The organism is uncultured Aquabacterium sp. (assembly GCF_913773725.1).
Classification (GTDB): domain Bacteria; phylum Pseudomonadota; class Gammaproteobacteria; order Burkholderiales; family Burkholderiaceae_C; genus Aquabacterium.
Genome location: NZ_CAJYGK010000114.1, coordinates 1 through 44635 on the forward strand (window position 1 = coordinate 1; position 44635 = coordinate 44635).

At 65.5% G+C, this 44635-nt stretch carries 41 protein-coding genes, 1 tRNA gene and 1 pseudogene; 18 read left to right on the top strand and 25 right to left on the bottom strand.

The window, feature by feature from the left end:
• Together QZ709_RS13370 and QZ709_RS13375 are read right to left on the bottom strand one after the other, a co-directional pair.
• A pseudogene (locus QZ709_RS13370) lies at nucleotides 1–285 on the bottom strand (phospholipase); the annotation flags it as partial.
• Nucleotides 286–314: 29 nt separating this feature from the next.
• Nucleotides 315–2642: a Tex family protein gene (locus QZ709_RS13375; protein WP_294637837.1), complete on the bottom strand. Its 2328-nt coding sequence runs from the start codon at nucleotides 2640–2642 to the stop codon at nucleotides 315–317.
• Between the two features lie 244 nt (nucleotides 2643–2886).
• Here QZ709_RS13375 and QZ709_RS13380 point away from each other — a divergent pair, with 244 nt between their 5' ends.
• Nucleotides 2887–3924 (top strand): quinone-dependent dihydroorotate dehydrogenase, encoded by a 1038-nt coding sequence (locus tag QZ709_RS13380; protein ID WP_294637787.1) that lies wholly within the window; start codon nucleotides 2887–2889, stop codon nucleotides 3922–3924.
• Here the strand turns inward: QZ709_RS13380 and QZ709_RS13385 are convergent.
• Nucleotides 3911–5680: an HDOD domain-containing protein gene (locus QZ709_RS13385; RefSeq protein WP_294637788.1), complete on the bottom strand. Its 1770-nt coding sequence runs from the start codon at nucleotides 5678–5680 to the stop codon at nucleotides 3911–3913. The two genes, QZ709_RS13380 and QZ709_RS13385, sit on opposite strands and share 14 nt — an antisense overlap.
• A gap of 287 nt (nucleotides 5681–5967) precedes the next feature.
• Here QZ709_RS13385 and trxA point away from each other — a divergent pair, with 287 nt between their 5' ends.
• From trxA to QZ709_RS13405, 4 genes are all read left to right on the top strand, one after another.
• Nucleotides 5968–6297: a thioredoxin TrxA gene (gene trxA, locus QZ709_RS13390; RefSeq protein ID WP_294637789.1), complete on the top strand. Its 330-nt coding sequence runs from the start codon at nucleotides 5968–5970 to the stop codon at nucleotides 6295–6297.
• 274 nt (nucleotides 6298–6571) lie between these two features.
• A complete protein-coding gene (rho, locus tag QZ709_RS13395; protein ID WP_294637790.1) occupies nucleotides 6572–7837 on the top strand; it encodes a transcription termination factor Rho in 1266 nt (421 codons plus the stop codon).
• 161 nt (nucleotides 7838–7998) lie between these two features.
• Nucleotides 7999–8256, top strand: a complete 258-nt coding sequence (locus QZ709_RS13400; RefSeq protein ID WP_294637791.1) for a type B 50S ribosomal protein L31 — start codon at nucleotides 7999–8001, stop codon at nucleotides 8254–8256.
• A 124-nt stretch (nucleotides 8257–8380) separates the two neighbouring features.
• Nucleotides 8381–10078 carry a hypothetical protein gene (locus QZ709_RS13405; protein WP_294637792.1) on the top strand — a complete coding sequence of 566 codons (1698 nt, stop codon included), beginning with the start codon at nucleotides 8381–8383 and terminating at the stop codon, nucleotides 10076–10078.
• A 48-nt stretch (nucleotides 10079–10126) separates the two neighbouring features.
• Here the strand turns inward: QZ709_RS13405 and phoR are convergent, their stop codons facing one another.
• The 7 genes from phoR to pstS form a co-directional block, all read right to left on the bottom strand.
• Nucleotides 10127–11458: a phosphate regulon sensor histidine kinase PhoR gene (gene phoR / locus QZ709_RS13410; protein ID WP_294637793.1), complete on the bottom strand. Its 1332-nt coding sequence runs from the start codon at nucleotides 11456–11458 to the stop codon at nucleotides 10127–10129.
• A gap of 18 nt (nucleotides 11459–11476) precedes the next feature.
• Nucleotides 11477–12178, bottom strand: a complete 702-nt coding sequence (gene phoB, locus QZ709_RS13415; RefSeq protein ID WP_294637794.1) for a phosphate regulon transcriptional regulator PhoB — start codon at nucleotides 12176–12178, stop codon at nucleotides 11477–11479.
• 17 nt (nucleotides 12179–12195) lie between these two features.
• The gene (phoU, locus tag QZ709_RS13420) at nucleotides 12196–12903 is read right to left on the bottom strand and encodes a phosphate signaling complex protein PhoU (protein ID WP_294637795.1); all 708 of its coding nucleotides are present in this window, start codon (nucleotides 12901–12903) and stop codon (nucleotides 12196–12198) included.
• A gap of 39 nt (nucleotides 12904–12942) precedes the next feature.
• Nucleotides 12943–13722 (bottom strand): phosphate ABC transporter ATP-binding protein PstB, encoded by a 780-nt coding sequence (gene pstB, locus QZ709_RS13425; protein ID WP_294637796.1) that lies wholly within the window; start codon nucleotides 13720–13722, stop codon nucleotides 12943–12945.
• A 34-nt stretch (nucleotides 13723–13756) separates the two neighbouring features.
• Nucleotides 13757–14614: a phosphate ABC transporter permease PstA gene (gene pstA / locus QZ709_RS13430; protein ID WP_294637798.1), complete on the bottom strand. Its 858-nt coding sequence runs from the start codon at nucleotides 14612–14614 to the stop codon at nucleotides 13757–13759.
• Nucleotides 14611–15570, bottom strand: coding sequence for a phosphate ABC transporter permease PstC (gene pstC, locus QZ709_RS13435; RefSeq protein WP_294637838.1), 960 nt, complete (start codon nucleotides 15568–15570; stop codon nucleotides 14611–14613). The genes pstA and pstC overlap by 4 nt, the downstream gene beginning before the upstream one ends.
• A gap of 185 nt (nucleotides 15571–15755) precedes the next feature.
• The gene (gene pstS / locus QZ709_RS13440) at nucleotides 15756–16778 is read right to left on the bottom strand and encodes a phosphate ABC transporter substrate-binding protein PstS (protein WP_294637839.1); all 1023 of its coding nucleotides are present in this window, start codon (nucleotides 16776–16778) and stop codon (nucleotides 15756–15758) included.
• 248 nt (nucleotides 16779–17026) lie between these two features.
• Between pstS and QZ709_RS13445 the strand changes: the two genes are divergently transcribed.
• The gene (locus QZ709_RS13445) at nucleotides 17027–17539 is read left to right on the top strand and encodes a fasciclin domain-containing protein (protein WP_294637799.1); all 513 of its coding nucleotides are present in this window, start codon (nucleotides 17027–17029) and stop codon (nucleotides 17537–17539) included.
• Nucleotides 17540–17634: 95 nt separating this feature from the next.
• Here QZ709_RS13445 and glmM read toward each other — a convergent pair whose 3' ends face one another.
• The 4 genes from glmM to QZ709_RS13465 all read right to left on the bottom strand — a co-directional run bounded on the left by glmM (nucleotide 17635) and on the right by QZ709_RS13465 (nucleotide 22789).
• Entirely contained in the window at nucleotides 17635–18966 is a 1332-nt protein-coding gene (gene glmM, locus QZ709_RS13450; protein WP_294637800.1) for a phosphoglucosamine mutase, read from the bottom strand.
• Between the two features lie 25 nt (nucleotides 18967–18991).
• Nucleotides 18992–19879, bottom strand: coding sequence for a dihydropteroate synthase (gene folP / locus QZ709_RS13455; protein WP_294637802.1), 888 nt, complete (start codon nucleotides 19877–19879; stop codon nucleotides 18992–18994).
• An 82-nt stretch (nucleotides 19880–19961) separates the two neighbouring features.
• Nucleotides 19962–21863, bottom strand: a complete 1902-nt coding sequence (ftsH, locus tag QZ709_RS13460) for an ATP-dependent zinc metalloprotease FtsH (RefSeq protein WP_294637804.1) — start codon at nucleotides 21861–21863, stop codon at nucleotides 19962–19964.
• A 248-nt stretch (nucleotides 21864–22111) separates the two neighbouring features.
• Entirely contained in the window at nucleotides 22112–22789 is a 678-nt protein-coding gene (locus QZ709_RS13465) for an RlmE family RNA methyltransferase (RefSeq protein ID WP_294637806.1), read from the bottom strand.
• A gap of 17 nt (nucleotides 22790–22806) precedes the next feature.
• On the opposite strand from QZ709_RS13465, the gene QZ709_RS13470 reads away from it, so the two are divergent.
• Complete coding sequence (locus QZ709_RS13470) at nucleotides 22807–23277, top strand: YhbY family RNA-binding protein (protein WP_294637808.1); 471 nt, start codon at nucleotides 22807–22809, stop codon at nucleotides 23275–23277.
• A gap of 59 nt (nucleotides 23278–23336) precedes the next feature.
• Here the strand turns inward: QZ709_RS13470 and QZ709_RS13475 are convergent, their stop codons facing one another.
• The 4 genes from QZ709_RS13475 to carA all read right to left on the bottom strand — a co-directional run bounded on the left by QZ709_RS13475 (nucleotide 23337) and on the right by carA (nucleotide 28915).
• Nucleotides 23337–23819, bottom strand: coding sequence for a DUF4149 domain-containing protein (locus QZ709_RS13475; RefSeq protein WP_294637810.1), 483 nt, complete (start codon nucleotides 23817–23819; stop codon nucleotides 23337–23339).
• A gap of 8 nt (nucleotides 23820–23827) precedes the next feature.
• Nucleotides 23828–24304, bottom strand: coding sequence for a transcription elongation factor GreA (greA, locus tag QZ709_RS13480; RefSeq protein ID WP_294637812.1), 477 nt, complete (start codon nucleotides 24302–24304; stop codon nucleotides 23828–23830).
• Nucleotides 24305–24461: 157 nt separating this feature from the next.
• Nucleotides 24462–27728, bottom strand: a complete 3267-nt coding sequence (gene carB / locus QZ709_RS13485) for a carbamoyl-phosphate synthase large subunit (protein ID WP_294637814.1) — start codon at nucleotides 27726–27728, stop codon at nucleotides 24462–24464.
• The gene (gene carA, locus QZ709_RS13490; RefSeq protein ID WP_294637816.1) at nucleotides 27728–28915 is read right to left on the bottom strand and encodes a glutamine-hydrolyzing carbamoyl-phosphate synthase small subunit; all 1188 of its coding nucleotides are present in this window, start codon (nucleotides 28913–28915) and stop codon (nucleotides 27728–27730) included. Before carA ends, carB begins: the two co-directional genes overlap by 1 nt.
• Nucleotides 28916–29142: 227 nt before the next feature.
• Between carA and bfr the strand changes: the two genes are divergently transcribed.
• From bfr to QZ709_RS13515, 5 genes are all read left to right on the top strand, one after another.
• Entirely contained in the window at nucleotides 29143–29619 is a 477-nt protein-coding gene (gene bfr, locus QZ709_RS13495) for a bacterioferritin (protein ID WP_294637817.1), read from the top strand.
• Between the two features lie 71 nt (nucleotides 29620–29690).
• Entirely contained in the window at nucleotides 29691–29915 is a 225-nt protein-coding gene (locus QZ709_RS13500; protein ID WP_294637818.1) for a (2Fe-2S)-binding protein, read from the top strand.
• Nucleotides 29916–30009: 94 nt separating this feature from the next.
• The gene (locus QZ709_RS13505) at nucleotides 30010–30552 is read left to right on the top strand and encodes a hypothetical protein (protein ID WP_294637819.1); all 543 of its coding nucleotides are present in this window, start codon (nucleotides 30010–30012) and stop codon (nucleotides 30550–30552) included.
• Between the two features lie 96 nt (nucleotides 30553–30648).
• Nucleotides 30649–31656, top strand: coding sequence for a D-2-hydroxyacid dehydrogenase family protein (locus tag QZ709_RS13510; RefSeq protein WP_294637820.1), 1008 nt, complete (start codon nucleotides 30649–30651; stop codon nucleotides 31654–31656).
• Nucleotides 31657–31672: 16 nt separating this feature from the next.
• Nucleotides 31673–32875, top strand: a complete 1203-nt coding sequence (locus tag QZ709_RS13515) for an MFS transporter (protein WP_294637821.1) — start codon at nucleotides 31673–31675, stop codon at nucleotides 32873–32875.
• 25 nt (nucleotides 32876–32900) lie between these two features.
• On the opposite strand, the gene QZ709_RS13520 is transcribed toward QZ709_RS13515, so the two are convergent.
• From QZ709_RS13520 to QZ709_RS13530, 3 genes are read right to left on the bottom strand one after another with little or no spacing between them, the layout of a single operon-like run.
• On the bottom strand, nucleotides 32901–33248 hold the full coding sequence (locus QZ709_RS13520; protein ID WP_294637822.1) for a hypothetical protein: 348 nt from the start codon (nucleotides 33246–33248) through the stop codon (nucleotides 32901–32903).
• Between the two features lie 26 nt (nucleotides 33249–33274).
• On the bottom strand, nucleotides 33275–34009 hold the full coding sequence (gene rlmB, locus QZ709_RS13525; protein WP_294637824.1) for a 23S rRNA (guanosine(2251)-2'-O)-methyltransferase RlmB: 735 nt from the start codon (nucleotides 34007–34009) through the stop codon (nucleotides 33275–33277).
• A gap of 9 nt (nucleotides 34010–34018) precedes the next feature.
• Nucleotides 34019–34735: an ABC transporter ATP-binding protein gene (locus QZ709_RS13530; RefSeq protein WP_294637825.1), complete on the bottom strand. Its 717-nt coding sequence runs from the start codon at nucleotides 34733–34735 to the stop codon at nucleotides 34019–34021.
• 97 nt (nucleotides 34736–34832) lie between these two features.
• On the opposite strand from QZ709_RS13530, the gene QZ709_RS13535 reads away from it, so the two are divergent.
• The gene (locus QZ709_RS13535; RefSeq protein WP_294637840.1) at nucleotides 34833–35381 is read left to right on the top strand and encodes an arylesterase; all 549 of its coding nucleotides are present in this window, start codon (nucleotides 34833–34835) and stop codon (nucleotides 35379–35381) included.
• Nucleotides 35382–35384: 3 nt separating this feature from the next.
• Here QZ709_RS13535 and phaR read toward each other — a convergent pair whose 3' ends face one another.
• The 4 genes from phaR to QZ709_RS13555 all read right to left on the bottom strand — a co-directional run bounded on the left by phaR (nucleotide 35385) and on the right by QZ709_RS13555 (nucleotide 39516).
• The gene (gene phaR / locus QZ709_RS13540; RefSeq protein WP_294637826.1) at nucleotides 35385–35948 is read right to left on the bottom strand and encodes a polyhydroxyalkanoate synthesis repressor PhaR; all 564 of its coding nucleotides are present in this window, start codon (nucleotides 35946–35948) and stop codon (nucleotides 35385–35387) included.
• 262 nt (nucleotides 35949–36210) lie between these two features.
• A tRNA-Val gene (locus tag QZ709_RS13545) sits at nucleotides 36211–36287 on the bottom strand.
• A gap of 29 nt (nucleotides 36288–36316) precedes the next feature.
• Nucleotides 36317–38593 (bottom strand): RelA/SpoT family protein, encoded by a 2277-nt coding sequence (locus tag QZ709_RS13550; protein ID WP_294637827.1) that lies wholly within the window; start codon nucleotides 38591–38593, stop codon nucleotides 36317–36319.
• Nucleotides 38590–39516, bottom strand: coding sequence for an alpha/beta hydrolase (locus QZ709_RS13555; RefSeq protein ID WP_294637828.1), 927 nt, complete (start codon nucleotides 39514–39516; stop codon nucleotides 38590–38592). The genes QZ709_RS13550 and QZ709_RS13555 overlap by 4 nt, the downstream gene beginning before the upstream one ends.
• A 76-nt stretch (nucleotides 39517–39592) precedes the next feature.
• Here QZ709_RS13555 and QZ709_RS13560 point away from each other — a divergent pair, with 76 nt between their 5' ends.
• The 5 genes from QZ709_RS13560 to QZ709_RS13580 form a co-directional block, all read left to right on the top strand.
• On the top strand, nucleotides 39593–40375 hold the full coding sequence (locus tag QZ709_RS13560; RefSeq protein WP_294637829.1) for a 3-hydroxybutyrate dehydrogenase: 783 nt from the start codon (nucleotides 39593–39595) through the stop codon (nucleotides 40373–40375).
• Nucleotides 40376–40381: 6 nt separating this feature from the next.
• A complete protein-coding gene (mnmC, locus tag QZ709_RS13565; protein WP_294637831.1) occupies nucleotides 40382–42448 on the top strand; it encodes an FAD-dependent 5-carboxymethylaminomethyl-2-thiouridine(34) oxidoreductase MnmC in 2067 nt (688 codons plus the stop codon).
• 70 nt (nucleotides 42449–42518) lie between these two features.
• Nucleotides 42519–42959 carry an RNA-binding S4 domain-containing protein gene (locus tag QZ709_RS13570; protein ID WP_294637833.1) on the top strand — a complete coding sequence of 147 codons (441 nt, stop codon included), beginning with the start codon at nucleotides 42519–42521 and terminating at the stop codon, nucleotides 42957–42959.
• Nucleotides 42960–43083: 124 nt separating this feature from the next.
• A complete protein-coding gene (gene grpE, locus QZ709_RS13575; protein ID WP_294637841.1) occupies nucleotides 43084–43605 on the top strand; it encodes a nucleotide exchange factor GrpE in 522 nt (173 codons plus the stop codon).
• Between the two features lie 166 nt (nucleotides 43606–43771).
• Nucleotides 43772–44635 (top strand): Hsp70 family protein (locus QZ709_RS13580; protein WP_294637834.1); only part of this gene is annotated, 864 nt, incomplete at its 3' end.

Here is a 44635-nt window from a genome sequence, read left to right on the forward strand (position 1 = left end):
CTGCAGGATGTAGGCCTCGGCCAGATCCAGAAAGGCGCGGTCCACCTCCGGCATGGCTGCGGCCGCCATGCGCCATGCACCAATGGACGCCCCCACCAGGTGAAGTGCGTCCGGCGCGTCGTCGCTCAGCCACTCGCCGAACAGCTGCCGGTCGAGGTGATGCAGGATCAGGCCCTTGGGGCCGCCGGCCGCCCCCGGCACCAGACGGATGTCCCCGGGCCGCAGCCCCTGGGATGTCAGGTGGGCAAGGGCCTTCGGGCCGGCGTGGATCGACAATGCAGACATGCTGCAAGGATAGCGGCGTGCCGTGCCGCTCAGCGCTTGGTCTGCAGCTTGGCGAAGGCGGCCGCCATGGCCGACTGCCCTGCGGGCTGAGATGCGCCGCGCTGCCCGGCCTGACGCTCGTTGCGCGCAGCCGGCCGGAAGCCGTTGTCTCGCCCTGCCCCGCCGCCGGCCTTCGGCCCCGTGGCCGCATCCAGCTTCATCGTCAGCGAGATCCGGTTGCGCGGCAGGTCGACCTCCAGCACCTTGACCTTGACGATGTCGCCGGTCTTGACCACTTCGCGGGCGTCGGTGACGAACTTGTTCGACAGCTGGCTGACGTGCACCAGGCCGTCCTGATGCACCCCGAGATCGACGAAGGCGCCGAACTGGGCCACGTTGCTCACCGTGCCCTCCAACACCATGCCTTCCTTCAGGTCCTTGATGTCTTCCACGCCGTCATTGAATCGCGCCACCTTGAAGTCGGGGCGAGGATCGCGGCCCGGCTTCTCCAGTTCACCAAGGATGTCCTTGACCGTGATCACGCCGAACTTCTCGTCGGCGAACAGGTCGGGCTTGAGCGCCCGCAGCACGTCGCTCTTGCCGATCAGGTCGGTGATGGCCTTGCCCGTGTGCGCCAGCATCTTCTCGACCACCGGGTAGGTCTCGGGGTGCACGCCCGAGATGTCCAGCGGGTTGTCGCCATCGCGGATGCGCAGGAAGCCCGCGGCCTGCTCGAACGTCTTGGCGCCCAGCCCCGCCACATCCAGCAACTGCTTGCGGTTGCGGAATGCGCCATTGGCATCGCGCCAGCGCACGATGCTGTTGGCCACCGCGGTACTCAGCCCGGACACCCGCGCCAGCAGCGGCGCCGAGGCCGTGTTGAGGTCCACGCCCACACCGTTCACGCAGTCCTCCACCACGGCGTCCAGCGTGCGCGCCAGCTCGCTCTGGTTCACATCGTGCTGGTACTGGCCCACACCGATGCTCTTCGGATCGATCTTCACCAACTCCGCCAGCGGGTCCTGCAGGCGGCGCGCAATCGACACGGCGCCGCGCAGGCTCACGTCCAGATCCGGCAGCTCCTTGCTCGCGAACTCGGAGGCCGAGTACACCGACGCACCGGCTTCGCTGACGACCACCTTCTCGATCGCGGTGCCGGGCGCCATCTGCTGGATGCGCTTGATGAGGTCGCCCGCCAGCTTGTCGGTCTCGCGGCTGGCCGTGCCGTTGCCGATGGCAATCAGGTTCACGCCGTGCGTCGCGCACAGCCGGCCCAGCGTGTGGATCGATCCTTCCCAGTCGCGCTTGGGCTCGTGGGGGTAGACGGTGGCCGTGTCCAGCACCTTGCCGGTGTCGCTCACCACCGCCACCTTCACCCCGGTGCGGATGCCCGGGTCCAGGCCCATCACCACGCGCTTGCCCGCGGGCGCGGCCAGCAGCAGGTCCCGCAGGTTCTCGGCGAACACCTTGATGGCTGTGGCTTCGGCCTGCTCGCGCAGGCGGGCGAACAGGTCGCGCTCCAGGCTCAGGCTCAGCTTGACCTTCCACGTCCAGGCGATGCACTTGCGAATCAGGTCGTCACCCGGTCGCTTGCTGTGGCTCCAGCCCAGGTGAATGGCGATGCGCCCTTCGGCCATGGTGGGCTTGCCGGGCACCACCTCCTCGTCCACGACCAGCTTGGCGTCCAGGATCTCTTGCGTGCGGCCGCGGAACACGGCCAGCGCGCGGTGCGAAGGCACCGTGCGGATCGGCTCGTCGTAGTCGAAGTAATCGCGGAACTTGGCCACATCCGGGTTGTGCTCGTCCTTGCCGTCCATCAGCTTGGACTTGAACAGGCCCTCCGCCCACAGCCAGTCACGCATCTTGCCGATCAGCGTGGCGTCCTCGGCCCAGCGCTCCGACAGGATGTCGCGCACCCCGTCCAGCACCGCGAAGGCGTCGGCAAAGCCGGCTTCCGCATTGACGAAGGCCTGCGCCTCGGCGTGCGGGTCCAGCGTCGGGTCGGCGAACAGCTTGTCGGCCAGCGGCTCGATGCCCGCCTCGCGGGCGATCATGCCCTTGGTGCGGCGCTTGGGCTTGTAAGGCAGGTACAGGTCTTCCAGCTCCTGCTTGGTGGGCACGGCTTCGATGGCAGCACGCAGCTCGGGTGTCAGCTTGCCCTGCTCCTCGATGCTCTTGAGCACGGCTGCGCGGCGGTCTTCCAGCTCGCGCAGATAGGACAGCCGGGCCTCGAGCTCACGCAGTTGCGTGTCATCCAGGCCATCGGTGGCTTCCTTGCGGTAACGGGCGATGAAGGGCACGGTGGCGCCCCCATCCAGCAGTTCGACGGCGGCATTGACCTGGGCAGGCCGAACCTTCAGTTCGGCCGCCAGTTGCATCAGGATCTTGTCCAAGCGGGCACCCTGCAAAAAGAGAATCTGAGAAACGGTCGGAAACCACGTGCCGCACGCCCTGCAGGGCCCCCGGCCCCGCCGCGCCATGCCGCACGATCAAGGCGGCGCAGTTTGCCACAGCGATGGCAGGCCGCCCTCCACCACGGGGCGGCCCGCGGATCGGGGACAATACACGCCGCGCGGCACACCGGTGCTGCGCCGCATCGCCGACCAACCCGTTTCACGCCACATGGCCCTGATTCCCTACTTCCTGCCCAAGTCCGTTCTGTTCTCGATGGACCCGGAGGCCGCGCACGACCTCACCATCGGCGCCCTCGCCCGCTTCCAGAACTCGCCTCTGGCCTGCCTCTGGGGCTCGCGCCGGGTCGAGGACCCCGTGGAAGTCGCGGGCCTGCGCTTTCCCAATCGGATCGGCATGGCCGCCGGGCTGGACAAGAACGGCCGCGTCATCGACGGCCTGGGGGCCATGGGTTTCGGTTTCGTGGAAGTGGGCACCGTCACGCCCAAGCCGCAACCGGGCAACCCCAAGCCGCGCATGTTCCGCCTGCCCCAGGCTGACGCACTGATCAACCGACTGGGCTTCAACAACGAAGGGCTCGACGCCTTCCTGTCCAACGTCCGGCAGGCGCGCTTCCGGCAGAACGGCGGCATCCTGGGGCTGAACATCGGCAAGAACGCCGCCACCCCGATCGAGCATGCGGTAGACGACTACCTGATCGGCCTGGAAGGTGTCTTCCCCCATGCCGACTACATCACCGTCAACATCTCCAGCCCCAACACCAAGAACCTGCGCGCGTTGCAGAGCGACGAGGCGCTGGATGCCCTGCTCGGCCAGCTCCAGGAGCGCCGCCAGCAGCTGATCACCCGCCACGGGCGGACGGTGCCGATGTTCGTGAAGATTGCGCCCGATCTGGATGAAACCCAGGTCGGCGTGATCGCGGCCACCTTGCAGAAGAACGGGATCGACGGTGTCATCGCCACGAACACCACCATCTCGCGGGACGCGGTCAAGGGCCTGCCCCACGCCGAAGAAACCGGCGGCCTCAGCGGGGCCCCGGTGCTCGAGGCCAGCAACCAGGTGATCCGCCAGCTGCGTGCGGCACTCGGCCCGCGCTACCCCATCATCGGTGTGGGCGGCGTGATGTCTGCTGCCGATGCCCGTGCCAAGCGCGATGCCGGCGCGGACCTGGTCCAGATCTACACCGGTCTGATCTACAAGGGCCCGCAGCTTGTGGAAGACTGCGCCCGCGCCCTCAAGCTGGGCTGATCGGGTCAGCGGCACGCAAGCCGCTGTCGACAAGGTGCTGCGCCCGCTCCGCCACGAACTGACACTCCTTGATCGTGACGTCCAGAGCACGGGCGTAGCGTGTGGCCGCCTGATGCATCAACGCCGCACCGCGTGGCCCTGCAGCGGCCTGCGCATCGGCGAGCTCGTTGGCCAGGCTGGCCACGGCGCGAAGCGACTCTTCTGCGCTCGCGGGGCGCCGCACGCCAGTCTTGGCACCCAGAGGGCGCGCTGCCTGCACGATGCGCTCGCTCAACCCCCAGTGCTTCAATACCGCTGCAGTAAGCTCATCCAGGTTGATGCCCAGCACCGCGCTGGCAGCGGCTTCCTGCGTCATCCCGGGCGTCGGGCTGCCTCCGGGCTCCGCGGGCGGCGCGGGCTGCATCAGCCGGCCGATCTGAATGCCTTCATCCGGAAAGTGATAGAGCACCAGCAGCCACCCCAACCTCTGTGAACATGCGGCCACATAGGCCTCCTCGTCGCTCACGTTGAAGTTGAACGGAATGAGCAGGCGCGCCATGTGCCCCGCCAGGCTGGCTTGCCTCAATGCTCGCTTGAGCGCCACCGTGGCCCCGTCCGGCTCGGACTGCTCCTGTCGCGCCTGCAAGGCGCCAGGCCAGGCACGCACCATACCCCCGACGCGCCGCAGCCCATCCTGTCCGAGCAGCACGATCGCCCGTGACAGGGTTCCCACCGCCTCGTCTTCGGCGCGCTTCCGGTAGGCAGCAAGGTTCACCGCACGCAACAGCTCCCACGCCAGAGCTGGGTTGCGGGCCACCACGTCCACCAGGTCATCGACCCGGAGACCCTCCATGCTGCCCAGTGCCTGCTGCAGGCTGCGGTCCGTGCCCGGGCGCGATGGCAGGCTCCCGACTGCGTCCAGCCGGTCAAGCAGCAGGGCCAGCGGGCCGCCGGTGTCCTGGGCATTGGTCTTCAGCCAGCCTTGTAGCGCACTCAGCAGCGTGCGCGCATTCAGATACCGTTGCCGTTGCTGGCGATCCGTCGCGCGGTTCACGATCGCGCGCAAGGTCTCGGGCACGGGGCTGGGCGTCGTCCAGGGCAGCCTGACGATCTCCAGCCCGATACGGCCCGCCGCACTGCCCAAGTCGGGATCATCGAGGGCGGGATGCCCGGCGAGCACGCGGTGCATCAGCAGCCCGCACATGAGGATGTCACGCTCAGCGGCCGCGCGCACCTCGTTGCGGCTCCAGGCCGGCTTGGCCTGCGCACCGCCGGGTGTGGCCGCCAGCCCCACTGAAAATCCAAACAGCCGAGCGTGCCCCGATGAGTCGATCAGCACGTTGTGCAGGCCGATGTCGAAGTGGGCCACCCCGGCCTCGTGCGCATAGGCCAGGCCTTCGACGATGTCGGCCATCCAGCCGGCGACCTCCAGCACACCCGGTGCTCCGCCGCCCTGCAGGCGCTCGGCCAACGTGACACTGCCGTGGGGGCGGACACATGCCACGAAGGGCCAGCCATCATGGGCGCCCACCTCGGTGACCTCCGACAGCCGCGGATGCTTGAGGCGCGCGGCAACCAGGGCGTCCTGCGTCCAGGCGTCACGCTCGGTTGCCGTGGCAGGGCGGGCCCTGGGCACACACAGCAGCATGGTCTCGTCCACCCGCGGATCGCGCGCCAGCCAGGTGCTCGAAGCCATGCTCCGCCCCAGCATCTGGTGCAGCTCGAAGCGGCCAAACTGGCGAGGCGCCGTCTGGGCAGGGGGCTGGGCAAGGGCCATGGCAGGAGGCAAAGCTGAAGGTCCTATGGCAACAATCCGACAGGGTCATGCCATTGCACACCAGGTCGATACACCTTGAAACCGCCATGAGCCACATGTTCGCGGCCTTATTTCACGACAGCAGGCACGAATCGGTCGGGTGCGCGCGGGCTTTGGCTATCACCCTCATTGAATAAGGTGAGGCCGAGCGGGTCAGGCAGTGTGCAGGTTCTGTGTCAGAATTGTTCCACTCCAGTCGTGAGGGGCATGCTTTTTTTGCCCGACACGGCGCCCCGAGGATCCTCCCCATGAGCAGCGACCTGATCAAACATATTACCGACGCCTCCTTTGACGCCGACGTCCTGCAATCCGCCCAGCCCGTGCTGGTGGATTACTGGGCCGAATGGTGCGGCCCTTGCAAGATGATTGCCCCGATTCTTGATGAAGTGGCCAAGGACTACAACGGTCGCCTCAACGTGGCGAAGATGAACGTGGACCAGAACCGGGAAGTCCCGGCCAAGTTCGGTATCCGCGGCATTCCGACGCTGATGATCTTCAAGGGCGGTCAATTGGCTGCTACGAAGGTTGGCGCCCTCTCGAAGGCGCAACTGACCGCCTTCATCGACCAGCATCTGTGATTCACGGACGGTTTTCGTCCCTATAATGCGGACACCGCTCGGGCATCCGGGTGGTGTGCGTCGCGCCAGCGCAGCAGCTCTGGCAGGCACGTTGGTCCGGTCGCGCACCCATGATCCGGCTGCACGACGTCAGGCACGTTGCCACGACAAACATCCTGTCGACCAGCCAGCCCCCACGGGCTGATGTCATTCCCAATCCTTCTGTCTTGCCTGCCCGCCCGCTGATGGGCTGTGGTCTGCTCAGGCATACACAGGATCGTTCAGGGTTCCATCCATGCACCTGTCCGAATTGAAGGCCTTGCACATCTCCAAACTCGTGGAGATGGCCGAAGCCCTCGAAATCGAGAACGTCTCCCGCATGCGCAAGCAGGAGTTGATGTTCGCCATCATGAAGAAGCGCGCCAAAGCCGGCGAGCAGGTCTTCGGCGATGGCGTGCTCGAAGTGCTGCCAGACGGCTTCGGCTTCCTGCGCTCGCTCGACACCAGCTTCCTGGCCAGCACCGACGACATCTACCTGTCGCCCAGTCAGGTGCGCCGCTTCAACCTGCACACCGGCGACATGATCGAAGGTGAAGTGCGCGTGCCCAAGGACGGCGAGCGCTACTTCGCCCTGGTCAAGGTCGACACGGTCAACGGGCTGCCGGCCGAGGTCAACAAGAACAAGATCATGTTCGAGAACATGACACCGCTCTTCCCCGAAGAGCAGTTCAAGCTCGAGCGTGAAAACGTCAAGGGTGACGACAACGTCACCAGCCGCATCATCGATCTGATCGCCCCGATCGGCAAAGGCCAGCGCGCCCTGCTCGTCGCCCCGCCCAAGAGCGGCAAGACGGTGATGATGAAAAACCTGGCACACGCCCTCGTGGCCAACCACCCGGATGTGCACCTGATCGTGCTGCTGGTCGACGAGCGCCCGGAAGAAGTGACCGAAATGCAGCGCACCGTGCGCGGCGAGGTCATCAGCTCCACCTTCGACGAACCGGCCCAGCGCCACGTGCAGGTTGCCGAAATGGTGATCGAGCGCGCCAAGCGCCTGGTCGAGATGAAGAAGGACGTGGTGATCCTGCTTGACTCGATCACCCGCCTGGCCCGCGCCTACAACAACGTGCTGCCCAGCTCCGGCAAGGTGCTGACCGGTGGCGTGGACGCCAACGCCCTGCAACGCCCCAAGCGCTTCTTTGGTGCCGCCCGCAACGTCGAGGAAGGCGGCTCTCTGACCATCATCGGCACGGCCCTGGTCGACACCGGCAGCCGCATGGACGAGGTGATCTACGAAGAGTTCAAGGGCACCGGCAACTGCGAAATCCATCTGGATCGCCGCATGGCTGAAAAGCGCGTCTACCCGTCGATCCTGATCAACAAGTCCGGCACCCGTCGCGAAGAGCTCCTGCTGAAGGCCGAGATCCTGCAGAAGAGCTGGATTCTGCGCAAGCTGCTCTACCCGATGGACGAGATCGAGGCGATGGAGTTCGTGCTCGACAAGATGCGGTCCACCAAGAACAACCACGACTTCTTCGACATGATGCGTCGTGGCGGTTGAGCGCACTGGCGCTCGGACCGCGGGCCCAGGGCATCCTGGGCCCCTGAGCGCAGCGACATGACGCTGCGCCGTGCTACAATCTGAGGTTTTCCGGCTGTCGGAAAGTGCCAGGCGTGGTGCCTGGTGGCTCCCGATGATGCAAACAGCAAGAGGTTTTTGACATGCCCAAGCAAGGTATCCACCCCAACTACCGTGACGTCGTCTTCCTGGACCAGTCCAACGGTTTCAAGTTCGTGACCCGTTCGTGCGCTCCTACCAAGGAAACCACCACCTGGGAAGACGGCCGCGAGCTGCCCCTGTTCAAGCTGGAAACCTCTTCTGAATCGCACGCTTTCTACACCGGCACCCAGAAGTCGGTGGATTCGCTGGGCGGCCGCGTCGAGAAGTTCCGCAACAAGTTTGCTCACCTCAAGAAGTGATCTTGTACTGGCTCAGCCTGGCATCGCCCGGCTTCAGGAGTCAAGCAAAGGGCAGCGCAGGCTGCCCTTTTTCATTACCGGCATACTGAGCGGCCTCCACCTCGCTCCCACCGCCTGATACCGCATGCACGCCCACTCGCAGGCCCCGACCATCTCACCAGCCCTCGTGACCCAGAAGGCCGTACGCCGACTGCCGCGCTGGGCTTTGTGGCTCTTCTGCGCGGCCTACGTGATCCCTGGCCTGCTGGGTCGGGATCCGTGGAAGAACGAAGACATCGCGTCCTTCGGGCATATGTGGAGCCTGGCGCTCGGCCAGTCCTCCTGGCTGCATCCGAGTGTCGGCGGCGTGGTTCCGACGGGCGGCGGCATCCTGCCGTACTGGCTCGGCGGCGCCAGCATCTGGGCGCTGACACCCTGGGTCGATCCGGCCCTGGCCGCACGCATTCCCTTTGCCGCGCTGCTGGCACTGATTCTTGCCCTCACCTGGTACAGCACCTATCACCTGGCACGCACCGATGCCGCGCAACCCGTACCACTCGCCTTTGGTGGCGAGGCGGCGCCGCAGGACTACGCACGAGCCGTCGCCGACGGCGCGCTGCTGGCTCTGATCGCCAGCCTGGGTCTGCTGCAACTCGGGCACGAAACCACGCCGGAGCTGTTGCAACTCACAGGCAGCACTTTGTTCCTCTATGGCCTGGCTGCCGCAGAGCCGGCTCCAGTCAAGGCTCGCCTGGCGGCTGTTCTGGGCCTGTTGATCATGGCGCTCAGCGGCAGCCCGGCCGTGGCCGTGGTGCTGGGCATTCTGGGTGGCATCGTGGCGGCGCGGTCACGTTCACAGGCCATGCGCGCGCACCTGCCATGGGCCCTGGGCGCGGCCGTTGTGGCCGGCGCGCTGGCCACCCTGCTCACGTCCGTGGGCCTCTCGGGATGGTCGTGGCGAGTCAGCGAGAACCTGCGGGCCGCAGATGCGCTCCGCCTCGTTGTCTGGTTCACCTGGCCCACCTTGCCGTTGGCAGGGCTGACCTTGTGGCACTGGCGCCGCCAACTCCAGCGCCGGCACATCGCCGCACCGCTTCTCGTGACCCTGGCCGGTCTGGCCGCCTCGCTGGCCATGGGGGCGAATGAACGGGCCCTGCTGGCCGCCCTGCCCCCGCTGGCCGTGCTCGCTGCCTTCGCGCTGCCCATTCTGCAGCGTGGACTGGGCGCTGCCATCGACTGGTTCTCGGTGTGCTTCTTCACGCTGTGTGCCGGAGCGATCTGGGTGATCTACATGGCGATGCACACCGGCAAGCCTGTCAAGGTAGCGGCCAATGTGGCCAAGCTGGTTCCCGGGTACGAAGCCCTGTTCTCGTGGGTCGCGCTGGTGCCGGCGGTGGCCGCCACGGTGCTGTGGCTCGCCCTGGTGCGCTGGCGCACCGCCCGCCAGAGCCATGCACTGTGGAAGAGCCTGGTGTTGCCGGCGGGCGGCGTCGCCCTGTGCTGGCTGCTCTTCATGACCCTGTGGCTGCCCCTGCTCGACCAGGCTCGCAGCTACCGCCTGCTGCTCGAGCGGGTCTCCTCTTCCATTCCGGCAGGAGACTGCGTGTACGCGCCAGGCGCACCGGTCGCCCTGCTGACCGGACTGGAGTACTTTGGCGGCTACAGCGTAGATGGCGTGGCGCGAGGCCTCTTGCCCCGAGCCACCAACTGCCCCACTCTGCTCATCCGGCTCGGCGGACGTGCACAGGCGCGAGAGCTGCCCGGTTGGACGCTGGTGGCACGCTTCAACCAGCGTACGCGCAACTCCGAGCAGATCGTCGTCTACCGCAAGTCGTCGAGCTGAGCGGCATCAGGCCGGTTCAGGCAAGGGCCCGTGAGCCAGCCTGACGGCTCACAGCACCCGAATGCGCGCAGCCGGTATGGCTATCGTGAAGGTCGACCCCTTCCCGGCTTCGCTGGTGATCCGCAGCTCGCCACCGTGGCGCTGCACCACGTGCTTGACGATCGAGAGACCCAGTCCCGTGCCGCCCGTCTCCCGGCTGCGACTGCCGTCCACGCGGTAAAAGCGTTCGGTGAGCCGGGGAATGTGCTCGGACGCGATCCCGATGCCGCTGTCTCGCACGCTGAACTCCGCCCCGCCTTCCTCCGTCACCCGCCAGCTCACCCCGATCTCCCCTCCATCCGGGGTGTAGCGGATGGCGTTGCTGACAAGGTTGCTCATGGCGCTCAGCCATTCGCGCTCCACACCTGCGAGCTCGCACACGCGCTCTCCCGTATCGACCTCGAAGCGCAAGGTGTGCCGCTCTCTCGACAGCCCCGCGGCATCGGTCTCGATGCGGCGGAGCAACTCGTCCACCCGGGTCCAGCGATCGGATGCCGGGCGAGGGCTTCCTTCGATCTGCGCAAGGGTCAGCAGGTCGGCAACCAGGCTCTGCATGCGCTCGGCCTGCTGCATCATCAGATCCACCACTCGCTTGCGCTCGACCTCCGTGAGCGGCAGGCTGGCCAGTGTTTCAATGAAGCCGGACAGCACGGTCAACGGCGTGCGGATCTCGTGGGACACATTGGCCACGAAGTCGCGTCGCATCGTTTCGGCGCGCTCACGCTCGGTGATGTCCTGGGACAGCACCAGTTTCAGCCCCTCGCCATAGCTGCGAATGTGGACGAGCAGGAACCCTTGTCCTCCGCGCGGTGTGGGGCATTTGACAGCGTCACGGTAGTCGCCCTGTGCCAGGTACTGCACGAAGGCTGGCTGCCGGATCAGATTGGTCACCCGCTGCTGCAGGTCGCGCTGTGGATGGAGCCCGAAGTGGTCGGCCGCACTCGGGCTGATCCAGCTGATGTGCTCGGTGGCGTCCAGCAGCATCACGCCGTTCGGTGAGGCCTCGATCGCGGAGAGAAACTGCGCGAGCCTGGCGCGCTCTTCGGCAATCTGCTTGTCCTTGAGGTAAACCACGCGCTGTATGCGGTGCGCCACCTCGCCCCACAGCCCGGGCAGTTCAGGTGGAACTGCCTCGGGTGTGCGCAACCAGTCGAGCACGGCATGCCCTTTGAGGGTGTCGAGCACCGAGATCGTCAACACGGCAATGGCCGCACCGACCAGCCCGAGCGCGACGGGGTGCTCGACGAGATGTCCGGCCCACCACCCCAGCAGCCCCCCGGCTGCGGCTGTCAGCAAGCGCGCCCCGATGCGCGACCAGAGCCACGAATTACTGGTATCCACGATGATGGGTCAGCTCACTCAGGCCGCGTCGGCAGCCACTTGCTGGGTCAGTCGGTAGCCCGCGCCGCGCACGGTCTCGATCAACTGCGAGCGCTGCACGGGCGCCAGGGCTTCACGCAGGCGCTTCACGTGCACGTCCACCGTGCGTTCCTCGATGAACACGTGATCGCCCCACACGCGGTCGAGCAACTGAGCGCGGCTGTGCACGCGCTCGGGATGCGTCATGAAAAAGTGCAGGAGCTTGAACTCGGTCGGTCCGATCTTGACCTCCTGCTCACCGCGCTGCACGCGCCGCGTGGCGGGATCAAGCCGCAGGCCGGCGATCTCCACGGCCGAATCCAGCGCTTGAGGAGCCTTGCGGCGCAACACGGCGCGAACCCGGGCCATCAGTTCATGCGTCGAAAACGGCTTGGTCAGGTAGTCGTCCGCGCCGGCATCCAGGCCAGCAACCTTGTCCACCTCTTCAGCCCGTGCGGTCAGCATGATGATGGGCAGCTCGCGCGTGCGCGCGGTCGAACGCCAGCGCTTGGCCAGCGTCAGACCGGATTGCCCTGGCAGCATCCAGTCGAGCAGCACCAGATCCGGCAGCACCTTGTCGATCTGGACCTGCGCTTCATCGCCATCGGCCGCCAACGTCACCTCGAAACCCGCATGCCGCAGGTTCAGTGCAATCAGTTCGGCAATCGCGGTTTCGTCTTCCACCACCAGCACACGGCTCATGGTTTCGCTCCTGACTCTTATTTGATGATGTTGGCAACCGCCTCGGGCGTGTTGTGACGCACGTCGGTGCCCTTGACGATGTAGATCACCTGTTCAGCCAGGTTCTTGGCGTGATCGCCCACGCGCTCGATGGCCTTGGCCACGAACACGAGGTCGATCGAGGCGGAGATCGTGCGCGGGTCTTCCATCATGTAGGTGATGAGCTTGCGCATCAGGCCGTCGAATTCGGCGTCGATCTCGTTGTCGCTCTTGATGACTTCGAGTGCGACCTGCGTGTCGAGGCGCGCAAAGGCATCCAGCGCGCGGCGCAGCGAGGCCGTGGCCAGCGAGGCCTCGAACGACACGTCGGCCACGGGCAGGCGCAGGCGGCTGGAGACGCCAGTGTTGATCAGGCGCTGCACCGTGCGGGCCACGCGGGCCGCCTCGTCGCCTACGCGCTCGAGGTTGCCAATGGTCTTGGAGATGGCAATCAGCAGACGCAGATCCCGGGCGGTCGGCTGCCGACGCGCAATGATGGTTGACAGGTCGGCATCGATGTCGAGTTCCATCTGGTTGACGCGCTCTTCCGCCTGCAGGACCTGGCTCGCGGTTTCACCGCTGAAGTGCGTCAGGGCGTAGATCGCCTGCGCCACCTGCGACTCCACCAGGCCACCCATTTCCAGAACGCGGGTCGAAATGCCGGAGAGCTCGACGTCGAACTGGCTCGAGAGGTGCTTTTCAGTCATGGGATGACTCCTTTTCTTCCTGTTGTTCGCGGGGCGTCATCAGCCAAAGCGGCCGGTGATGTAGTCCTCGGTTTCCGTGCGCTTGGGCTTCATGAAGATGTCGGTGGTGGCACCGAACTCGATCAATTCGCCCAGGTACATGTAGGCGGTGTAGTCCGAGCACCGAGCGGCCTGCTGCATGTTGTGCGTCACGATCAGCACGGTGTAGTCGTTCTTCAGTTCGTGGATCAGCTCTTCGATCTTGCCGGTCGAGATCGGGTCCAGCGCCGAGCAGGGCTCGTCCAGCAGCAGCACTTCCGGCTTGATCGCAATGCCACGTGCAATGCAAAGACGCTGTTGCTGACCGCCCGACAGGCCGGAACCGCTCTGGTTCAGCTTGTCCTTCACTTCGTTCCACAGCGCGGCCTTCTTCAGGGCCCACTCCACACGCTCGTCCATCTCGACGCGCGAGAGGTTCTCGAACAGCCGCACACCGAACGCGATGTTCTCGTAGATCGACATCGGGAACGGCGTCGGCTTCTGGAACACCATGCCGACGCGGGCGCGGATCAGCGAAACGTCTTCCTTGGTAGTCAGGATGTCCTGACCGTCGAGCAGGATCTGGCCTTCGGCGCGCTGTTCGGGATAGAGCTCGAACATGCGGTTGAAGGTGCGCAGCAGGGTCGATTTGCCGCAGCCCGAGGGGCCGATGAAGGCCGTCACCTTGTTCTCGGGCAGCTCCATGTTGACGTTCTTCAACGCATGGAACTTGCCGTAGAAGAAGTTGAGGTTGCGCACGGCCAGCTTGGCCTTCGCGCTGGTTTGAACCTTGGCATCCATGTGCAGGGTCTCCGGTATGCAGGGGCCGCGCCAATCAGCGCTGGCGGAACAGGGTACGGGCGATGATGTTGAGGGCCAACACACCGACGGTGATCAGGAACACGCCGGCCCAGGCCAGGTGCTGCCAGTTCTCGTAGGGGCTCATCGCGAACTTGAAGATCGTCACAGGCAGGCTGGCCATCGGCTGGCTCAGGTCGGACGACCAGAACTGGTTGGACAGCGCGGTGAACAGCAGCGGCGCGGTTTCGCCGGAGATGCGGGCCACGGCCAGCAGGATGCCGGTGACGACGCCGGCACGGGCCGACTTCAGCGTGATGGTGAGGATCAGGCGCCATTTGGGCGTGCCCAGGGCGTACGCGGCCTCGCGCAGGGCGTTGGGCACCAGCATCAGCATGTTCTCGGTGGTGCGGATCACCACCGGCACCACGATGAGCGCCAGGGCCAGCACACCGGCCCAGCCCGAGAAGGACTGATGGCGGGCCACGACGGCCGAGTAGATGAACAGGCCGATCACGATCGACGGCGCCGACAAAAGGATGTCGTTGATGAATCGGGTAGCGCTGCCCAGCCAGCCGCGCTGGCCGTACTCAGCCAGGTAGATGCCGGCCAGAATGCCAACCGGCGTGCCAATCAACGTGGCCAGGCCGACCATCATCAGCGAGCCCATGATCGCATTGGCCAAGCCCCCCGCCTCCTGCGGTGGCGGGGTCATTTCGGTAAAGGTGCTGAGCGCCAGACCACCCACGCCCAGCCGAACCGTTTCGACCAGGATCCAGATCAGCCAGACCAGGCCGAAGGCCATGGCAGCCAGCGACAGGGTCAGGGCCAGCATGTTGACCAGCTTGCGGCTGGCGTAGCGGCTGGCGCGCATGCGTTGCAGTTCGGCGGTCACGAACGGGCTCCTTCAGACTTCTTCAGACGGGCCAGCAGCACCTTCGAGAACGCAAGCACGACGAAGGTGATGAAGAACAGGATCAAGCCCAGATAGATCAACGAGGCCTGGTGAAGACCCTCGCCGGCCTCGGCGAACTCGTTGGCCAGGGCCGAGGTGATGCTGTTGGCGGCCTCGAAGACCGACAGCGAATTGAGCTGGTTCATGTTGCCGATCACGAAGGTCACGGCCATGGTCTCACCCAGCGCACGGCCGAGGCCCAGCATGATGCCGCCCACGACACCGGTCTTGGTGTAAGGCAGCACCACCTTCCAGACCACCTCCCAGGTGGTCGAACCCAGCCCGTAGGCCGACTCTTTCAGCAGCGGAGGAGTCACCTCGAACACATCCCGCATCACGGAAGCGATGAAGGGGATGATCATGATGGCGAGGATGATGCCGGCCGACAGGATACCGATGCCCACCGGCGGGCCCGAGAAAAACGCACCAAGATAAGGAATGCCTTCTGTCAGAGCCTGCAGCGGTTGCTGCACATAGGTGGACAGGATGGGCCCGAACACCAGCAGACCCCACATGCCGTAAACGATGGACGGCACGGCGGCCAACAACTCGACCGCAATGCCGAGCGGGCGCTTCAACCAGGAGGGCGAGAGTTCGGTCAGGAACATGGCGATCCCGAAACTCACCGGCACGGCGATCAGCAGCGCGATGGCCGAGGTCATCAGCGTGCCGTAGATCATGACCAGGCCGCCATACTGATTCTGGACGGGGTCCCATTCAGTGCGCCACAGGAAGCTGAGCCCGTACTCCTGGATGGCGGGCCATGCGCCCACGATCAACGAGGCGATGATGCCCAGCAACAGGGCCAGGGTCAGCACGGCTGCGGCACGCGCCAGCAGCGCAAACACGGTGTCGGCCCAAGGGGCGGACGGACGGCGGTCGGGAGGATTGGTCATCGGTCGGCGCTGGCTGCCTTGTCCGGGCGGGACCTTGGCAGCATCCAGTTCAGCAGGTAGGACGGCGGTCATCAAGGGCCTCCAGCGTAAGAAAACATCCGATCATCGGAACACAACAAGGCCGGACGCCTGCGCACAGGGTCCGGCTTTCTTCTTTCATGCACTCAGCGAGGGTCTGTCACCGCTCACTTGAACGAAACAGCCTTGCCCGAAGCGTCCTTGACATTGGCCCACTGCTTGCGCACCAGGTCCTTGACGTTCGCGGGCAGCGGCACGTACTCCAGGTCGGCAGCAGCCTTGTCGCCGTTGTTGTAAGCCCATTCGAAGAACTTCAGCGAGGCAGCGCCCTGCTCAGGCTTGTCCTGGGTCTTGTGCATCAGGATGAAAGTGGCCCCGGTCAGCGGCCACGCGTCCTTGCCGGGCTGCTCGGTCAGGATCTGATAGAAGGTCTTGCTCCAGTCGGCGCTGGCTGCAGCGGCCTTGAAGTTGGCGTCGTCGGGATTGACGAAGTTGCCAGCCGCGTTCTTCAGCTGGACGTGGGCCATCTTGTTCTGCTTGGCGTAGGCGTACTCGACATAGCCGATCGAGTTGGGCAGACGCTGCACGAAGGCCGACACGCCTTCGTTGCCCTTGCCGCCGGCACCCGTTGGCCAGTTGACGGCCGTGCCCTCACCCACCTTCGTCTTCCATTCCGCGTTCACCTTGGAAAGGTAGTTCGTGAAGATGAAGCTGGTACCCGAACCGTCGGCGCGGCGCACCGGCGCGATCGGCGCGTCAGGCAGGGGCACGCCCGGGTTCAGGGCGGCGATGGCGGGATCGTTCCACTTCTTGATATTGCCCAGGTAGATATCACCCAGCACCTGGCCGGTCATCTTCAGCTGGCCGGGCTGGATGCCCTTGACGTTGACCACCGGCACGACGCCGCCGATCACGGTCGGGAACTGCACCAGGCCGTCCTTGTTCAGCTCGTCATCCTTCAAGGGCATGTCCGACGCACCGAAGTCGACGGTCTTGGCCTTGATCTGCTTGATACCGGCGCCGGAACCCACCGACTGGTAGTTGATGCGCACATTGGTTGCCGCGTTGTAGGCCGAGGCCCACTTCGCATACAGCGGGGCCGGGAACGTGGCGCCAGCGCCGGTGACGTCCTGGGCCATGGCCGAAGCGGTGATCAGGGTCAGGGCCGCGGCAGTGGCGGTGCGGATCATCTTGAAGTTCATGAGGTACGCCTTTCAGGTCTGCGTGACTGCGAAAACTCGGTACGGCGCAATGTAGGCCGCCATTGTGACCGGTCTGTGACACGCAAGAAAGCTGTTGTCACAAACCGGCAGCGCCCGCTCCCGGCGCCTTTGTCAACCAGACGTCATATCGCTGTCACGCAACCGTCACGCACGATTTCTATCGTGTGCGCAGCCTGCTCCGATGTCACGGAGCTGTCTTTTTGTTCGGAGACACCATGATCCAACGTTCCATCTCGTCCATCGCCCTGGCCACCCTGACCCTGACCACCGCCCTGGCACTTGGCGGCTGCGCGACCCCGAGTTCGCCCTCGACCGTTGCCCAGGCAGCCACGCCTGCCGCGGCCGTGCGTCAGAACCCCGAGCTGAGTACGCTGAACCGCCTGGTTCAACAAGCAGGGCTGGAAGCTGCGCTGCAGGGTCCAGTGACCGTTTTTGCCCCCAATGACGAGGCCTTCAAGGCCGTGCCCGCCGCCACGCTGGACAAGCTGGCCAAGGACCCCGAGGCCCTGAAAGCCCTCCTGAACTACCACGTGGTGCCCAGCGTCCTGAAGTCGAAAGACATCACGGGTGGCGCCCAGCTGGTCACGGCCAACGGTGCAAAGGTGTCGGTGTCCAAGGCCGGCGATTTCGTCACGGTGGACGAGGCCCTGGTGATCGCAGCCGATCAACCGGCCGGCCAGGGTGTCGTCCACGTCATCGATCGCGTGCTGACCCCGCCCAAGAAGTGAGCCGTCGTGGCGGGCGCACGGCGCACCCGTCCACCATGACAAAGGGGCCTCTCACGAGGCCCCTTTGTCATTTCTGATGCCAACGCGTCTGCCCCTCAGGCCTTGACGGCGGCCGCCAGGGCCTCGGCGCAACTGCGGGACAACGCTGCGTCCTCTGCTTCAACCATGACGCGCAACAGCGGCTCCGTGCCCGAAGGACGGATGAGCACACGACCACGCCCGGCCAGCCGGGACTGCACCTCTTCCTGTGTCGCAGCCAGGGCCGCACTGTTACGCCAGTCCTGCCCAGCCTGAATGCGCACGTTGATCAGCGTCTGCGGAAACAGCGTGACGCCGGACAGCCACTCTGCCAGCGGCTTCCCCGACCGCACCACGGCCTGCAGCACCTGCAAGGCGCTGACGATGCCGTCGCCCGTCGTGTGCCGATCCAGCGCGATCAGGTGGCCGGAGCCCTCCCCACCCAGCTGCCAACCGCGGGACACCAGCTCTTCCAGCACGTAGCGATCGCCCACCTTGGCCCGCACGAACTCGATTCCTCGCGCCTGAAGTGCCAACTCGACAGCCATGTTGGTCATCAGGGTACCGACCGCGCCTTTGATCGCTTCGCCCTGAGCCATGCGATCGGCCACCATCACGTACAGCAATTCATCGCCGTTGTACAGGCGCCCCGTGGCATCCACCAACTGCAGCCGGTCGGCATCACCATCAAGGGCAATGCCGTAATCGGCCTGGTGGCCCCCCACCGCCTCGACCAGCGCCTGTGGGTGGGTGGCCCCCACACCGTCGTTGATGTTGAGTCCGTCCGGCGCGCAACCGATGCTCACCACCTCGGCACCCAGCTCATGGAACACCCGGGGCGCCACTTGGTAAGCCGCGCCGTGAGCGCCGTCCACGACCAGCTTCAATCCCTTCAAGGACAGGTTGGCCCCGAAGGTCGACTTGCAGAACTCGATGTAGCGCCCCCGCGCGTCCTCGATGCGACGGGCGCGCCCGAGGCCAAGAGAGTCCGTCCACCGGGGCGACTCTTCCAACGCGGCCTCGACCTGCAGTTCCCACTCATCGGGCAGCTTCTCGCCGCGCGCGGAAAAAAACTTGATGCCGTTATCACCGAAGGGGTTGTGGGAGGCACTGATGACCACCCCGAGATCCAGGCGCAGGGCACGGGTCAGGTAGGCCACCCCCGGTGTGGGCAGCGGGCCGGTCAGCAGCACATCCACCCCGGCAGACGCAAAACCGGCCTCCAGCGCTGATTCCAGCATGTAGCCCGAAATGCGCGTGTCCTTGCCGATCAGCACGGTCGGGCGCGTGCCCGACTGGCGCAACACCTGTCCGACGGCGTGCCCCAGACGGAGCACGAAGTCAGGAGTGATGGGCGACTGGCCCACGGTGCCGCGGATGCCGTCCGTGCCGAAATAGCGTCGTGTCATGGCGATGATGTCTGCTGTATGAAACTCAGGGTGCGGATTGTCGCTCCGTTTGCCCGTCGCCGCGCCCCGATCCGGTGCAGTCGGTCAGCAGGCCGGCCGCTCGCCACACCTTGAGTGCATCCACTGTCTCTGCCACATCGTGCACACGCACGATGGCTGCGCCCTTGTGCACGCTGGCCAGGGCGGCCGCCACGCTGGCCACGAGCCGCTCGCCCACGGGGCGACCGGTGACATGCCCCAGGGTGGACTTGCGCGACCATCCCACCAGGAGTGGCCAACCCAATTCCCGCAGCGCCGACTCGGCTTGCCACAGCGCCAGGTTGTGCTCGGGCGCCTTGCCGAAGCCATAGCCGGGATCCAGTGTGATGCGATCGTGGGCCACGCCCAGAGCGACCAACGCCCCGGCGCGTGCCGCCAGGACCCCCCGCACCTCGCTGAGGATGTCACCATACTGGGGCCGCTCCTGCATGGTCGCGGGCAAGCCCTGCATGTGCATCAGGCACACGCCACACCGACCGTGCGCTGCCACAAGGACTTCGGCACCGTCGTCCGTGAGCGCCTTGATGTCATTCACGATGTCCACGCCGAGATCCAGTGCGCGGCGCATGACCTCGGTCTTGCAGGTGTCGATGGACACCGGAACCCCGAGTGTCAGGGCCCCTTTCAACACCTCGGCCACGCGCGCCCACTCTTCTTCCACGGTCAGGGTGGGCGCGCCGGGGCGCGTGGACTCGCCGCCGATGTCGAGGATGTCGACCCCCTCGCGCACCAACCGCTCGCAGTGCGCCAGGCCGGACCGGGCATCCGCGTGCGCACCGCCGTCCGAGAACGAGTCGGGCGTCACGTTGACGATGCCCATCACCCTCGGTCGGGACAGATCGATCTGAAAACGGGTGGTCAACCAGACAGGCATGGCAGGCAAGGCGTGAGAGGGCATGGGGTGGCAGAAAGCAAAACGGGGCCGAAGCCCCGTTGGATCAAGACATCGGCTGGACTCAGACCGCAGCCGGCGCACCGTCGGTGCTGATCGGCGGCTTGGGACCGCTCGGCTTGTTGCTTGGCGGCGTCCAGTCCTTGGGAGGACGCGGCTCGCGACCCTGCATGATGTCCTCGATCTGCTCCGCGTCGATGGTTTCCCAGTCGAGCAGCGCCTTGGCCATCGCATGCATCTTGTCCTGGTTGTCTTCGATCAGCTTGCGGGCGATGGCGTACTGCTCGTCGATGATCTTCCGGATCTGCTTGTCGACCTTCTGCATGGTCTCTTCCGACATGTTGGTCGTCTTGGTGATCGACCGGCCGAGGAAGACCTCGCCTTCGTTGTCGGCATAGACCATCGGGCCCAGCTCGTCCGTCATGCCGTAGCGGGTCACCATGTCACGCGCGATGGCGGTGGCACGCTCGAAGTCGTTCGAGGCACCGGTCGTCATCTGGTTCATGAAGACTTCTTCGGCAATCCGGCCGCCGAACAGCACCGAGATGGTGTCAAGCATCCGCGACTTGTCCATGCTGAACCGGTCACCCTCGGGCAACTGCATGGTCACGCCCAGCGCGCGGCCGCGCGGGATGATCGTCACCTTGTGGACCGGGTCGGTCTTGGGCAGCAGGCGCGCCACGAGGGCGTGACCCGCTTCGTGGTAGGCCGTGTTCTTGCGCTCTTCCTCGGGCATGACCATGGACTTGCGCTCGGGGCCCATCATGATCTTGTCCTTGGCCTTCTCGAAGTCCTGCATCTCCACGACGCGGCCATTGCGGCGGGCAGCGAACAGCGCAGCTTCGTTGACCAGGTTGGCCAGGTCGGCACCCGAGAAACCCGGGGTGCCACGCGCCAGAATGTCGGCGCGGATGTCCTGGCTGACCGGGACCTTGCGGATGTGCACGTTCAGGATCTGCTCACGGCCCCGCACGTCCGGCAGCGTCACATAGACCTGGCGGTCGAAGCGGCCAGGCCGCAGCAGGGCCGGGTCGAGGATGTCCGGGCGGTTGGTCGCGGCGATCACGATCACACCCAGGTTGGTCTCGAAGCCGTCCATCTCGACCAGCATCTGGTTGAGCGTCTGCTCGCGTTCGTCGTTGCCGCCGCCCAGACCGGCGCCACGATGGCGACCGACCGCATCGATTTCGTCGATGAAGATGATGCAGGGGGCGTTCTTCTTGGCCTGTTCGAACATGTCGCGGACACGGGCCGCGCCCACACCCACGAACATTTCAACGAAGTCGGAGCCGGAGATGGTGAAGAACGGCACCTTAGCTTCGCCCGCGATGGACTTGGCCAGCAGCGTCTTGCCGGTGCCCGGAGGGCCGACCATCAGCACGCCGCGGGGGATGCGACCGCCTAGCTTCTGGAATTTCTGCGGGTCGCGCAGGAAGTCGACGAGTTCCTTGACCTCTTCCTTGGCTTCGTCGCAGCCGGCGACGTCGGCAAAGGTGATGTTGTTGTTGTTCTCGTCGAGCATCCGGGCCTTGCTCTTGCCGAAGCTGAAGGCCCCGCCCTTGCCACCGCCTTGCATCTGGCGCATGAAGTAGATCCACACGCCGATCAGCAGCAGCATCGGGCCCCAGGACACGAGCAGGCTCATGATGAGCGACGGCTCCTCACGGGGCTTGACGTCGAACTTCACACCGCTGTTGATCAGGTCACCGACCAGGCCGCGATCCAGGTAGGTGGCCGTGCTGCGGATGCGCTTGTCATCGGTGGTGATGGCGATGATCTCCGTGCCACCGCCCCCTTCCTGCAGCGTCACGCTCTTAATGCGCTTGGCCCGAACCTCTTCAAGGAAGTCGGAGTAGCCAATCTGGCTGCCTCCGGTGGTGGCACGGTCGAACTGCTTGAACACGGTGAACAACACCAGCGCCACAACCAGCCAGACAGCAATTTTGGAGAACCATTGATTGTTCACCGCGGCTCCTTCAACCCGAACTCATCCGCCAGACGCGGCGCGGGATGCGCCAGCCCATCATGACGACTGCGAAGACCGGCACCGGGTGCTTGACAAAGCGTCCGACACGCGATCTGCGCTGAACATGGGGATGATTCTAGACGAGTCAAGTGGGGGCCTGCAGAACGCTATCCCCTGTGAAACCCCGGTTTTCCTTGATTTGAAGACGCGCATCCACAAATTCAGCGGACTTGCTGCGCCGCAACATATCAAGAAGAACCCTTCAGACCGATGCCTACAAGGAAGGTTTCCGCTGATTTGTCCCGGGAAGCCTTCGGTTTGATGGGTTTGACGACGCGGAAATGCGCTCGAAACAGCTCTACCAGTTGGCTGTATCCGCTGCCATGAAAAACTTTGCAAACGAGTGCGCCGTCGCGTTTCAGATGATGCTGCGCGAAGTCGATAGCCAGCTCGATCAGGTGTGCGATGCGTGCGCTGTCCGATGATTCGATGCCGCTGAGATTGGGGGCCATGTCCGATACAACCACGTCCACGGGCCGGTCTCCGACAGCCTCTCGCAACTGCGCCAGCACCTCGTCTTCCCGAAAATCGCCCTGAATGAAGTGCACGCCCTCGATGGGCTCGAACTCCAACAGGTCCAGCGCGATGATGGCGCCATTCAGCTCGCCTACCGCCGCCCCGCCCTGCCCGCCGTCCTTTGGGGCGAACTTGCGCCGGACGTACTGACTCCAGGCGCCAGGCGCGGCCCCGAGATCCACCACGAGTTGGCCCGGGCGGATGAGGTTCAACGCCTCGTCGATCTCCTTCAACTTGAAAGCCGCACGCGACCGAAACCCCTCTTTTTGCGCCATGCGGACGTAAGGATCGTTCACGTGGTCATTCAGCCAGGCCTTGTTGACCTTTTTGCTTTTGGTTTTGACTTTCATGGCTCGATAATAGAGGGATGCCTGCAATTGAACTGAACACCACGGAGCGCCGTGCCCTTCGCGCGGACGCCCACCACCTCGACCCGGTCGTGATGATCGGGGGCGACGGCCTGACGGCGGCCGTGCTCAAGGAAGCCGATTCTGCGCTCAACGCCCACGGTCTGATCAAGGTCCGCGTGCTTGGAGACGACCGCACCGCCCGCGAGGCGCTGTTTGCCCAGCTGTGCGATCAGCTGAACGCGGCACCGGTACAGCACATCGGCAAGCTGCTGGTGCTGTGGCGCCCCCAGCCCGAAAAGGCTCCCAAGGAAGAGACGGGCTCGCGCAACGCGGCCCCTCGCGAAGTGAAGATCCTGAAGTTCTCGAAGAGCGGCACGCGCCGCCCAGAGATCAAGAAGGTTCAGGTGATGGGCAACCAGCGCGTCACGGCCGGCGGCCTGATCAAGCGCGCCAAAAAGCGCCTCACCAGCAAGAAGAAGACAGGCTGAAGCCGGCGAACACCTGCCAACCAGCGCACTGAACGCCGCCTCCGGGCGGCGTTTTCACGTCAGCTCGACGCGGCAGCAGGCTCCCCAGCCGCCCCCGACGTCATGCTGGTCACACGCCAGGCCAGCGCGACCACGCACGCCGTCTTCACCCAGTACAGCGTGGCCGACAGTCCGTGCAAGGCACCGAAGGACAGCACCGTCCGTTCCCCGGCCTTGGCGGCTTCGATCATCGGGTGCAACGCGAATTGCCCGAAGATCGTCAGGAACAACGCAGCCAGCATCAGCAGCAGGTTGCCCGTCATGACCGAGCCGGTCTGACCGCCTTCAGCCAGGGCACGCACACGGCGTCGCTCCACGACGTACAGCACGATGGCGATCAGCAGGCTCACACGGGCCTCGACGGCGAAGATCCGCCCTGCACCCACGCCCGCGCTGACCCGGTCCAGCACTGTGAAAAGACTGGGTGCGGCGATGGCACCGATGGCCAGCAGCAGGCCCGCCCAGATGCCGGCCAGCACCATCTGAAGACGCTGCAACTTCATGTTCAGGCTCAGATGTAGCGAACTTCGATGACCTCGTAGTTGCGCACGCCCCCCGGGGCCTGCACGGCCGCCACATCGCCGGCTTCCTTGCCAATGAGGGCGCGGGCGATCGGCGAACTGATGGAGATCAGGCCCAGTTTCAAGTCGGCCTCGTCGTCACCCACAATCTGGTACGTCACCTGGTCACCGGACTCTTCCTCTTCCAGGTCGACGGTGGCGCCGAAAACGACCCGGCCGCCGGCATCCAGCTCCGACGGGTCGATGACCTGGGCCGCCGACAGCTTGCCTTCGATTTCCTTGATGCGGCCTTCGATGAAGCCCTGCTTGTCCTTGGCGGCGTCGTACTCGGCGTTTTCGGACAGGTCACCCTGCGCACGGGCCTCGGCGATGGCCACGACCACAGCCGGGCGCTCGACGTGCTTGAGGCGGTGCAGCTCTTCCTTCAACTTCTCTGCGCCGCGCTTGGTGATGGGGATGGTCGACATGCTGTCTCTCTCGGTGGTCGGTGGGCAACCTGAGATCAGGGCCTCTGAAATGAACCGAGCCGCGCCCCGGATGCCATCGGCAGATGGTGGCCAGGCGCGGCCCGCATGGAAAAGCAAAACCACGCCCGCTTGCGCGGACGCGGCCTGAAGCTGCAGTTTAGTGCAGTTTGGCGTGGAGCTCCTGCACCGAGTAGACCTTCAGGTCGTCCTGGTGCTTCAGCGCTTCGACGGCCGCTTCGCAGCCCGCCATGGTGGTGTAGTAGGTGACGCGGTTGGCCAGCGCAGCGGTGCGGATGCTGCGCGAATCGGCAATCGCCGTGCGCGTTTCGTCCACGGTGGTGAACACGAGCTGGATCTCGCCGGCCTTGATGGCGTCCGCGATGTGCGGGCGGCCGTCCTTGACCTTGTTCACCGGCTTGACAGGCACGCCGGCGGCGGCGATGGCCGCTGCCGTGCCCTTGGTCGCGACGACACCGAAGCCCAGGGCCACCAGGTCCTTGGCCACGGCCACGGCACGGTCCTTGTCGCCGTCTTTGACCGAGATGCACACCGTGCCTTTGGTCGGCAGACGCGAACCGGCGCCCAGCTGCGACTTCAGCATGGCTTCGCCGAAGGTCTCGCCCACGCCCATGACTTCACCGGTCGAACGCATTTCAGGGCCGAGGACGGGGTCCACACCCGGGAACTTGTTGAACGGGAAGACGGCTTCCTTGACGCTGTAGTACGACGGCACCACTTCACGCGGGGCCTTGCCATCCGGCGACTTCTGGCTCGACAGCTTCTGGCCGGCCATGCAGCGCGCGGCGATCTTGGCCAGCGGCTGACCCGTGGCCTTCGACACGTACGGCACCGTGCGCGAGGCGCGCGGGTTCACTTCTAGCACGAAGACCGTCGCGGCGTCCAGACCCTTGGTCACGTCGCCCTGGATGGCGAACTGCACGTTCATCAGGCCGACCACGTTCAGGGCCTTGGCCATCAGCGCAGTCTGACGACGCAGTTCGTCCTGGATCTCGGCCGACAGCGTGTAGGGAGGCAGCGAGCAGGCTGAGTCACCGGAGTGCACGCCAGCCTGTTCGATGTGCTCCATGATGCCGCCGATCATCGTGTCGGTGCCATCGCTGATGCAGTCGACGTCGACTTCGACCGCGTCATTCAGGAAGCGGTCCAGCAGCACGGGCGATTTCTCGGAGACGCGCACGGCTTCGCGCATGTAGCGCTCGAGGTCCTTGTCGCCGTGGACGATTTCCATGGCGCGGCCACCCAGCACGTACGAGGGGCGCACCACCAGCGGGTAGCCGATCTCGTTGGCCAGCTTGATCGCGTCGTCCTCGTTGCGGGCCGTCCGGTTGGGCGGCTGCTTGAGACCCAGTTTGTGCAGCAGGGCCTGGAAGCGTTCGCGGTCTTCTGCGATGTCGATGGAATCAGGCGTGGTGCCGATGATGGGCACGCCATTGGCTTCCAGGTCAAGCGCGAGCTTCAGCGGGGTCTGACCGCCGTATTGCACGATCACGCCGACCGGCTTTTCCTTGGCCACGATTTCCAGCACGTCTTCCAGCGTCACGGGCTCGAAGTACAGGCGGTCGGAGGTGTCATAGTCGGTCGAGACGGTCTCGGGGTTGCAGTTGACCATGATGGTCTCGTAGCCGTCTTCGCGCATGGCGAGGGCAGCATGGACGCAGCAGTAGTCGAACTCGATGCCCTGGCCGATGCGGTTCGGGCCACCGCCCAGCACCATGATCTTCTTCTTGTCCGTCGGCTCGGCTTCACACTCCTCGTCGTACGTGGAGTACATGTAGGCCGTCTGCGTGGCGAACTCACCCGCGCAGGTGTCGACGCGCTTGTAGACCGGGCGCACGTTCAGCGCATGACGGGCCTTGCGCACGGCGTGCTGGTCGGTGCCCAGCAACTTGGCCAGGCGGCGGTCCGAGAAGCCCTTCTTCTTCAGGTAGCGCAGCTCGTCGGCCGACAGGCTCTCGAGCATACGCCCCTTGAGTTGGCCTTCGGTCTTGATGATGTCTTCGATCTGAGCCAGGAACCAGGGGTCGACCTTGGTTTCTTCGAAAACCTCGTCCAGCGTCATGCCGATGCGGAAGGCGTCACCCAGGAAACGGATGCGCTCAGGGCCGGGCTCGCCGATCTCCTGCAGGATCTCTTCGCGGTCGTTGCTGATCTCGGTCAGGCCGTCGATGCCGGTTTCCAGGCCACGCAGGGCCTTCTGGAACGATTCCTGGAAGGTGCGGCCCATGGCCATCACTTCACCCACCGACTTCATCTGGGTGGTCAGGCGGCTGTCGGCAGCAGGGAACTTCTCGAAGGCGAAACGCGGGATCTTGGTGACCACGTAGTCGATCGAGGGCTCGAACGAGGCCGGGGTGGCGCCGCCGGTGATGTCGTTCTTGAGCTCGTCGAGCGTGTAGCCAACGGACAGCTTGGCTGCGATCTTCGCGATCGGGAAGCCCGTGGCCTTGGAGGCCAGCGCCGACGAACGCGACACGCGGGGGTTCATCTCGATCACGATCATCCGGCCGTTGTCCGGGTTGATCGAGAACTGCACGTTCGAACCACCGGTTTCCACGCCGATCTCGCGCAGGATGGCGATCGAGGCATTGCGCAGCAGCTGGTATTCGCGGTCGGTGAGCGTTTGCGCCGGGGCCACGGTGATCGAGTCACCGGTGTGGATGCCCATCGGGTCGAGGTTTTCGATCGAGCACACGATGATGCAGTTGTCCGCCTTGTCGCGGACGACTTCCATCTCGTATTCCTTCCAGCCGATGAGCGATTCTTCGATCAGCAGCTCATTGGTGGGCGAGAGGTCGAGGCCGCGCTTGCAGATCTCTTCGAACTCTTCGGGGTTGTAGGCGATGCCACCACCCGTGCCGCCCAGCGTGAAGCTGGGGCGGATCACCATCGGGAAGCCCGAGCCACCGATTTCAGCCTGGATGCGCTTCTGAACCGCCCAGGCCTCTTCCATCGAGTGGGCGATGCCCGACTTCGCGGAGTCCAGACCGATCTTGGTCATGGCTTCCTTGAACTTCTGGCGGTCTTCGGCCTTCTCGATCGCGTGCTCGTTGGCGCCGATCATCTCGACCTTGTACTTGTCGAGCACGCCGTGCTTGTGCAGGTCGAGCGCGCAGTTCAGCGCGGTCTGGCCGCCCATGGTCGGCAGGATCGCGTCGGGGCGCTCCTTGGCGATGATGCGCTCAACCACCTGCCAGGTGATGGGCTCGATGTAGGTGACGTCCGCCGTGTTCGGGTCCGTCATGATGGTCGCCGGGTTGCTGTTGACCAGGATGACCTTGTAGCCCTCTTCGCGCAGGGCCTTGCAGGCCTGGGCGCCGGAGTAGTCGAATTCACAGGCCTGGCCGATGATGATCGGGCCAGCGCCGATGATGAGGATGCTCTTGATGTCGGTGCGCTTTGCCATTATTTCTTCTCCGCCTGGTGCGTGGTCATGAGCGACACGAAGCGGTCGAACAGGTAGGCGATGTCATGCGGACCCGGCGAGGCTTCCGGGTGACCCTGGAAGCAGAACGCGGGCTTGTCGGTGCGGGCGAGGCCTTGCAGCGTGCCGTCGAACAGCGAGATGTGCGTGGCGCGCAGGTTGGCGGGCAGCGTCTTTTCGTCCACAGCAAAACCGGGGTTCTGGCTGGTGATGCTGACGCGACCGTTGTCCAGGTCCTTCACGGGGTGGTTGCCGCCGTGGTGGCCGAACTTCATCTTGAAGGTCTTGGCGCCCGAGGCCAGTGCCATGATCTGGTGACCCAGGCAGATGCCGAAGGTCGGGATGCCGGTTTCGATGAGTTCCTTGGCCGCGGCAATGGCGTAGTCGCAAGGCTCGGGATCACCAGGGCCGTTGGACAGGAAGATCCCATCGGGGTTGTACTTCAGCACGTCGGCAGCCGGCGTCTTGGCGGGCACCACCGTGACCTTGCAGCCGCGCTCGGCCAGCATGCGCAGGATGTTGCGCTTGACGCCGTAGTCGTAGGCCACGACGTGGAACTTCGGGGCGGTCAGCTTGCCGAAGCCGGGCTTGCCGCCCAGCTCAGGGTTGGCGAGCTTCCACTCGGTTTCGGTCCACTCGCACACATCGGTGCGGCTGACGACCTGCGCCAGGTCCTGGCCTGCCATGCTGGGCGCGGCCTTCGCGGCGGCCACAGCCTCGGCAATCAGCGCGTCGGTGATGGCTTCACCGGCATTCAGACCCACGATCACGCCGTTTTGCGCGCCCTTCTGGCGCAGCAGTCGGGTCAGCTTGCGCGTGTCGATGTCGGCAATGCCCACCGTGCCCTGGGCCTGGAGGTATTGCGACAGCGTCTGCGTCTGGCGGAAGTTGGAAGTACGGATGGGCAGGTCCTTGATGATCAGACCTGCGGCATGGACTTTCGCGGCTTCGACGTCTTCACCGTTGACGCCGTAGTTGCCGATGTGCGGATACGTCAGGGTGACGATCTGCCGGGCATAGCTCGGGTCGGTGAGGATTTCCTGGTAGCCGGTCAGCGAAGTGTTGAAGACGACTTCACCAACGGTGCGACCGGCAGCGCCGATCGACGTTCCGCGAAAGACCGTGCCGTCTGCGAGGGCCAGAAGAGCTTGAGGCAGGACGGGCAGCACGGGTTCATTCTCCGTTTGTTATGCGCCCGGCACGCCCTTGGCACGACTGCTCGTGCCACACAGCGGTCCGTGGCGCAGGCGTGACAAGTTCAGGTCCAGTAAAGGAAACCGATCGGATTTGCCAGGCGGGGGGTGGTTGCGGGTAAACCTTAGGAGTATAACCTAAGCTCCCCATGTCCGGTCGTGAACCCTGACCGGTCCTCCGAATTGCACCAAAAGGAAGCACCATGCAAGGCGACCCGAAAGTCATCGATTTCCTCAACGCCCAGCTGAAGAACGAGCTCACCGCCACCAACCAGTACTTCCTGCACTACCGCATGCTGAAGCACTGGGGTCTCGACAAGCTGGCCAAGAAGGAATACGAGGAGTCGATCGGCGAGATGAAGCACGCCGACAAGCTGATGGCGCGCATCTTCATGCTGGACGGCCTGCCCAACCTCCAGGATCTGGGCAAGTTGCTCATCGGCGAGGACGTACCTGAGATCCTGCAGGGTGATCTTCAGCTCGAGACGGCGGCCCAGGGCACCATCAAGGACGGCATTGCCTATTGCGAATCGGTGCGTGACTACGTTTCCCGCGATCTGCTGCAGGACATCCTCGATGACACCGAGGAGCACATCGACTTCCTGGAAACGCAGCTCGACCTGATCGGCAAGGTAGGCATTCAGAACTACCTGCAATCGCAGATGGGAGAAGCCTCCTGACCCCTTGACTGCGAATCATTCTTATTTGAAAATGCATCCATCGCCCCTTGCCGGGGCACATGGGTGACAGAATGATTGTGTGTGTCTGCCGTCGGGTGTCTGATCGCGAAATTCAACGCCAGGCTGCCGCGGGCGTGTCCAGCTTCGACGAACTGCAGATGGAAACCGGCCTGGCCACCTGCTGCGGCCGCTGCGAAAGCTGCGCCCGCGACGTGTTTTCGCGCGCCCAGACCCACGGCACCATCGCCCTGATTCAGGGCGCCCCTCACGCCGAGGCCACCCGGACGGCGGCCTGACGGCGCCCCGCGCGGGCCCGCGCTCAAGTCGCGGCCCATCGCGCCGATACCCTGAAGACGTGGCTCACACTGGCCGCGGCCTGTCGGGGGTCCCATGTCTTCTTACTTCTTCACGCACGACGAATCGGCGCAGATCGACACACGCAGCCGCCACGTCGGGCCGGACGGCCGGGCCCGGGTGCGGACCGTGCTGGCCATGAACCCCGAGCAGATCGCGCCTGGCTTGGGGTCACCCACGCCACGTCGTACAGAAGTCACTCCCCCCAGCCTGTTTGCCCGCCCGCCTTCGGGCTGGCGTGCCTGGTTGACTGGTTTCTGGTATTGGCTGTGGGACTTGGACGAGCCCGCCAGCAGCCCGGCCGTGCCCGCTCGCATGCTGGCAGCGGTTCGCCAAGAGTTCATGCAGGCCATTCACGACCTGCAATCGGCGGATGCCTGCCGACTGCGCACCCACGTCGAGCGCGCCCGCTCGTTGCGAGAACTGTGGCATCTGCGCGCCGATGTGTTTCGAACCATCTCCACCCACCGTGGCCAGATCGAGGCCCAATCCCGGTTGGATGCACTGGACGCGCACTTCCCTGTCCGGACGACGCGGCGCGCGGACGATGGGCGGCACGGCCGTCCGTCGCACTGGTGAGCCAGACAGACACACGCCCCCTGACGGAATGTGACCCCTTGCGACAAAGCGGGGTGTGAGGCATTGCACAATGGGGGTTGATCTGTGAAGCTCCCCATGAACATCATCATTCTGGACGACTATCAGGACGCCGTCCGCAAGCTCAAGTGCGCATCCCAGCTGGACGGGCTGTCTGCCAAGGTCTACACGAACACGGTCAAGGGCATCGGGCAACTGTCGATTCGCCTGCGCGACGCCGAGGCACTGGTGCTCATCCGTGAACGCACCCATTTCCCTCGCGCGCTGTTGGAAAAGCTGCCGAAGCTGCGGCTGATCTGCCAGACGGGCCCTGTGGGCTCACACATCGACGTCGAGGCGTGCACGCGGCTGGGCATCGCAGTGGCCGAAGGGGTGGGCGATCCGACGGCGCCTGCCGAACTGACGTGGGCGCTCGTGATGGCGGCCATGCGTCGTCTGCCTCAGTACATCGGCAACCTCAAGCACGGGGCGTGGCAGCAATCGGGGCTCAAGTCCGCCTCGATGCCAACCAATTTCGGGCTGGGCATGGTGCTGTCCGGCAAGACACTGGGCATATGGGGTTACGGCCGGATCGGTCGCCGCGTGGCGCAGTACGGCAAGGCTTTCGGGATGCACGTGACGGTCTGGGGCAGCGAGGCCTCGCGCGAGAAGGCACGTGCCGACGGGTTCATCCCCGCGCCGAACCGCGAGGCCTTTTTTGAAGCATGCGACGTCCTCAGCCTGCACCTGCGCCTCACGCCCGACACACGAGGCCTCATCACGCAGGATGACCTGCAGCGCATGAAGCCCACGGCGCTGCTCGTCAACACATCGCGGGCCGAACTCTTGCAGGACAACGCCCTGGTGACGGCATTGAACCGAGGCCGCCCCGGCATGGCCGCCGTGGACGTGTTCGAGAGCGAGCCCATCCTGCAAGGCCACCCGCTTCTGCGCCTGGAGAACGCGGTGTGCACACCGCACATCGGCTATGTCGAGCAGGAGAACTACGAGCGCTACTTCAGCTCCGCGTTCGACAACCTGCTGAACTTCATCGCCGGCACGCCGACGAACATCGTCAATCCGGAGGCCCTGCGGGTCCATCACTGAGCTTCACAGGCAGTACGTGGAACTCGAGCGCGCGCTTCCCCGGCACGACATGGCAGCGGCCCGTTGGGCACTGCTCGCCGGAAACTTTGTCATCGGCTGCGGTGTGATGGTCGTGGGCGGCACGCTCAACGACCTCACGCACGACCTGAACGTCTCTGTCGCGCAAGGCGGCCGGCTGATCGCGATCGCCTCGCTGGTAATGGGGCTGGGCGCCCCGCTGCTGGCTGCTGCGGTGGCCCACATCGACCGGCGCAAGCTTCTTTGTCTGACCATGCTGTGGTACGCGCTTGGGCACGGCTTGTGTGCGCTGGCACCGGATTACGCCTGGCTCTGGCCCATTCGGGCCCTCACCGTGCTGTCTGCAGCCGTGTTCACCCCGCAGGCGGCCGCCACGATGGGGTTCATGAGCACGCCGGCGCACCGCGGTCGTGCCATCACCTTCGTGTTCATGGGCTGGTCGGTCGCCTCTGTGGCGGGCATGCCGATGGCGGCATGGGTCGGGGAGCGGCTGGGCTGGCGCATCGCCATGGGCATGGTCGCAGCCGGCGCGCTGTGCGTGGCCTGGCTGGTGTGGCGCCATGTGCCCCGGGGCATCCGTCCGCCCGCGCTGTCGTGGCGCTCGTGGCGCAAGGTGTTTGCCTCGCCGCTGCTGATGGCCGTCGTGGCCGTGACGGCGTGCCAGAGTGCCGGGCAGTTCTCGGTGCTGGCCTACATGGCGCCGTACTACAAGCACGGCTATGGGGCCTCGCCGGAGCAGATCAGCGCGATGTTTGCGTGGTTCGGTGCCCTGGCGCTGCTGGGCAACCTGTACCTGAACCGGGTCATCGACCAGACCGGCCCCGCGCGGGCCGTCACCACGACACTGGCGATGATGGCAGTCAGCCTGCTGGCGTGGCCCCTGGCGACGACCCTGCCCTGGCTTGCGCTCATCCTGCTGCCCTGGGCGTTGAGCGGGTTCGCCACGAACTCGGGACAACAGGCTCGCCTGGGCGGCCTCTCGCCGCGCCTGGCCCCTGCGCTGATGGCCCTGAACACATCGGCGATCTACCTGGGGCAGGCTGTGGGCGCCGCCGGCGGGGGGTGGGTGATCACGCACCAGGGATATGCGCCGCTGCACTGGCTCGGCCTCGCCTGGGTGGTGGTGGGGCTGGCTCTCAGTGTGTGGGCCCAACGAGCCCAGCGGGCCGACGACGCCCGCCATGCCGGGGTCGCGCCCTGAGGCCGGGGCGCCGTCCTGCCCCTGCTCAGCGAGGGCTCTCGTAGAACACGTAGGTCGAGAAGTTGGACACCTCGAAGTAGATGCGCTTCTCGCCCGGATCCACCTGGCCGTTCTGGTTTTCGTCCAGGACGCCATAGCCGAAACGGTACTCACGGGGCGATCCGTCACTGGTGCCCAGCGCCGTGCTCAGCTTGTCGATCTTCAGGAAGCGCTTGACGAGTTGCGCCCCCGAATAGACCTCAAGCACGCCGTCGGTGCCCGTCCAGTTCTGGATGTCTCGCCGGAACTTGTTCTGCTGCTCCTGGGTGCAACCCGCTTGCAGCAGCACGCCGCACAGCGCTGTCACGCCCCACACCCACGCCCTGCTGCCCATCGTCGTGCTCCCTGACCGGTTGGATCTCAGCCGAGCCGCTGCCGGCGCGCTTCGTAAAGGCACACACCACTGGCCACCGACACGTTGAGGCTTTCCACGCCCCCCATCATCGGGATGCTGACCAGCTGGTCGCAGTGCTTGCGGGTCAACTGGCGCATGCCGTCGCCCTCAGCGCCGAGCACCACCGCCACAGGCCCCTTGAGGTCTGCCTGGTAAAGGCCGCCGGGCGCATCATCCGAGGTGCCAATGATCCAGATGTCCCGCTCCTTCAGCTCGTTCAGCGTCCGAGCCAGGTTGGTGACCATGAAATACGGCACCGTCTCGGCGGCCCCGCTGGCCACTTTGGCCACGGTGGCATTGATGCCGACGGCATGGTCCTTCGGGGCAATCACGGCGTGGGCGCCAGCGCCATCGGCCACGCGAAGGCAAGCACCCAGGTTGTGAGGATCGGTCACGCCGTCGAGCACAAGCAGCAGCGGGGGCTCGGTCAGGCTGTCGAGCAGGTCGTCCAGCGAGCGCGCATGGCTGAGCGCCTCGACCTTGGCCACGACGCCCTGATGGCGATGCGTGCCGGCCATCTGCTGCAGACGGGCATCGTCGCTGTCGATCACGCGCAGGCCAGCTTCTTCCACCTTGGCGAGAAACTGCTTCATGCGCTGGTCGCGCCGGCTGGCATCAACGTGGAGTTCGCGAATGGACTTCGGCGCCACCTTCAGGCGCACGGACACGGCATGGAAGCCAAATAGCAGTTTCAGACTCATCCCGGCATCCTAACCGGTGATGCGCCCTGCCCCGATGCGGACGGTGTGCTGACAGCGGGCGGCAATGGCCGGATCGTGCGTGACCAGAATGAGCGTGGTGCCCACCTCCCGGTTCAACTCGAACATCAGGTCCATGATGGCCAGCCCCGTGGCGTGATCAAGGCTGCCCGTGGGCTCGTCGGCCATGAGGATGTCGGGGCTCATCACGAAAGCCCGGGCGAGCGCCACGCGCTGCTGCTCGCCGCCGGAGAGCACCGCGGGCCGGTGCGACAGCCGTTCGGCCAACCCCACTCGCTCGAGCATCGCCCTGGCTTTGGCGCGTGCCTGGCGGTCGCCGCGCAGCTCCAGCGGCAGCATGACGTTCTCCAGCGCAGACAGGTGGCCAATGAGCTGGAAGTTCTGGAACACGAAACCGATGTGGCTCGCGCGATGCGCCGCCCGGGCGTCCTCGTCAAGACAGAAGAGGTCGACGCCACAGAGTTCGACCAAGCCTTCGGACGGTGTGTCGAGCCCGGCCAGCAGCGACAGCAAGGTGCTCTTGCCGGAACCGGAAGCCCCGACGATCGCCAGGGTCTCACCACGCGGCACCGTGAGGTCGATGCCATGCAGAATGGTGAGGGGCCCGGTTGCGTCAGCGACCGTCTTGCCCAGACCACGGACAACGATGGCCGGCTGAGCGGCAGTGAGCGCATCGGAAGGCATCGAGTGAGAAACGGAAGAGGACATGCCAATCGACTGTACGCGACGCGCGCTGGCCCTGTGCAGCCTGGGTGCTTGGCTGGGGCCGGTGTGGGGCGCACGAAACACCGAGGCTCGGACCCTGATGGTGCTGGGTGACAGCCTGTCGGCCGAATATGGCCTGCCTCGCGGGACGGGCTGGGTGGCGCTGATGGAGCAGCGCATTGCGCAGGCTCGCCTGAAGACACGGGTGGTGAACGCCAGCATCAGCGGCGAAACCACCTCCGGCGGACTCAGTCGCCTGCCGGCCCTGCTCAGTCAGCACAAGCCCGACGTGGTGGTGATCGAGCTGGGTGCCAACGATGCGCTGCGCGGCCTGCCCCTTGACGGCGCGCGTCGCAACCTGAGTGAGATGGTCCGCCTGAGCCAGGAGGCCGGTGCGCGGGTCCTTCTGGTCGGCATGATGGTGCCGCCCAACTATGGCAAACGGTATGCGGACGATTTCGCGGCCTTGTTCGGCAGCGTCAGCGAGGAGCGCAAGGTGCCACTCGTGCCCTTCTTCTTGAAGGGGGTGGCGGACAGGCCGGACGCGCGCGACTGGTTTCAGGCCGATGGCACCCACCCGTTGCCCAAGGCCCACCCGGTGATGCTCGACCTGGTGTGGCCGAAGCTGCAACCGCTGTTGCGCGGCTGAACCTCACTTCTTGGGGGTGAGCCCCGCGCCGAGGTTGCCCATCAGCGTCTCGGCCTGCTTGCTCATCTGCTCCTGCATCTGCTGGAAGAGGCTGCGCGACTGCTCCATGTAGCCGCCCATGAAGTTCTGCATCAGCGGGTTCTGCAGGTTCATCATCGAGTTCTCGGCCAGGCGAGACTGCATGTCGATGAAGCTCTGGATGTTCTTTTCCAGGTAGTGGCCCATGAGGCCCTGCATGGTGTGGCCGTAGAAGCGGATGATCTGCGCCAGGGCCTGCGTCGAGAACATCGGCACACCGGCCGTCTCCTCTTCCAGAATGATCTGCAGCAGGATGCTGCGCGTCAGGTCCTCGCCGCTCTTGGCATCCACCACGACGAAGTGCTCACAGGCCATGACCATGTCCTTCACGTCGGCCAGCGTGATGTAACTGCTGGTCTTGGTGTCGTACAGGCGGCGATTCGGGTACTTCTTGATGATGCGTTGCCCCGGGGCGGTCGCACCCGTGCCCGTCTCGGGGGCATCTTCTTGCGGCTCTTCCTCGTGGCGGGGGGGGCGTGCTGCGCTCATGGGTGCTCCTGTGGGTCAGGGTTCATTGTAGGAGGCGCTCGCCGCCGCCTGGCCGCCATGCCGTGAACACGCCACGCTGCAGGGCAATACTTCCGTGAGAAGCCTGGTGTACCCGGTTCATGGAACGCTTCTCGCACTGCCGCCCGACACACACCTCTTTCGGCCAGGCCGCCGGACGCCGGCGAAGACCCGACCCCACGGCGACAAAAAGGAAAAAGCCCCGCAAATCAATGACTTGCGGGGCTTTTCGATCCAGGAAATTTGGTAGGCGCGATTGGATTCGAACCAACGACCCCCACCATGTCAAGGTGGTGCTCTAACCAACTGAGCTACGCGCCTGGAAGGCTTAGACTATAACACGTTTTTCGCTATCTCCGTCTCGCTTTCGTCACGCCGCTGATTTGCAACACTTTCGAAAGAACCGGAGCGAGTCGCGTGGTGTCCGTCGTCTGGAGCGTGAGTGTAACCGTGATTCGGTCCCGGGCCGTCTCACTGTGGATGGATTGCACCGGAATCTTGGCCTGAGCGAGCACATCGCAGACATCACGCAACAGTCCGCCGCGGTCATGGCCCTCCACCAGCACATCGACGGCGTAGTGAGCGTTGTCCGCCACAGCATGGCGCCCCCACGCCACAGGGATGATGCGCTCGGGGCTGCGCCCTGCCAGTTGGCGGAAGTTGCTGCAGTCGGTGCGATGCACCGCCACGCCCTTGCCGCGGGTGACGTAGCCGCCGATGACATCGGGGGGGGCAGGCTTGCAGCACCGCGCCAGCTGCGTCAGCAGCGAGTCCATGCCGACCACGAGCACGCCCTTGCCTTCTCCTGGAGCGCCGGCCGCTTCCTGCCGCGCCAGGCGCTGGGTCAGAAGCTGGTCCGGATCGGGCTCGGGTTCGGCGGGGCGGAAGCTCTGCTCGATGTTGCGCAGCGAGTACTCGTCCTTGCCGACGACGTCGAACAGCGCTTCGGCGCTGCGAAAACCGAGACGCGCCGCGAGCTCGTCGAGCTTGATGGCGGTCTTGCCCTCGCGCTGAAGCAGCTTCTCGACCAGCTCGCGGCCCTTGGCAATCGTGGCCTGCTGCGCAAGGGCATTGAACCAGGCGCGCACCTTGGCCTTCGCGCGCTGGCTGCGCAGGTAGCCCAGCTCGGGGTTGATCCAGTCGAGTGACGGCCCCCCTTCCTTGACGGAGACGATCTCCACGGTCTGGCCGCTGCGCAGCGGCGTGTTGAGCGTCACCATGGCGCCATCGACCCGGGCGCCGCGGCAGCGGTGGCCCAGGTTGGTGTGCAGCGTGTAGGCGAAGTCGACCGGGGTGGCGCCCGCAGGCAGGTCGATGATCTCGCCTTCCGGGGTGAACACATAGATGCGATCGTCGAAGAGGCCGGCGCCGGCCTGCCCACCCTGGGCTTCGTCGGCGCTGGCCAGATCGCGCTCCCACGCGAGCAGCTGGCGCAACACGGTCTTGCGCGCCTCGGCCACGCGGCTTTCGAAATCGCCGGCAGCCTGTACACCGGCGTAACCCTTGGCACCAGCCTCCTTGTAAGCCCAGTGGGCCGCCACGCCGCTTTCGGCATGGTCGTGCATGTCCTGGGTGCGGATCTGGATCTCGATCGTGCGGCCCTGGTCGTCGCGCACCACGGTGTGCAACGACTGGTAGCCATTGGGCTTGGGCCGCACGATGTAGTCCGAGAACTCCTCGGGCAGGGCGTGCCAGACCTCGTGCACGCGGCTGAGCGCGGCATAGCATGCCGGCACGTCGGCCACGATCACCCGCAGGGCGCGCAGATCGAACACGCGCTCGATCGGCAGCTGCTTGCCCTGCATCTTTTTCCAGATGCTGTAGAGGTGCTTGGGGCGCCCTTGCACCTGGGCGTCGATCCCGACTTCGGACAGGGCCTGCGTGAGCTGCCGGCGCAACTGCTCGACGTGGCTTTCCCGCTCGAGCCGCTTCTCGAGCAGCGAGCGCGCAATGCTGCGATAGGTGTCCGGTTCTAGGAAGCGGAAGGACAGGTCTTCCAGCTCCCACTTGATCTGCCAGATGCCGAGCCGATTGGCCAGCGGCGCAAACACCTGCATGGATTCACGCGCCAGGGCGCGCGGACAGGTCTGCTTCGTCTCGGCATAGTGACGCAGGGTCTGGAGCCGCGACGCCAGCCGCAGCAGGACCACGCGCAGGTCGCGCGAGAACGCCAGCAGCATCTTGCGAATGCGTTCGACCTGCTCGGCACGCAGCGGGCCATCGGTGTCGTCGCCCAGCGCGTCGCGGGCGTTGCGCTGCACCTGCACCAGTTTGCGGGTGTGCATGACGAGGCCGACGGCGTCGTCGCCGAAGGCACGGGCCACGACCTCCTCAGGGTCGGTCAGGTATTCGCTGGCATAGACCAGATAGGCCGACGCCTGTAGCGACGGGGGCGCACCGATGCCTTGCAGGATCTGCCGCACGCCATCCGCGTGGCGCAGCGCGTCCTCGCCGGTGTCGAAGTGCCGGCCGGACAACAGAGGCTCGGCGAACGTGCGGGCCTTGGCCAACAGGTGCTCGCCTCCCGCCGCCTCGCCGCCGGCCGCGACATCGGCCAGCCCGACGATGGCAGAGGCCTCCGATGCCCCGGCGTCGAGGGGCCCGACTTGCAGGGAACCTGTCTTCATGCGAGCAGGAAGTCCTTCACCACCGCCACCTGGTCCGCCGCAACCAGCGTGGGTGCATGCCCCACCCCGGCGAATTCGACAAGGCGCGCACGCGGCCCGCGCTCGGTCATGGCGCGCGCCGTGTCGGCATCAAGCAGGTCGGACTCGGCGCCACGGAGCAACAAGGTCTCGCAGCGCAGCGCGTCGTACAACTGCCACAGCATCGCTTCACCGCTGCTGGCGCTGTCGGCCGTCATGGTCTTGAAGGGCGCGGCAATGGCTGGGTCATAGTGAAGAACCAGGCCGGCGCCGTCCGGTGCCGGCCGCAGCAAGGGTTCCGACAAGGCCAGCCATTGCGCAGGCGTGTGCGGTCCGAATCCGGCCGAAATGCTCCAGAGGTAATCGGCAGCCTGCTGTACGTCATCGAATCGCAGCGGCTTGCCCAGGTAGTCGCCAATGCGGACGAGGGCTTCGTGCCGCAGACGCGGGCCGACATCGTTGAGCACGAGGCGGCGGTAACGCGCACCAGAGACTTCGGACGGCACGCTGGACAGGGCCAGACCGATGAGCCCGCCCATGGACGTCCCGATCCAATCGACATCCATCGGGCTCGGGGCGCCCAGTTGCTGACGGAGGTGTTGCATGAGCACCACCATGTCGGACGCGTAAGTGAACACCTGGTACCCGGCAGGATCGGCCAGCCAATCCGAATGGCCGCGGCCGACCACATCCGGGCAGATCACCTGGTAGTGCGGGCTCAACGCCTGGGCCAGCACGTCGAAATCACGTCCCTGACGGCTCAGGCCATGCACGCAGATCAGCACGCGCGGGTTGGACTGATCCCCCCAGCGCCAATAGGCCATGCGGTGTGCCTGGGCGTCCGAGCGGCTCGCACCGGGGCAGGTCACGTACTCGAGCACGGGTTGGATTTGCGCTTGCGTCATGGTGCAGGAAGGCTGGAATCAGATAATGGGCCGACTGTCATACATTGTCTGTGTACTCGCCAACAGGAGGCCCGAGATGTTGAAAGGAAAAACCGCCCTCGTGACCGGATCCACCAGCGGCATTGGCCTGGGGATTGCCGAAAAGCTCGCGGCACAGGGCGCTCACGTCATTCTGAACGGGTTTGGTGATGTCGACGGGCCCCAGGCCGCCGTTGCCACAGCCGGACAGGCACATGGCATCCGTGTGGGCTTCCATGGCGCGGACATGTCCAAGCCGGCCGAGATCGCCGACATGATGGCCTATGCCGAGCGCGAGTTCGGCGGCGTGGATGTTTTGGTCAACAACGCCGGCATCCAGCACGTGTCCCTGGTCGAGGACTTCCCGATCGAGAAGTGGGATGCCGTGATCGCCATCAACCTCAGTTCGGCCTTCCACACGACGCGTCTGGCCATTCCGGGCATGCGGGCCAAGAACTGGGGGCGGGTCATCAACCTCGCCTCGGTGCACGGACTGGTTGGGTCGGCGGGCAAGTCGGCTTATGTGGCCGCAAAGCATGGCATCGTCGGCCTGACCAAGGTGGTCGCGCTGGAGACCGCCACCACCGGCATCACGGTCAACGCCATCTGCCCGGGCTGGGTTCTGACTCCCCTGGTGCAGAAGCAGATCGACGACAAGGCGGCGCGTGAAGGCATCTCTCTTGCCGAGGCGCAAAAAGGCCTGCTGGGCGAGAAGCAGCCGTCCCTGCAGTTCGTGACACCGGGGCAACTGGGGGATCTGGCCGTGTTCCTGTGTTCGTCGGCTGGAGACAACATCCGCGGGGCCGCGTGGAACATGGACGGAGGCTGGGCGGCCCAATAATCGGGCATGCCCCTGCATCCTGCCAAGCTGGGCGACGCGCCGAATGGCCGCGCGCCCGGCGTGCCCTACTCCCTTCTGTACGAGGACCTTTATCACGCCGAGGACGGCGCCTGGGCGCAGGCACGCGAGGTGTTTTTGGCGGGCAACGGCTTGCCAGAGCGCTGGCGGGGCCGGGAGCGTTTCGTCATCCTCGAAACAGGGTTCGGCCTCGGGAACAACTTCCTCGCCGCGTGGCAGGCTTGGCGGGCGGATCCTGAACGCTGCGACGAGCTGATCTTCATCTCGGTCGAAAAGCACCCACTCGATCACGCCACCCTGATGGCCGTGCATGCGGGCCAGGCCGATGAGGCGCTGCAGCTTGCCGAGCGGCTGCGTGCGGCCTGGCCGCCGCTGACACCGGGCTGGCACGGTTTGGAGTTTGACGAGCCCGCGCTTCAGCCCAGCCCGCAGGCGCCTTGTCCGAGGGTGCGCCTGCAGTTGGGGCTGGGGGATGTGGCAGACCTGCTGCCCTCGCTGCTGGCCCAGGCAGATGCCTTCTTCCTGGATGGGTTCGCGCCGGACAAAAACCCGGACATGTGGGACGCGCAACTGCTGTCCCGCCTTCATCGACTCGCCGCGCCAGAAGCCACAGCCGCCACTTGGACAATCGCCCGTTCGGTCCGCGAGGGGTTGGCCGCAGCCGGCTTCGCGGTGAAGCAGATGCAGGGCTGCGGCAGCAAGAGGGACATGCTGACCGCCCGCTATGCGCCGCGCCATGTAGCACCGCCACCACCGGGTGGCCTGTGGCCGCCGCCAGAGCACCGGCATGCCGTGGTGGTGGGGGCCGGCCTGGCCGGCGCAAGTGCCGCTTGGTCACTGTGCCGGGCCGGCTGGCGCGTGACGCTGCTGGAACGCCACCCCGGCCCTGCGCAGGCCACGTCAGGCAACCCCGGGGGACTGTTCCACAGCATCGTGCACGGGGAAGACGGCGTCCACGCGCGGGCACACCGCGCGGCAGTGCTGGCCCTGTGGCGACGGGCATCCCGATGGCTTGCCGAAGGCCGCCTGAAGGGGGCGGCCAATGGGCTGCTGCGACTGGACCCGAAGACGGGGGACGACGATGCGCGGCAACTGCTGAATCGCCTGGGATTGCCTGAGGACCATGTCCGCTGGATGGACGCCCACGAAGGCGCGTCGGCCTGCGGCCTTGCCATTCCGAGCGGAGGATGGTGGTTCGCGCAGGCGGGATGGCTTCATCCCGCGGGGCTGGCCGAGTTGCTGCTCGAAGAGGCCGCGCAGCGCGCGCCGGGCACGCTGACGCGGCGATTCGGTGTGGAAGTGGCCGCCTTGCGGCCTGGACCGAACGACGCCGCTGCGGGCGCCAGCGAGTGGACGCTGCTGGATCCCGCCGGAGGCGTGCTGGCCCGCAGCGGCACCGTGGTGCTGGCCAATGCGCTGGGTGCCCTGCCCCTTCTGGCCAGCTTGCCGCCTGAACACGCGGTCAGCCTGCCCCCCTTGAGCCCGGTTCGGGGGCAGATCACGGTGGTGCCCGGTCAGGCCGATCTGCCACGTGTGCCGGTGGCCGGCAGCGGCTACGCCCTGACCCTGGACGCGCAGACCCTGCTGTGTGGCGCAACCACCCAGCACCACGACGACGACCCCACGGTCCGGGCTGCCGACCATGTTCGCAACGTGGCCCACGCCGAACGCCTCGGTGTGCCGGGCCTGCAGGCGCGGTGGAATGCCCATCCGGAAACCATCCAGGGGCGCGTGGGCTGGCGGGCGGTCACGCCGGACCGTCTGCCGCTGGTGGGCCCACCTGCCTGGTCCGAGGCCCGCCTGAAAGCCGTCGCACGCCTGCGCCTGGATCAGCCGCGCATGCTGCCCCGGACCCGAGACACCCAGGGGGGGCTGTACCTGCTGTCAGGGCTGGGCTCGCGGGGCATCGCCTGGTCCTTGTTGGCGGGAGACCTGCTTGCCCATTGGGTGACAGGCACCCCGTGCCCGGTGGAGGTCGACCTGCGAGACGCTCTGGACCCTGCCCGGTTTGCTGCGCGCCAGGCACGGCACCCTGGTGGCCAATCAAAACCTTGACGACGGCGTTCCCCCGCATGGGACCCCGGTCCGGGGTGAGATACAGTGCGTGCGCCTCCCTTTCGATGACATGAGCCAAGACGCTGATTCCCTCCCCTTGCCCGGCCTGACAGATCGCCTCCGACTGGACAAATGGCTTTGGGCAGCGCGCTTCTACAAGACCCGCAGCCTGGCCGCGGAAGACATCGACAAGGGCCGCATCCAGGTCAATGGGCAGGCCGCCAAGGCTTCGCGCGAGCTTCGCGGAGGCGAGACGCTGGACATCCGCCAGGGGCAACTGACCCGAACTGTCCTCGTGAAGGCAATCAGCTCGGTGCGCGGCCCTGCGCCGCAGGCGCAACGACTGTACGAAGAAACGGCCGAGAGCGTGCAGCGCCGCGCCGAACACACCGAACGCAGGCGCCTGGCATCCGAGCCGGCCGAGAGCATCGAGCAAGGCCGCCCCACCAAGCGAGACCGCCGCCGCCTGGCGGACTGGGAACGGTGGTCTGCCAGCGCTGAGGACCACTGAGCCGCCACGCGCCCTCTTGTGAAGTTTTTTTGATGGGCTGCCCCTTGAAAGCCTGGGCGACGCCCCGATCTGCGCAAAGTTTTCGCATCCAACCCCATAAACAGAGATGAGCGACACCCCCCATATGCCCGAGCAAGGCCAAGAGGCCCCCACCTCCGCCCAGGCCGACGCCGCCCCCTCGGTCGAGCAGCAGCTGTGCGAGTTGCAGGCCAAGCATACCGAGGTGGCAGACGCCTACCTGCGCGCCAAGGCCGAAGCCGAGAACACCCGGCGCCGCGCCGAGGACGAGATCAGCAAGGCTCGCAAGTTCGCCATCGAGTCGTTCGCTGAAAGCCTGCTGCCCGTACGGGACAGCCTCGAGGCGGCCATCGCCACCCAGGCAGCCAAGCCCGACACCCCTGTCGAAGTGGTGCTGGAAGGGGTCCAGGCCACGCTCCGCCAGCTTGCTTCGGCACTGGAGCGCAACAAGGTGCTGGAGATCAACCCGGCCCAGGGCGCCAAGTTCGACCCGAACCTGCACCAGGCGATCAGTATGGTGCCGGCCGACCAGGAGGCCAACACCGTGGTGGGCGTGCTGCAGAAGGGCTATTCGATTGCAGATCGCATCCTGCGCCCCGCGTTGGTCACGGTCGCTGCACCGAAGTAATCCGGAGCGAACCCGCCTCGGGCGCGGTAGGCCGACCGGCTTGCGACAGATCAACCTGATCGCTCGCCGGCCCTCTTGAAAAACCCCACGGCGCACGCATTTCACCGAACAAGCGGAAGCACTGGGCTTCCACACACAGATTCAGATTCCCTAGGAGCACACCAACATGGGCAAGATCATCGGCATTGACCTGGGCACCACGAACTCGTGCGTGGCCATCATGGAAGGCAACACCACCAAGGTCATCGAGAACAGCGAAGGCGCGCGCACCACGCCGTCGATCATCGCGTATCAGGAAGACGGCGAGATCCTGGTGGGCGCCTCGGCCAAGCGCCAGGCTGTCACGAACCCCAAGAACACGCTGTACGCGGTGAAGCGCCTGATCGGTCGCAAGTTCACCGAAAAGGAAGTGCAGAAGGACATCGACCTGATGCCCTACACCATCGCGGCCGCCGACAACGGCGACGCCTGGGTGGAAGTGCGCGGCAAGAAGCTGGCCCCGCCGCAGGTGTCGGCCGAAGTGCTGCGCAAGATGAAGAAGACCGCCGAAGACTACCTGGGTGAAGAAGTCACCGAGGCCGTCATCACGGTGCCCGCCTACTTCAACGACGCCCAGCGTCAGGCCACCAAGGACGCCGGCCGCATCGCCGGTCTGGACGTCAAGCGCATCATCAACGAGCCCACCGCTGCCGCCCTGGCCTTCGGCCTGGACAAGACCGGCAAGGGTGACCGCAAGATCGCCGTGTATGACCTGGGTGGCGGCACGTTCGACGTGTCCATCATCGAGATCGCCGACGTGGACGGCGAAAAGCAGTTCGAAGTGCTGTCGACCAACGGTGACACCTTCCTGGGCGGCGAGGACTTCGACCAGCGCATCATCGACTACATCATTGCCGAGTTCAAGAAGGAACAAGGCGTTGACCTGACCAAGGACGTGCTGGCCCTGCAGCGCCTGAAGGAAGCCGCCGAGAAGGCCAAGATCGAGCTGTCGAACTCGGCCCAGACCGACATCAACCTGCCCTACATCACG

Coding starts and splice junctions, on each gene's coding strand:
- rho (WP_294637790.1), top strand. CDS start 6,572: ATGCACCTGTCCGAATTGAAGGCCTTGCACATCTCCAAACTCGTGGAG.
- pstC (WP_294637838.1), bottom strand. CDS start 15,570: ATGACCAATCCTCCCGACCGCCGTCCGTCCGCCCCTTGGGCCGACACC.
- QZ709_RS13385 (WP_294637788.1), bottom strand. CDS start 5,680: ATGGCCCTTGCCCAGCCCCCTGCCCAGACGGCGCCTCGCCAGTTTGGC.
- QZ709_RS13375 (WP_294637837.1), bottom strand. CDS start 2,642: ATGCAACTGGCGGCCGAACTGAAGGTTCGGCCTGCCCAGGTCAATGCC.
- QZ709_RS13400 (WP_294637791.1), top strand. CDS start 7,999: ATGCCCAAGCAAGGTATCCACCCCAACTACCGTGACGTCGTCTTCCTG.
- grpE (WP_294637841.1), top strand. CDS start 43,084: ATGCCCGAGCAAGGCCAAGAGGCCCCCACCTCCGCCCAGGCCGACGCC.
- phoB (WP_294637794.1), bottom strand. CDS start 12,178: ATGAGCCGTGTGCTGGTGGTGGAAGACGAAACCGCGATTGCCGAACTG.
- QZ709_RS13475 (WP_294637810.1), bottom strand. CDS start 23,819: ATGAAGTTGCAGCGTCTTCAGATGGTGCTGGCCGGCATCTGGGCGGGC.
- QZ709_RS13405 (WP_294637792.1), top strand. CDS start 8,381: ATGCACGCCCACTCGCAGGCCCCGACCATCTCACCAGCCCTCGTGACC.
- greA (WP_294637812.1), bottom strand. CDS start 24,304: ATGTCGACCATCCCCATCACCAAGCGCGGCGCAGAGAAGTTGAAGGAA.
- phaR (WP_294637826.1), bottom strand. CDS start 35,948: ATGAGCGCAGCACGCCCCCCCCGCCACGAGGAAGAGCCGCAAGAAGAT.
- QZ709_RS13380 (WP_294637787.1), top strand. CDS start 2,887: ATGGCCCTGATTCCCTACTTCCTGCCCAAGTCCGTTCTGTTCTCGATG.
- glmM (WP_294637800.1), bottom strand. CDS start 18,966: ATGACACGACGCTATTTCGGCACGGACGGCATCCGCGGCACCGTGGGC.
- QZ709_RS13445 (WP_294637799.1), top strand. CDS start 17,027: ATGATCCAACGTTCCATCTCGTCCATCGCCCTGGCCACCCTGACCCTG.
- QZ709_RS13470 (WP_294637808.1), top strand. CDS start 22,807: ATGCCTGCAATTGAACTGAACACCACGGAGCGCCGTGCCCTTCGCGCG.
- QZ709_RS13535 (WP_294637840.1), top strand. CDS start 34,833: ATGGTGCTGGGTGACAGCCTGTCGGCCGAATATGGCCTGCCTCGCGGG.
- bfr (WP_294637817.1), top strand. CDS start 29,143: ATGCAAGGCGACCCGAAAGTCATCGATTTCCTCAACGCCCAGCTGAAG.
- carB (WP_294637814.1), bottom strand. CDS start 27,728: ATGGCAAAGCGCACCGACATCAAGAGCATCCTCATCATCGGCGCTGGC.
- QZ709_RS13530 (WP_294637825.1), bottom strand. CDS start 34,735: ATGTCCTCTTCCGTTTCTCACTCGATGCCTTCCGATGCGCTCACTGCC.
- QZ709_RS13555 (WP_294637828.1), bottom strand. CDS start 39,516: ATGACGCAAGCGCAAATCCAACCCGTGCTCGAGTACGTGACCTGCCCC.
- QZ709_RS13465 (WP_294637806.1), bottom strand. CDS start 22,789: ATGAAAGTCAAAACCAAAAGCAAAAAGGTCAACAAGGCCTGGCTGAAT.
- mnmC (WP_294637831.1), top strand. CDS start 40,382: ATGCCCCTGCATCCTGCCAAGCTGGGCGACGCGCCGAATGGCCGCGCG.
- trxA (WP_294637789.1), top strand. CDS start 5,968: ATGAGCAGCGACCTGATCAAACATATTACCGACGCCTCCTTTGACGCC.
- QZ709_RS13560 (WP_294637829.1), top strand. CDS start 39,593: ATGTTGAAAGGAAAAACCGCCCTCGTGACCGGATCCACCAGCGGCATT.
- QZ709_RS13510 (WP_294637820.1), top strand. CDS start 30,649: ATGAACATCATCATTCTGGACGACTATCAGGACGCCGTCCGCAAGCTC.
- QZ709_RS13570 (WP_294637833.1), top strand. CDS start 42,519: ATGAGCCAAGACGCTGATTCCCTCCCCTTGCCCGGCCTGACAGATCGC.
- QZ709_RS13505 (WP_294637819.1), top strand. CDS start 30,010: ATGTCTTCTTACTTCTTCACGCACGACGAATCGGCGCAGATCGACACA.
- folP (WP_294637802.1), bottom strand. CDS start 19,879: ATGCCTGTCTGGTTGACCACCCGTTTTCAGATCGATCTGTCCCGACCG.
- pstS (WP_294637839.1), bottom strand. CDS start 16,778: ATGATCCGCACCGCCACTGCCGCGGCCCTGACCCTGATCACCGCTTCG.
- rlmB (WP_294637824.1), bottom strand. CDS start 34,009: ATGAGTCTGAAACTGCTATTTGGCTTCCATGCCGTGTCCGTGCGCCTG.
- phoU (WP_294637795.1), bottom strand. CDS start 12,903: ATGACTGAAAAGCACCTCTCGAGCCAGTTCGACGTCGAGCTCTCCGGC.
- QZ709_RS13520 (WP_294637822.1), bottom strand. CDS start 33,248: ATGGGCAGCAGGGCGTGGGTGTGGGGCGTGACAGCGCTGTGCGGCGTG.
- QZ709_RS13550 (WP_294637827.1), bottom strand. CDS start 38,593: ATGAAGACAGGTTCCCTGCAAGTCGGGCCCCTCGACGCCGGGGCATCG.
- pstB (WP_294637796.1), bottom strand. CDS start 13,722: ATGGATGCCAAGGTTCAAACCAGCGCGAAGGCCAAGCTGGCCGTGCGC.
- QZ709_RS13500 (WP_294637818.1), top strand. CDS start 29,691: ATGATTGTGTGTGTCTGCCGTCGGGTGTCTGATCGCGAAATTCAACGC.